Here is a 55,538-nt window from a genome sequence, read left to right on the forward strand (position 1 = left end):
CGCTCAAGGAGGACGGCTACGCCGTCACCGTCTCCGACACTCTGGACAGCTATCTCGACGCCGGGCTGCTGGCCGGTACCGACCTGATCGTGCAGTGCTGGACGATGGGCTCGATCACCGGCGAGCAGTCCGCCGGCCTCGCGGCCGCCGTCCGGGCGGGCACCGGGCTCGCCGGATGGCACGGCGGGATCGTGGACGCCTTCCGCTCGGACACCCGGTACCAGCTCATGACGGGCGGCCAGTTCGTCCACCATCCACGGCAGTTCAGCACGTACGAGGTCCGGCCGCGGCCGGAGCACGCCGGGCACCCGGTACTGGCCGGGATCGAGCCGTTCACCGTCACCACCGAGCAGTACTACCTCCACATGGACCCGGCCGCGGAGGTCCTGGCCGACTCCGTGTACGAGCCGGACCCGGACCACCCCGAACTCGACGGGACCGTGGTCCCGGTCGCCTGGACCCGCCGCTGGGGCGCGGGCCGGGTCTTCGTCATCACCGTCGGACACAACCTCGCCGACCTCGAAGTTCCCGAGGTCGACACCATGCTGAAGAGGGGCATGCGATGGGCGACCCGCTGAACCACCGTGACAACCCGCTGCGGATCGGCCTGGTGGGCGCCGGCCAGATCAGCGGCGCCTACCTCAGGACCTTCCCCCGGCTGGAGAACCTGCGGCTCACCGCCGTCGCCGACCTCGACCTGGAGCGTGCCAAGGCCGCCGCGGCCGACGTCCCCGGCGCCCGGGCGCTGGCGCTGCCCGAGCTCTACGCGGCGGACGACGTCGACCTGGTGCTCAACCTCACCGTCCCGGCCGCCCATGCCGAGGTCGCCCACGCGGCGATCGCCGCCGGCAAGCACGTCTACGGGGAGAAGCCGCTGGCCGCCACCACGGCCGAGGCGCGCGCCGTGCTGGACGCGGCCGAGCGGGCGGGGGTGCGGGTCGGCTGCGCCCCGGACACCGTACTGGGCACGGGCGTCCAGACGGCCCGGGCCGCCCTGGACGCCGGGGACATCGGCGCCCCGGTCGCGGCCACCGCGTTCATGACCACGCCCGGCCACGAACGCTGGCACCCGGCGCCGGAGTTCTACTACCGGCCGGGCGGCGGCCCGCTGCTCGACATGGGCCCGTACTACCTCACCGCCCTGGTCACCCTCCTCGGTCCGGTCCGCCGGGTCACGGGCTTCTCCTCCACCGTCCGCTCCACCCGGACCATCGGCAGCGGCCCGCGCGCCGGCATGGACTTCCCCGTCGAGGTGGCCACGCATGTGACCGGGGTGCTGGAGCACGCGAGCGGCGCGCTGTCCACGCTGGTGATGAGCTTCGAGGTGTGGGCCGCCCAGCTGCCCCGGATCGAGGTCTACGGCACCGCCGGCTCGCTGTCCGTACCCGACCCCAACGGCTTCGACGGCCAGGTGCGGCTCTTCCGCGCCGAGGGCGACGGCTGGGAGGACCTTCCCGTCCGCGGCGGATACGCCGACGCCTCCCGCGGCTACGGCGTCTCCGACCTGGCCCGCGCCCTGGCCGCCGGTACCCCGCACCGCGCGTCCGGGCAACTCGCCCAGCACGTCCTCGACGTGATGGAGTCGCTGCTCGCCGCCGGCGAGAGCGGCCACGCGGTGCAGATCACCAGCGGCTGCGAGCGGCCGGCGGCCGTCCCCGCGGGCGCCCGTCCCGAGGAGGCCTGAACACATGGCCGGGACACTGCGGGTCGGGATGGTCGGCTACGCCTTCATGGGTGCCGCGCACGCCCATGCCTGGCGTACCGCGCCGCGCTTCTTCGAGCTGCCGCTGCGGCCCGAGCTGACCGCCGTGTGCGGGCGCTCCCCCGCGGAGTTGCGGGCCGCCGCCGACCGCCAGGGCTGGGCGAGCACGGAGACCGACTGGAAGCGGCTGGTCGAGCGGGACGACATCGACCTGATCGACATCTGCACCCCCGGCGACAGCCACGCCGAGATCGCCCTGGCCGCGCTGGCCGCCGGGAAGCACGTGCTGTGCGAGAAGCCGCTGGCGAACTCGCTCGCCGAGGCGGAGGCGATGACCGCGGCGGCGCAGCAGGCCCGCGCCGCACACGGGGCCCGGGCCGCGGTCGGCTTCAACTACCGCCGGGTTCCCGCGATTTCGCTGGCCCGGCAGCTCGTGACCGAGGGCCGGCTGGGGCGGATCCGGCATGTGCGCGCGCAGTACCTCCAGGACTGGCTGGTGGACCCGGAGGCCCCGGTCACCTGGCGGTTGCGCGCCGAGCGGGCGGGCAGCGGTTCGCTGGGCGACCTGGGTGCGCACGCCGTCGACCTGGCCCAGTTCCTCACCGGTGAGCCGATCACCGGCGTGAGCGCGGTGCTCGACACCTTCGTCGCCGAGCGTCCGGACCCGGCGGGTGGCCGCCGACCGGTCACGGTGGACGACGCCGCCGCCTTCACCGCCCGCTTCGGCGGCGGCGCCCTCGGCGTCTTCGAGGCCACCCGCTTCGCCACCGGCCGCAAGAACGCCCTGCGGATCGAGGTGAACGGCGAGCTCGGGGCGCTCGTGTTCGACCTCGAATCGCTCAACGAACTCGGCTTCTACGACCGTGCCGAGAGCAGCCGCACGGCGGGCTTCCGCCGCGTCCTCGCCACCGAGCCCGAGCACCCCTACGCCGCCGCCTGGTGGCCCGCCGGCCACGTCCTCGGCTACGAGCACACCTTCACGCACCAGGTCAAAGACCTGGTGGAGGCGATCGCGGCCGGGGCCGACCCGACCCCGTCCTTCGCCGAAGGGCTGCGCGTCCAGCGCGTCCTGGACGCCGTCGCCGCCAGCGCCCGCACCGCCAGCGTCTGGACGGCCGTGACCGACTGAGGCACACCACCACCCGACCACCGCAGAACAGGAGCCACCATGCCACGACCCGTCACCCTGTTCACCGGACAGTTCGCCGACCTGCCGCTGGAGGAGGTCTGCCGGCTGGCCGCCGACTGGGGCTACGACGGCCTCGAACTCGCCACCTGGGGCGGCCACTTCGAGGTCGACCGTGCCCTGCGGGACGCCGGCTACCTGCCGGGTCTGCGCGCCCTGCTGGACAAGCACGGCCTGAAGGTCTGGACCGTCTCCTGCCACCTCACCGGGCAGGCCGTCTGCGACCACCCCATCGACGAGCGCCACCAGGCCATCCTGCCGGCCCGGATCTGGGGCGACGGCGAAGCGGAGGGAGTACGGCAGCGGGCCGCCGAGGAGATCAAGGACACCGCGCGGGCCGCGGCCGCCTTCGGCGTGCGGACCGTCGTCGGCTTCACCGGCTCCTCGATCTGGCACACCGTCGCCATGTTCCCGCCCGCCCCCGCGGAGATGATCGAGCGCGGCTACACCGACTTCGCCGAGCGGTGGAACCCGATCCTCGACGTCTTCGACACCGAGGGGGTCCGCTTCGCCCACGAGGTGCACCCCTCGGAGATCGCCTACGACTACTGGACCACCGTGCGCACCCTCGAGGCGATCGGCCACCGCCCGGCGTTCGGCCTGAACTTCGACCCCTCGCACTTCGTCTGGCAGGACCTGGACCCGGTCGGCTTCCTCTACGACTTCCGGGAGCGGATCTACCACGTCGACTGCAAGGACGCGGTACGCCGGCTCGACGGCCGCAACGGCCGCCTGGGTTCCCAGCTGCCCTGGGGCGACCCGCGGCGCGGCTGGGACTTCGTCTCCACCGGCCACGGCGACGTGCCCTGGGAGGCCTGCTTCCGGATGCTCAACTCGATCGGTTACGCGGGACCGATCTCCGTGGAGTGGGAGGATGCCGGCATGGACCGCTTGGTCGGTGCCCCCGACGCGCTGGCCCGGGTCCGGGAACTCACCCGGATCGAACCGCCCGCCGGCTCCTTCGACTCGGCGTTCAGCCAGAATTCCTGACGCACGGCGATCAGCGGCGCTCCGGTGGCGCCGCCAACCGGTGCAGGCGCAGCGCCAGTTGGATCTCCAGGGCACGGGCGGGACTCTGCCAGTCGTCGCCGAGGAGGCGGGCCACCCGCTCCAGTCGTTGGGCCACCGTGTTCACGTGGACGTGAAGTCCGTCCTTGGTGCGGGCCGGGCTCATCCCGGAGGCGAAGTACGCGTCGAGGGTGCGCAGCAGTTCCGTGCCGCGCCGCCTGTCGTAGGCGACGACCGGGCCGATGGTGCGGGTGACGAACGCGGCGACGTCCCGTTCACCGGCGAGGAGCAGGCCGAGGAAGCCGAAGTCCTCGGCGGCGGCGCCGTCACCGCCCCGGCCGAGGAGGCGCAGCGCGTCGAGGCAGCGGCGGCCCTCGGCGTAGGCGGCGGCCACGGTGTCGGGGCGGGTGGCGAGGTCGGCGACGGGGGCGGAGGCGCCGACGGTCACCGGCTGGTGGACGGCGGCGCCGAGGTGCCGGGCGGTGCGCCGGGCCACGTCGGCGGCGGTGTCGCCGGGTTCGAGGGGCAGCAGCAGGACGGTGCCGCCGTCGCGGGCGGCGGCCAGGCCGTGCCGGGTGGAGGCGAGGTGGGAGGCGGCCGACCACAGCCGGCGGCGCGCTGCCGCCGCTTCCTCGGCGCCCGCAGCCGGTCCTTCCGGGTGGGCGGCGAGCACGACGTGGGTGGCGTCGAGGTCGGCGTGCAACCGGGCGGCGCGGTCCCGCAGTTGGCGGGGCTCGCGGTCGCGGGCGTCGAGGAGGTCGTCCAGCAGCTCGCCCCGCACCCGTTGTTCGGCCTCGGCGGCGGAGCGGCGGGCCAGCAGGAGCAGCGAGGTGACCATCGCGGCGCGCTCCAGGGTGCGCTGGTCGACGGGGTCGAGACCGGGACGGCCGCGCAGCACCAGCGCGCCGAGGAGTTCGCCGCCCGCGGCGACCGCGGCGATCCAGTCGCCGCCGTGCCGCACCGCGTGCCCCTCCGTGCGCGACGTCTCCAGCGACCGCGGGTCGGCGGTGTCGGTGAACTCGACCGTACCGCCGAGGACCTGGGAGACGGCGGCGGCCACGTCGTGGACCTGGCCGCCGCGCAGCACGAGTTCGGCGAGCCGGTCGTGGATGTCCGAGGCACGTTCGATGACCGCGCTGTGGTTCTTGATGATCTCGTTGGCCCGCTCCAGTCCGGCCATGGCCGAACGGGTCTCGGTGAGCAGGTTCGCCGTGTCGATGGCGGCCGCGGCGAGCGCGGCGAAGGAGCCGAGCAGCGCGATCTGCTCCCGTTCGAAGACACGTGCCCGCCGGTCCGCCGCGAACAGCACCCCGATGACCTGCGGCCCGAGCATGAGCGGGACGCCGAGGATGGCGACCAGTCCCTCGTCGCGCACCCCGGCGTCGATGGTGAGCGTGTGCTCGAAGCGGTCGTCCTTGAAGTAGTCGTCGGTGACGTACGGCCGCGCGGTCTGCGCGACGAGCCCGCCGAGCCCCTCCCCCATGCCCAGCCGCAGCTGCTGGAAGCGGGCCGCGACCGACCCCTCGGTCACCCGCATGTAGGTGTCGCCGCACGCCGGGTCGTTCAGGCTCAGGTAGGCGACGTCGGTGCCGAGCAGGGAGCGGGCACGCTGGACGATGGCCTGGAGCACGGCGTCCACGTCCCGCAGTCCTGCCAGGTCGTGCGCGGTCTCGAACAGGGCGGACAGCTCGGCCTCGCGTCGGCGTCTGCCCTCCAGCTCGGTGCGGACCCGCAGCGCGAGGAGCTTGGCCCGCTCCAGGGCGGCGATCCGCTCCGGCGGCCGGTTCTCGGCGCGGGCGATCAGCACCGGCTGCTCGTACGCCTCCGCCGAGGCGCCCCTGGCCAGCAGTTCGAGGTACGCCGGCTCGGCGCCCCCGGGTACGTCGGCACCCGGGTCGAGGACACCGGTCGCCGGGGCGGGGGCCGGCCGCCTGATGGACTGCACGTGATCGCGAGACATGGCCCCAGGATTCCGCATCGCCGCTCCGGCCCGTCGGGCCTGTGGAAAACTCCCCGGGCCGACGGATGCCCGGTCCCTCAGTGGGCCGTCCAGCCGCCGTCGAGCACCAGCGAGGTACCCGTGACGAAGGACGCCCGGGGGCCGCAGAGATAGGCCACGGCCTCGGCGACCTCCTCCGGTTCGACGAGCCGCTTGACGGCGCTGTCGGTCAGCAGGACCTCGGTCAGCACCCGCTCCTCGGGGATGCCGTGCGCCCGCGCCTGGTCGGCGAGCTGCTTCTCGACCAGTGGGGTGCGCACATAGCCCGGGTTCACACAGTTGGAGGTCACTCCATGGGGGGCACCCTCCAGAGCGGCCGTCTTCGACAGACCCTCCAGGCCGTGTTTGGCGGCCACATAGGCGGACTTGTAGGCGGAGGCGCGCAGCCCGTGGACGGAGGACACGTTCACGATCCGGCCCCAGCCCTGTCCGTACATGTGCGGCAGCGCGCCCCTGATGAGCCGGAACGGCGCCTCCAGCATCACGGTCAGTACGGTGTGGAAGACGTCCGGCGGGAACTCCTCGATGGGACGCACCAGTTGGAGTCCCGCGTTGTTGACGAGGATGTCGGTGCCGGCGGCGGCGCGTTCGGCCGCGTCCAGGTCGGTGAGGTCGAGGACGTACGGTTCGACGGCATCGCCGCCCGCCGTGCCCAGGGCCCGCCCGGCCGAGTCCACGAGCTCGGCCAGTCCCGTCTCGTCCCGGTCGACGGCCCTGACCCGGGCGCCGGCGGCCACGAGACGCAGGGTGCAGGCGCGGCCGATGCCCCCGGCGGCACCCGTGACGAGGGCGGTGCGGCCGTGCAGGTCGAGGACGGGGGCGTGGGCGGGGCCGGGGACGAGGGCGGAGCGGGTGCTGGTCGAGCTCATGGGTCGACCCTAGGTGGCGGCCACCCGCTCCCACATGGCGTCAGCACACATAGTTCAGCTGAAAGCCGTAGCGTCGAACCATGTGGGTGCATCCGACATGGCCTGCTTGATCCGGAACACCCCGAACTCGTTCAGCTCCGGCAGGGCGTCCACGTCGAACCAGGCCACGTCCAGCGACTCGTCGTCGTTCACGCGGGCCTCGCCGCCGACGGCCCGGCAGCGGAAGGTGATGTCCATGTACTGGCAGACGTCGTCGTTCGGGTAGGTGACGGGGTTCAGCGCCTGGACGAGGACCACCCGCTCGGCGACACAGCGCACCGCCGTCTCCTCGAAGACCTCCCGCACGGCGCAGGCCGCGGGCTGCTCCCCCGGCTCCGGAATGCCGCCGATGACCGACCACTTGCGGGTGTCGGTGCGGCGGCCGAGCAGCACTCTGCCCGCGTCGTCGAAGACGATGGCGGTGATCCCGGGCAGCCAGAGGAGCTGGTGGCCGGCGGCGGCCCGGATCGTGCGGATGAAGTCAGGAGTAGCCATGAGCCGACCCTAACGCCCGGTTCCGCGCACCCGGCCGAAACCACGGGGCGTACAGCGGGTGTACGGCTACGCGTCACCGGCGCGCCGGCCGCGCACTCCGGCCCCGATCGCCCAGCCGACCCCGCCGGCCGCGACCAGCACCAACGCGATCTCGGGGAGGATCCCCACCTTGGTCGCGGGCGTCTCGGAAGTGCGCAGCGGCACCTTCTGCACCAGGTAGGCGGGCACGAACATGCCGGTCTTCTGGGTGATCTTCCCGTCCGGCATGATGATCGCGCTGACGCCGCTGGTCACCGGCACGGTGACGGTCCGGCTGTGCTCGACCGCGCGGATCCGGGACATGGCGAGCTGCTGGTAGGTCATCTCGCTGCGGTCGAAGGTGGCGTTGTTGCTCGGGACGGAGATCATCTCGGCGCCGTGGGTGACGGTGTCCCGCACGTCCCAGTCGAAGGCGGCCTCGTAGCAGGTGGCGAGGCCGACCTTGGTGCCGTCGATGTCGAAGACACCGGGCTTGGTGCCCCGGCTGAAGTCCTGGCGGACCATGCTGGTCCAGTCCTTGTTGATGGCGCCGACCAGTCCGCGCAGCGGGAGGTACTCGCCGAAGGGCTGGATCTGCCGCTTGTCGTACGTCGAGGTCGGGCCCTTGACCGGGTCCCACAGGATCTGCTCGTTGAGCAGTTTGCCGTCCCGCTCGACGACCCCGCCGACCGAGATGGGCACGCCCATCGCCTTGGCGGCCTCGTCGATCACGGCGGCCGCGTCGGCGTCGGAGAACGGGTCGACGTCGGAGGAGTTCTCGGGCCACAGCACGAAGTCCGGCTTGGCGACCTTGCCCGCCTTGACGTCGGCGGCCAGCTTGAGCGTCTCCTTCACGTGGTAGTCGAGCACGGCCTGCCGCTGCGACGCGAAGTCCAGGCCGGCCCGCGGCACGTTGCCCTGGATGACCGCCACGGTGACCGAACCGTCCTCGGCCTTGTCGCTCACCAGCCCCCGCGCCGCGACCGCGCCCACCACGGGCACGGCCACGCTCAGCAGGGCCACGGCCGCCGCGCCGCGCCGGATCTCGCGGGTACGCCGGCCCTCGACGGCCAGCCGCCCCACCTCGTACAGACCGAACCCGCACAGGACGACGGCGAATCCGAGCACCGGAGTGCCGCCCAGCGCGGCAAGCGGCAGGAAGACGCCGTCCGCCTGGCCGAAGGCGATCTTGCCCCAGGGGAAGCCGCGGAAGGGCACACGCGCGCGTGCCGCCTCACCCGCGATCCATATGGCGGCCGCCCACACCGGCCAGGCCGGCAGCTTGGAGACGGCGGCCACCCCCACACCGACCAGCGCGATGAAGATCGCCTCGATGGCCACCAGCGCGAGCCACGGCCCGGGGCCGACCTCGACGCCGGTCCACACCAGCAGGGGCAGCAGGAAGCCGAGCCCGAAGACATAGCCGAGGCCTAGGGCCGCCTTCCAGCTGCGGCCGCGCAGCACCCACCCGAATCCGGCGAAGGCGGGCAGCGCCAGCCACCACAGGGTGCGCGGCGGGAAGCTGACGTACAGCAGCACTCCACTGAGCGCGGAGGCGGCGGCCGGGACCAGGCGGCGGAGCAACCGGAGGCCGCGTGCGCGGGGCGCGGGGCGCGGCGTGAGCTGGTCCGACTGGTCGACGGAAGTTGCGGTGACGGTCACTCCGGGAGTGTACGGCGGTTGACCTTGCGGTCGACAGCACGGTCTCGGCATGCAGGAATCACACCGTTCCCGCGCAAGTCATCCACAAAGCGGGCATCACCGGTTACGGTGTGCCGAGGCGGGCGGCGGGGCCTGCCGCAGGTCGGGGGACCGGGGTACGGGGGGCGACGGTGGGGTCGACCGGGATGACGTCCGCTGCCGACAGGGACGCGGACAACGACAGACGAAACGTTTCTGACGTGGTGGGCGTCGTGGTGCTCGGGGCGTGTGCCGCGTGGCCGCTGATCTCGGCGACCGGTCGCGACGGACGGCCCGAGGGCATACTGCTGGCGGTGCTCGCGGTGGCCGCGGGCTATGCCGCGGGCCGGATGTCCGGGGCGCTGCTGCCGGTGGCCGCGCCGGGTGCGGGCGCGCTGGCCGCGCTGGCGTTCGCGGTGGCGACGCCCCGGCTGGCGCCGGGCCCCCAGTTCGCGACTCCGCTCGGCCATGCGGGCGCCGTCGCGGCGCTGCTGGCTCTGGCGACGGGCGCCGCGTGCTGCGCCGCGTGGGCGACACCGGTTCCGGCGTTGCGGCTCGGGCTGCGGATGCTGGCCGCCGGGATCGCGGTGGCCGCCGCCGGGATCGCGGTGGCCGGGGCGGCCGTGGGCTCGGCGGCCGGCTGCGCGGCCAGTGCCGTCGTCCTGCTGTGCTCCCTCGCCGCCGGCCGGATGCGGCGGCGGGGTCCGGCCGTCGCCGGGCTTGCTCTGGTGGCCGCGCTGGTGACGGGCACGGTCTGGGCGGTCGCCGCGGACGTCCTCCCCGACGGCCTCGCCTCCGCCCTGGCGGGTCCCCTCACGGAGCACCGCGTCCTGCTGTGGCGGGACGCCCTGCGTCTCGCCCACCGGAACACCGTCGAGGGCGTCGGCCCCGGGCGCTTCGGCGAGCAGAGCGGCACCGCGTCCGAGGCTCTGCTGCCCGACGGCAAGCCGCACTCCGCACCGCTCCAGCTCGCCGCCGAACAGGGCCTGGTCGGCGTCCTGCTGTTGGCCACCGCGTTCTGCTGGATCCTCTACGCCCTCTGGCGGTCCCCCCGCTCCACACCGGTGACCCTCACCGCGGGCGCGGCACTGACCGCCCTTGCCGTGATCGCCGCGGTCGGCAACGCACTGAGCTTCACGACGGTGTCGGCGGGCGCGGGCCTGCTGGCGGGTCTGGCGACGGCGCGCCCCTGGGCGGCGGGGACGACAGCGATGCCGGGCGGTTGAGCCGTACGGGTGCCCCGGCACATGTGATCCCGCCACTTGTGCGTCCGCCACATGTGGTCCAGCCCTGCCCGGTCCCGCCACCCAGGGGCCGGCCCCGCGTGCGGCCTGCGTCAGTGTGCCGTGCCCGGCGTGATCGTCCGCAGGCGTTCCCGGATGACACGCACCGCGGACTCGGCGTTGTCCACGGTGATCGTGAAGGTGTGGCCGTCCCACAGGCGCAGGACGATGCCCTCGCCACGGCGGACGACGACGGCCGTGCCCTTCTCGGGGCGCCAGCGGTAGCCCCAGCCGCCCCACTGGCGCGGGGTGATCTGCGGGGAGAAGTCGGCGCCGACCACATGGGAGAGCGGAATACGACGGCGCGGTACTCCTATATGACCGCAGCGGACTTCCAGACACTCCCTGTCGAGCCTCAGGTCGACGTGGACGAAGGCGAGGGTGCCGAAGAGGACCAGCAGCCCGGCGGCGATGCAGCCCACGACGGCCATCACCAGCGCGGTGACGCCCGAGTTCCAGGCGGAGTCCACGGCCAGTTCGATACCGAGCGCCATGCAGGCCGCGCCGACCAGCGCCAGCAGCCACTGGACCCGGTTCGTGGCGCGCCCGGTCCAGACATCCGGGTGTGAGGCGTCCTCGTCCGGAGCGTGGTCGCGGGGGTGGTCCCTCATGTCTACGAGATTACTCAGGTTTCGCTGCGCGGGTACCGCGTTGCGGAGGGTGACTGCTCACATCGGGGGTATCCCCGGCCCCGGACGGTTCACTGGGACGCGGCAGGACTGGCCGTGCGGAGCAGCCGGGCCTCGGCGTAACCGAGCGCGGCCTCGGGCAGTTCGCCCTCACGGCCGTTGAGCAGCACCGTCACCGTGCCGGTGGCCGGTGCGTCGGGGGCCGGCTGCGCACCGATCCGGCGCAGCGCCTGGGCGGCCACGGCGCCGGCGGAGCCGTGCAGGACGAGAGGGGCGGCGCCGGGGCGCTGGACGGCGGCGCGGATACGTTCCGCCAGGAGTTCGTAATGGGTGCAGCCCAGGACGACGGTCGTCACGTCGTCGGGGGTGAGCCGGGCCGCCGCGGTCACGGCGGCGTCGATGGCGGCATGGTCGGCGTGCTCGACGGCCTCGGCCAGCCCCCAGCAGGGCACCTCGGTGACCGGTACGCCGCCGGCGAAGTCCTCGATGAGGCCCCGCTGGTACGCGCTGCCGGTGGTGGCGGGGGTCGCCCAGATCGCGACGTGACCACCGCCGGCGGCGGCCGGCTTGATCGCCGGGACCGTGCCGATGACCGGGATGCCGGGTTCCAGACGCGCGCGCAGCGCCGACAGGGAGTTCACGGTCGCCGTGTTGCAGCCGATGATCAGCGCGTCGGGCCGGCGGGCGGCGGCGGCCTCGGCGACGGCCAGCGCGCGCTCGGTGATGCCCTCGGGGGTACGCGGGCCCCAGGGCATGCCCTCGGGGTCGAAGGAGAGGACGAGATCGGCGTCGGGGCGCAGCCGCCGTACCGCTGCGGTGGCCGCCAGCAGGCCGATTCCGGAGTCGATGAGCGCGATCTTCACCCGGCCACGATAGACGATGGGCCGTTGGGAGCAGGCCCGATGGGGCAGACTGCGCGCGTGAGCGTCTTCACGTGGACCGCCGCCGTATCCCTCGCCGCCTGGCTGTGGCTGCTGCTCTGCCAGGGCTTCTTCTGGCGCACCGACGTCCGGCTGCCGCCCCGCCACGAGCCCGCCGCGTGGCCGGATGTGTGTGTGGTCGTCCCGGCCCGGGACGAGGCCGCCGTACTGCCCCTGAGTCTGCCGTCGTTGCTGGCGCAGGACTATCCGGGGCGGGCGGAGGTGTTCCTGGTCGACGACGGCAGTACGGACGGCACCGGGGAGCTGGCCCGGGAGCTGGCCGCGCGCCACGGCGGGCTGCCGCTGACCGTGACCTCGCCCGGCGAACCGCCGGCGGGCTGGACGGGCAAGCTGTGGGCGGTACGGCACGGCATCGCGCTGGCACGCGCGCGTGGCCCCGAGTACCTGCTGCTGACGGACGCCGACATCGCGCACGGGCCGGACAGCCTGCGGCTGCTGGTGGCGGCCGCCCGCACCGGAGGCTTCGACGTGGTCTCGCAGATGGCCCGCCTACGGGTGGCGAGTCTGTGGGAACGGCTCGTGGTGCCCGCCTTCGTCTACTTCTTCGCCCAGCTGTACCCGTTCCGCCGGATCGGCCGGAAGGGCTCGCGCACCGCGGCAGCCGCGGGCGGCTGTGTCCTGCTGCGCGCCGACACGGCGGAGCGGGCGCGCATCCCGGACGCGATCCGGCACGCCGTGATCGACGACGTGGCGCTCGCCCGCGCGGTGAAGGGCACCGGAGGGCACATCTGGCTGGGTCTCGCCGACCGGGTGGACAGCGTCCGCCCCTATCCGCGCCTGCACGACCTGTGGCGGATGGTCTCCCGCAGCGCGTACGCGCAGCTGCGGCACAACCCGCTGCTGCTTCTCGGTACGGTCGCCGGTCTCGCGCTGGTGTACCTGGTGCCGCCGGGTGCGGTACTGGCGGGGGCGGTCACCGGCAGCACGCCTACGGTGCTCGTCGGCGCCGCGGCCTGGCTGGTGATGACGGCGACGTACCTGCCGATGCTCCGCTACTACAGGCAGCCCCTGTGGCTCGCTCCGCTGCTGCCGTTCACCGCGTTCCTCTACCTCCTCATGACGGTCGACTCGGCGGTGCAGCACTACCGGGGGCGCGGGGCGGCCTGGAAGGGCCGTACCTACGCGCGTCCCGACACCGTCACCGACGAAGGCTGACCGCCCGCGTCGGTCACTTGCGGCCGGGCGTCCAGTTCATGCCCCAGCCGTAGGCGCGGTCGACGGTCCGCTGCGGGCTCACCCCGCGCTCCGTGACCAGGTAACGGGCCTCGCGCTGTACGACGAGGTCGCCGCCGGTGTTGGTGAGCAGCGCGAGCGCGCACACGGTCGAGGGAACCGTGCTCTCGTCCAGGGAGAAGTCGACCGGGGCGCCGTGCTGGGGCTGGAGGGTGACGGTGGCGTGCAGGTCGGCGAAGGACGTGGCGCCCTGGTAGATCGTCACGAAGATCAGGATGCGCCGGAAGTCCTGTTTGTGATCGAGGTTGACGGTGAGGTTCTCCCCGCTCGACACGGCACCGGTGCGGTCGTCGCCGTCCAGGTGGATGTACGGCGGCCGGTTCAGGGAGCCGAAGGCGTTGCCCAGCGCCTGGACGACGCCCTTGCGGCCGTCCGCGAGCTCGTACAGGGCGCACAGGTCGAGGTCGAGGGCGCCCGCCCCACCGCGCCGGCCGCCCCAGCCCGGGAGCTGTTTGCGGACCTGCCAGTTGAGGTTGACCCGCAGCGCGCCCGAGGTGCCGCCCTGCTTGGCCAGCGACACGGAGGGGGCCGCCTTGGTGAGCGTCACCTTCGACAGTCGTACGGGGGCGGACGGCGGGGTGACCGGAGTCGGGACTGGAGTCGGGACTGGAGCCGGAGCCGGAGCCGGCGGGGCGCCCTGCGGCACGGGCGGGTGCGCCGGGTGCTGCGGCTCGTCCACCGTGATCCCGAAGTCGGTGGCGAGCCCTTCCAGCCCGCTGCTGTACCCCTGTCCCACCGCACGGAACTTCCAAGCACCCTGGCGGCGGTACAACTCACCGAGCACGAAAGCGGTTTCCACCGTGGCGCCCGCGCTGTCGAAACGGGCGACCACACTTCCGTCGGCCGCGTTCCGGACCTCGACGTAAAGGCCGGGGACCTGCCCAAACGTTCCGCCGTCGGCCGAGGCCGCGAGGACGATCCGCTCGATCGGGGTCTCCACGCGCGCGAGGTCGACGAAAAGGGTGTCGGTGACCAGGTCGCCGGAGCGCCGCTTGCCCTCGTGCCGGACCGCGCCCGAGGCGTGCGCGGGCTGGTTGTAGAAGACGAAGTCGCCGTCGGAGCGCACTTTCCCGGCGGCCAGCAGGAGCGCCGAGGCGTCCGCGTCGGGGGCACCCGGGCCGGAGCGCCAGCCCAATTCGACACGCAGTGCCGTGGTCGGCACCGGCGTATTCGATCCTTTCGGCATTGACATGTCCGCCCCCATCATGTGTCGGCATGCCGGGCGCGCCCCGGCGGTCCCAGGTCATCCCTACCCTCACAACCTATTCCCGGGGACAGGGATCTCCCATGAGCGGCACAGGAAGCCCCCTGGCCAACTGCCGGTAACCGGCTCGGAACTCGGCCTTTACACGATCCAAACGCCGTTTGCCGTCCTTTTTTGCCGAGTTCGCTCGGATTGGGGATCCGGCGTCACTGCCGACACGGAAAACAACCCTCTTATCGGTCTCCCCAACCAGCACATCGTGGGCTTAACTTATGTGCCATGACCTCCCCCCGCTCCACCTATGGCGGCGGCTACTACTCCGCCTCCTTCCCGGACACTCCGATCTACGACTCGCTCGTGGCCGAACGGGGCACCCCGCAGATCGCCCCGATCCGGGTTCCTCCCGCCTACGACGCGCCCAGCAGCTTCAGCAACCTGCCCGCGCTGCCGTCGGCACTGCCCGCCCTCCCGGCGGGCCCCTCCCAGCCGGCCCCGGGCTACGGCTACCCGCAGCAGATGCAGCAGCCCGCGCCGCTGCAGCAGGCGCCCACGGCGTACATCCCCCAGCAGGCGACGGGACCGCGCGGCTACCCCGCGCAGCAGCCGCAGCCGCCCCGTCCGATGATGGGCGGCACGGGGTACGAGGCGATGCGCCCGGCGGCTCCGCGCCCCGCGCCGGCGGCTCCGTACCAGGACCCGTACAACAACCAGCAACAGCAGCAGTACCGCGGCTACTGATCGGCATTCCCCGATGTCCGTGCGGCCTGGCACGATGGCGTCATGGGGATGGCCGAACTGCAGTCGATCCACGTTCACCCGGTCAAGGCGCTCCGGGGCTTCTCGCCCCGGGAGGCCGTCGTGGAGCCCTGGGGGCTGGCCGGTGACCGACGCTGGGTTCTGATCGACGACGGGGGAAAGGTCGTCACCCAGCGTGGACAGCCGCGCCTCGCGCTCGCCGCTGCCGAGCTGCTGCCCGGCGGCGGCGTACGCCTGTCCGCGCCCGGGCGCACACCCCTGACGGTGCCGGTCCCGGAGCCGGGGGTCACGGTGCCGGTGGACATCTTCGGCACGAAGGTGGAGGCGGTCCTCGCGGCGGAGGCGGCCCACGCGTGGTGCGGCGCTTATCTGGAGGCCGACGTCCGCCTCGCCCACATGGACGCCCCCGCGAGCCGCCGCCCGATCGACCCGGAGCACGCGCTGCCGGGCGAGACCGTGAGCTTCGCCGACGGCTATCCGCTGCTGGTCACCGCGCAGGCCTCGCTGGACGCCCTCAACTCCCTGATCGCGCGGGGCGAGCACGCCGAGGAGGGTCCGCTGCCCATGAACCGGTTCCGGCCGAACGTGGTCGTGCGGGGCACCCGGGCCTGGGCCGAGGACGACTGGAGACGGATCGCCATCGGCGAGGTCGAGTTCCGGGTCGCGAAGATGTGCGGGCGGTGCGTCGTGACCACCACCGACCAGATCACCGCCGAGCGCGGCCGGGAGCCGCTGTGGACGCTGGCGCGGCACCGCAGGTTCGGCAGCCGGCTGGTCTTCGGCCAGAACCTGGTTCCGCACTCCCCCGGCACGATCCGGGTCGGGGACCCGGTCCGGGTCCTCGGCTGAGATTCCGAGGGCCGAGCGGTGCCGGCGACCGCTCATCGAGCGATCTCCGTCGCCGTGCGGGAACCCAGGCCCGCAGCCCGGTCGTTGGGGTCGTGAGAAGTTCATGAGTGTCCCGGCCGGGGTGATTTCGCTCTCTCTTCGGCCAGGGGCTCGGGTGAACGGACCGGGCGGGGGTTATCACGGAGCGGGAAGGGGGTGGTGGTCGGTGCGAGCGATCCGCGGCCTGTGGCGCTGGCGGCGCAATCCGCTGCGCCGCGCGACCGACCTGGCCGAGGCCTGGGTGGCCCTGGTGGCACTGGTGCTGATCGTGGTGGCCGCGCCGGTGCTCGGCTCGTTCGTCGGCGCCGCGGCCCAGGCCACCCTCCAGCGTTCGGTCCGCCAGCAGCAGCACGACCGGCATCTCGTCCTGGCCACGGTGGTGCGCAAGCTGGGCGGCGCCCCCGTGGAGCCCGACCCGGACGCCAGCGGCGCCCACGACCCCCGCAGCCGCGTCCTCGCCGACTGGACCGCACCGGACGGCACCCGGCGGCACGGCCCGGTCCTGACGACCCTCAAGTCCCCGCACAAGGGCGACCACTTCGACGTCTGGACGGACCAGCACGGCCTCATCACGGCCCGCCCGCTGGACGCGGTGACGGCGACGACCCACGCGGTGCTGGCCGGGTTCGGCGCGGCCCTGCTGACCGCGGGGCTGGTCGAGGGCTTCAGACGGATGATCGTCTGGCGTATGGTCCGTCGCCGGTACGCACGGTGGGACCAGGCCTGGGACCGGGCGGGCCCGGACTGGGGCAAGGCCGGGACGGGCAGCTGACGGCCTTTCCGTCTCTGGTCAATCCACCACCTCGGCGCACGCTACGGTGGACCGGCCGAAGCGCATTCGGCATCGACCCGCGCGCGAGCGAACCGCAGGGGCCGGGCACCGTCCGCGGTGCCGCCCCGAAGGCGAGCGAGCGATCTGTACGACGAGGTGGGGGCACGGCAACGCCATGGCACAGGGCACGGTCCAGGTGACGCACACCGGCACATCGCGGTGGCGGCGCCGCACAGGTGAGTACGCCTCGCTCGCCGCAGCCCTGGAGGCCGCCGCCGACGGCGACGTCCTCACGGTCGCGCCCGGCACCTACCGGGAGAACCTCGTCGTCCAGCGTGCGGTGACGCTGCGCGGTCCGGAGGGCTCGCCCGGCTCGGTGCGCATCGCCCCCGTGGACGGGGTCCCGCTGACCGTGCGCGCCTCGGCGGTCGTACAGGACCTGCATGTCGAGGGCCAGGACGCGGCCGCGCCCGCGCTGCTGGTCGAGGAGGGCACCCCCGAGTTGCTGGACGTGCGGATCGTCACCCGGTCCGCCGCCGGGATCGAGGTGCGCGGCGGAGCCCGGCCGACCGTGCGCCGGTGCACCGTGGACAACCCGGCGGGCATCGGCATCGCCGTACTCGACGGCGGCGGTGGGGTGTTCGAGGAATGCGAGGTCGTCGCGGCCGGTCAGGCGGGCGTGGCGGTGCGCGGCGGGGGCCGCCCCCGGCTCGAGCGCTGCCGGGTGCACCACGCCTCGGGCACGGGCATGACGGCGACCGGGGAGAACTCCGCGCTGGAAGCGGTGGGTTGCGAGATCTACGAGGTGCGCGGCTCCGGTGTGCAGGTCACCGCGCGGGCGACGGCGCATCTCACCGACTGCGATGTGCACCGCACCACCGCCGACGGGGTCACCCTCGACACCGACGCGGTGCTCACCCTCGCCGACTGCCGCATCCACGACATCCCGGAGAACGCGGTCGACCTGCGCTCGCGGTCGGTGCTGACGCTGACCCGGACGACGGTGCGTCAGTTCGGGCGCAACGGGCTGTCGGTGTGGGACCCGGGCACCCGGGTGGACGCGAACCAGTGCGAGATCTTCGACAGCACGGGCGACTATCCGGCGGTGTGGGTCAGCGACGGCGCCACCGTGGTCCTGGACTCCTGCCGGGTGCACGACGTGCCGGACGCCCTGTTCGTGCTGGACCGCGGCTCCCGTGCGGACGTCGTCGACAGCGATCTCTCCCAGGTGCGCAACACGGCGGTGTCGGTGAGCGACGGCGCCACCGCGCAGCTCGACGACTGCCGGATCCGGGACGCGGCCACCGGCGCCTGGTTCCGCGACCACGGCAGCGGCGGCACCCTCAACAACTGCACGGTGGACGCCACCCAGACGGGCGTGATCGTCACCAAGGGCGCCGACCCCACCATCGAGCGCTGCACGGTCGACTCCCCGGCCGAGGCGGGCTTCTACGTGTCGGCGGGCGGCCGGGGCACCTTCCAGAACTGCCGGGTCACCGGCAGCGGCGGCTACGGCTTCCACGTGATCGACGGCTGCCGTACGACGCTGCGCAAGTGCCGTACGGAGCGGTGCGCGCGCGGGGGTTACGAGTTCGCGGACGGCGGTCCGGACACGGGGTCGGGCACCGGCCCGGTGGTGGAGGACTGCACCAGCGACGAGAGCGGCAGCCTGCGCCCGCCCGCGGCGCACGAGACGGTCGTACAGACCTCCCACCAGTCCTCCGGCCTGCTGGGCGCGATCCCCGGCCAGCGCAGCACCGAGCAGGAACCGCTGCTCACCCCCGCCGCTCCAGAGGAGCCGGCCCGGACCTCGAAGGCCGTGCTCGGTGAACTCGACGCGCTGGTCGGTCTGGACAGCGTCAAGCGCGAGGTCCGTGCGCTGACCGACATGATCGAGGTCGGCCGGCGCCGCCAGCAGGCCGGGCTGAAGGCCGCCTCGGTCAAGCGCCACCTGGTGTTCACGGGCTCCCCCGGCACCGGCAAGACGACCGTCGCCCGGCTCTACGGCGAGATCCTCGCCTCCCTCGGGGTGCTGGAGAAGGGCCATCTGGTCGAGGTGTCCAGGGTCGACCTGGTCGGCGAGCACATCGGCTCCACGGCGATCCGCACCCAGGAGGCCTTCCAGCGGGCACACGGCGGGGTGCTGTTCATCGACGAGGCGTACGCGCTGTCGCCGGAGGACGCGGGGCGGGACTTCGGCAAGGAGGCCATCGACACGCTGGTGAAGCTGATGGAGGACCAGCGGGACGCCGTGGTGGTGATCGTCGCGGGCTACACCGAGGAGATGGAGCGCTTCCTTTCGGTCAATCCCGGTGTGGCGTCGCGTTTCTCGCGGACCATCACCTTCAGCGACTACGGCCCGGACGAGCTGCTGCGGATCGTGGAGCAGCAGGCCGACGAGCACGAGTACCGGCTGGCGCCGGGCGCACCCGAGGCGCTGCTGACGTACTTCACGGTGCTGCCGAAGGGCCCGGCGTTCGGCAACGGCCGTACCGCCCGGCAGACCTTCGAGGCGATGGTGGAGCGGCATGCGAGCCGGGTCGCCCAGCTCGCCGACCCGACCACCGACGACCTCACCCTGCTGTACCCGGAGGACCTTCCCGAAGTCGCCTGATCAGGCGCCCGGTTGCGGCCGCTGTCCGGGCAGCTCCGGGCGCAGCCGGGCCAGCAGCCGCTGCCGTTCCTCGGCGAAGGCCGGGTCCGCCTGGTAGTCGGAGTGGCCCAGGATCGGGGCGGGGAGCGGGTGACCCGGGGTACGACCGTAGGCGAGGGGGTCCTTGAGGGGCGTGTGGTCGACCTCGGGGCCGTCGCCGTCGGGGATCCGCACGGGACCGCCGATGGGGTCGGTGAGGCGGTAGAGGTTGCGCCAGCAGGCGACCTCGCGGTGCAGGGAGCCGAGTTCGGCGGGGCCGAAGTGGGCCGGGAACCAGCGGCCGTACAGCCGCTCCAGCGGCGAGCCGTACGTCAGCAGGGCGACCCGGCCGCGGACCGACGGGGTCAGCTGCCAGGCGGCCGCGGCGGCGAGGACGCTGCCCTGGGAGTGGCCGGAGATGACCAGCCGGCCGCCGGTGCGGCGGGTCCAGGTGTCCATCCGCCAGGTCAGGTCGGGCACCGCGCGCTCGGCATAGCAGGGCGGAGCGAAGGGATGGGCGGCACGCGGCCAGAAGGTGCCGACGTCCCAGAGGATGCCGATGGTGCGCCGCGCGGAGGCGTCCTTGTAGGCGCGCCGGCCCCAGGTGACGAAGAGTATGAAGCCGAGCCCGACCAGCCAGGAGCCCAGCGCCTGTGAGGTCTCGGCCGCGCCGTGCACCAGGGCGTACGTCCGGTCGGCCGCCGCGTCCGGGGTCTCTCCGGTGGCCAGCGCGCCCGCCAGCGCCCCGGCGCCCAGCACCAGCGTGGCGGCGCACAGCACGGTGACGGCGAACGGCGTCCGGTCGGTGAGCACGGCCATGGCACGGACCCGGGCGATACGGCGGCTGCGGGCCACGTCCGCCGGCTCCCCGGGGTGGCCGAGGTCGACGGCGGCGCGTTCCGTGCGGCCGAGCCGCGAGGTGCGCCAGGAGAGCCACGCGACCGCGGCGAGCAGCACCACGAGAACCGGCGGGATCACCGACGCCTGCCAGGTCAGCAGGACCGGAGGCCCGGCGATGGAGGTGCCGGTGCCGTCCAGCCAGTCGGACACCCGCTGGGCGACCCCGCCCGAGATCACCCCGCCGAGCGCGCAGGCGAGCAGCGCGACCGCGGGCCCGCCGAGGCCGCGCATCGCGGCGCGCGGATCGGGCAGCCGGCGGTGCAGGTCGTGGGCGACGACCGCGAGGACGATCACCAGCACGCCCTGGGCCAGGGCCAGACCGCCGAAGGTGGTGTCCCCGGCGAGCCGCCCCACGGAGTGCCACCCCGGCCGGGACCAGCCGGCGTACAGCATCACGAGCAGCAGCAGGGCGAGCGCGCCGAGCGGCAGGCGTCGTACGAGGTGCCGGTCGAGTTCCTGGTCGAGGAGGTTCTCGCTGCGGCCCCGGCGGCAGACCACCCACACCACGGCAAGGGCCCCGGCGATCAGCGCACCGGTCAGCAGCCACCCGATCGTGTCCAGTACGGCGGTGCCGCCCGGCCTGCGGTCGAAGGAGGCCGCCGGTGCGAGGACCGCGGCGGCGACGGTGAGCAGGCCGGCCGCGGTGTGCGCGGCACGCAGCCGGGCGACCAGCCGGCGTCCGTACCAGAAGCCGGGGCTGCCGAGGGAGGTGTGGCCGGGCTCGGGGTCGTTGGCCGGCGGCCGGGTGGACTCGTAGGCGCTCCAGGTGCGGTGCGAGAGATACCAGAGCAGGCCGGTCAGGGCGGTGGGGACCAGGGTGGCCAGGGCGAGCCGGCGTCCGGGTGCGCTCCACCAGCCGCCGCCGGAGCCGGCCGGCGAGAGGAAACCGAGCCAGGTGTGCCGGCCGGCGCAGGCGGTGACGCCCGCGCACTGCCAGGCGGCGAGGTCCAGGGCGACCTCGCAGGCGGCGGCGACCAGTAACACCGTGAGGGTGAGGCCGGCGAGCCGGACCAGCAGGCCGTAGAAGCGCACGGTGCGCGGCCGGTCCTCGGCGGCGGGGCGCATCCAGTGCGCGAGGTTGACCACCATGAACGGCAGGAGCAGCAGCCACAGCGCCCGGGAGGCGTTGCCCGAGGTGAGGTTGCACCACACGTACGCCTCCGGCACCGTCCGGTCGCGGTAGTCGCCGGGCCGGGACTCGGCGTCGACGTCCTCGGCGCGCCGGAAGACGGCGGCGGTGTCGTCCCCGGTGATCCGCACCGTGCGCGGATCGTCGAGCATCTTCTCGGGCGTGGTGCCGCCGACCCCGTGGACGAGGAGCTCCAGATCGATCTCCGGAGCGGCGGGCCGTTCGGCCGGGTCGGGCTTCGCAGTCGTGGGCCGCTGGGCGGGGTCGGTCCTCGCGGCCCCGGGCCGGTCGGCGGGTGCGGCCTCCGTCGCGGTCAGTCGCTCGGCGGGGCCGCCTCCGACGGTACGGTCCTGCGCGCGTTCCACTCTTCTCGCACTTCCCCCGTGCCGCGCCGATGGTCTGTGTCCGTGCGGGTTTCAGGATCGCCGATTCCGGTGTGACGCACACCACTCGTCACGGAATCTCCCCGTTGTGTGTGACGCCCAGTGCAACACGCGGTGACCGAATGACGTGTGTGCGCCGACACAGGGAGTGGCGCAACCTGTGTGGTCCCGTGAAAGGATGGGGCGCCCGCGCACCGGAGCCGGACGGAATGTCCTGGTCGGGGTCGGTACGCGGGGCGTGTCGGACGGCTTGAGGCGAGAGGAACCGGAGCGTACGTGAGCGAGAACCAGAACCTCCTCGCGGAGCAGCGCCGCGCCCTGATCCTGGACGAGGTCCGGCGCCGGGGCGGCGTACGGGTCAACGAACTGACCCGCAAGCTCGGCGTGTCGGACATGACCGTACGCCGGGACCTGGACGCGCTGGCCCGGCAGGGCGTGCTGGAGAAGGTGCACGGCGGTGCGGTGCCGGTGGTCGAGGCGAGCACGCACGAGCCGGGGTTCGAGGCCAAGTCGGGGCTGGAACTGACCGCCAAGGAGGACATCGCCCGGGCCGCCGCCGAACTGGTCGTGCCGGGTACCGCGATCGCCCTGTCCGGCGGTACGACGACGTACGCGCTGGCCCATCATCTCCTGGAGGTCCCCGACCTGACCGTGGTGACGAACTCGGTGCGGGTCGCGGACGTCTTCCACGCGGCCCAGCGCGTCTCCGGGCAGCGTCAGGGCGCGGCGACGGTGGTCCTGACCGGCGGGGTGCGCACCCCGTCCGACTCCCTCGTGGGCCCGGTGGCCGACCAGGCGATCGCGGCGCTCCACTTCGACCTGCTCTTCCTCGGCGTGCACGGCATATCGACCGAGGCCGGTCTCTCCACACCGAACCTCGCGGAGGCGGAGACCAACCGCCGCCTGGTGCAGTCGGCCCGGCGGGTGGTGGTGGTCGCCGACCACACCAAGTGGGGCACGGTGGGCCTCAGTTCGTTCGCCAAGCTGGAGCAGATCGACACGCTGGTCACGGACGCCGGACTGCCCTCCGACGCGCGTGCGGAGATCTCGGAGCATCTGCGCCGGCTGGTGGTGGCGGGCGAGGCGGAGGCCTGATCGCGTCGGCGGTGCAGACAACTGACGGGCCGCCAGTTATCGTGGCGGGGCCGGTCAACCGCCTTATCGGCCAAGGGGGTTCTTGTCCATGGCACGCCGACTGCGCCCCGTGGGGCTCGACTTCGTCGAGACCGCGCCCGTACGTCTGGTCTTCGCACAGGAGATGTCCGCGCCACCCGAGCGGGTCTTCCACGCGCTCAACGACGACGTACCCGGCTGGGCGGAGTGGTTCGCCGCGGTGACCCACGCCGAGTCCGTCGACGACGGCGCCGGGCGCGACATCCGGCTCAAGGGCGGCGGGCGTTTCCGGGAGACGATCATCGCGGCCAAGGAGGCGGAGGTGTACGCCTACCGGGTGGACCTGACCAACGCGCCCGGCGCGTACGCCATCGCGGAGGAGTGGCGGCTCGTCCCCTCCGGCGGCGGCACCCGCGTGCAGTGGACCTTCGCCGTGGACGGCACGGCACCGTTCCGTCTCGTGGTCAGGGCGGCACGCGCCGGGCTGGGCCGGGCCTTCCGGGGCGCGGTCGTCGAACTGGACCGGCGTCTGGCACGGTAGCGGCTCAGCCGGGCCAGACCCCCGTCTCCAGCAACGACTCGATCGCCGCGGCGTAGGGCGTGATGTCCAGGCCCTGCTCGGCGAGCCAGGTGTCCGAGTAGTACTTGTCGAGGTACCGGTCACCCGGATCGCACAGCAGGGTCACCACGCCCCCCTGCCGTCCCTCGGCCACCATCTCGGCGACGATCTTCAGCGCACTCCACAGCCCGGTCCCGGTCGACCCCCCGGCCTTCCGGCCGATCGCGCGCTCCAGCGCCCGTACCGCGGCCACGCTCGCCGCGTCCGGCACCTTCATCATGCGGTCGACGGCCCCGGGCACGAAACTCGGCTCCATCCGCGGCCGCCCGATGCCCTCGATGCGGGAGCCGCAGTCGCAGGTGACGTCGGGATCGCCGGTGGTCCAGCCCTCGAAGAAACAGGAGTTGTCGGGGTCGGCGACACAGATCCGGGTATCGCGCTGGGTGTAATGGACGTAGCGCGCGAGCGTCGCGGAGGTGCCACCGGTCCCCGCCGTGGCGACGATCCAGGCCGGCTCCGGGAACCGCTCCAACTCCAGCTGGCGGAAGATGGATTCGGCGATGTTGTTGTTGCCGCGCCAGTCCGTGGCCCGTTCGGCGTAGGTGAACTGGTCCATGTAGTGGCCGCCGGTCTCCACCGCCAGGCGCGCGGACTCCTCGTACATTTTCCGGGAGTCGTCCACGAAGTGGCACTGCCCGCCGTGGAATTCGATGAGCCGGCACTTCTCGGCACTGGTGGTGCGCGGCATGACGGCGATGAAGGGCACGCCGATGAGCTTGGCGAAGTACGCCTCGGAGACGGCCGTCGAGCCACTGGACGCCTCGATCACCGGGCGGCCCGGCCGGATCCAGCCATTGCACAGGCCGTAGAGGAAGAGCGAACGGGCCAGCCGGTGCTTGAGGCTTCCTGTCGGATGCGTCGACTCGTCCTTGAGGTACAGGTCGATGCCCCAGGCCTCGGGCAACGGGAAGCGCAGCAGGTGCGTGTCCGCCGAGCGGTTCGCGTCCGCCTGGACCTTGCGCACAGCCTCTTTGAGCCAGTCGCGGTAGGCGGCGTCGCTGCGGTCGACGTCGAGGGTGGCGCCGGTCCGGATCTGCGGGGTAGTGCTCACGACGGGACTCCTTACGCTTCGCGCCGACGGCGTCCGAACGCGGCCGACGCATCGATCATAAACACCTTCCACACGCTTCTCACCTGCATAAACGCATCTTTGGGCGTCTCAAAGGCACCCCTGGGGAACAGCGCCGGACAGTGGCGCGAACGCTTCGGGGGCGCATTACGGCGAGTGCTCCGAGCGCCCCCCGCCCGGCGGTCCGTGCGTACTGGTGCTCCACGCCGAGGGCGGGCAGACTGCCACCGGACGGGACGAACGTCTCGAACGGGGGCGCACACTGGATCACGACACGAGCCGGAGCGCGCCGGGCCGGGGTCACAAGCTTCCGGACGGCGACCGACGTACTCGAAAAGGGGCGGGGCAGGATGGCGGAGCCGGAGTTCACGGCGACGGGCGTGCGGATCGACAAGCGGCTGCGGTCGCTCACCCGGGCCGGGCAGGTCCGGATAAGGGACGGCAGGCTGCAGCTGCTGACGAGCTACGGCAGCGAGATCGACAGTGCGCCCGTCCAGGCGGTACGGGCCTCGAAGCCGTGGTTCGCGTCGGAGGACCGGGCCCTGGCCGACCTCAACGGCCAGCGCTACTCACTCACCCTGGGTGACCACGACCCGGCGCCGGGCGAGCCGGGACCGCCCGCGGCGCGCCGCTTCATCGAGGCGGTACGGCGGGCCGCGGGGCGTGACCGCTGAACTGCACGGACCTGCGGGGCGTGACCGCTGAGCCACGGCGAGTTGCGGGACCGTACGCACTGGGTCACGCTTGTCTCACGTCACTCTGGGTTTACCGGCGATAACGCTGCGAACCAGCCCGCCGGCCACGACAGCAGGCGGCCCCATGGACGGCGGCGCCCTGCTGGATCCGTTCTCCGTGTTCTTCCGGACCTCACGTCGGGGAGTCGCAGCCGTGATCAAACACCCAAGCAGACACTGCTCGGTGGAGCTCCAAGCCTTGCCCTCGCGGATCGGCCAGGTCCGCAGAATCGTATCTGCGCAGTTGCGCTACTGGCATCTCGACCCGTTGATCGACCGGGCCGCGCTCGGTGTGACGGAGTTGCTCACCAACGTCCACCGGCACGCCCAGACCGACAAGAACTGCACCGTGGAGATCGAGCTCCAGCTCGACCGCCTCACGGTGTCGGTCCGCGACCACGATCCGCGCCTTCCGGTGGTCGAGGACGGCACGGAGATCGCGCCGATGGCCACCTGCGGGCGAGGGCTCGCGATGGTGGCCGCGGTCAGCGAGAGCTGGGGGGTACGGCCGCACGACGACGGCAAGGTCGTGTGGTTCACCCTGCCGGCACCGACGACCACACCGAAGGCGGACCGCCCACAGCGCCGGGTCGCCGAACCGGCACCCCGTCGGATCGTCGACCCGGAACCCGCGACCGCCGGTGCGCCCGCACCCGCGACCGCCGGCGCCCCGGCCCCCGCACACGCGACCGCCGCTGTCCCCGGTGCCGCACACGCTCCCGCCCGCTCGGCTGTCGCCAGTTGAGCGGGCGGTGAGTCTCCTCGCCGAGTCTCTCCGGCATTACCGCTTCGTCATGCCGCGCCGCCCTTGCCGATGCGGCCGAACTGCTCCTCCAGGACGGACAGCCTGCGCCAGTACTCGTCCTCGTCGATCTCGCCGGAGGCGAAGCGGCGGCCGAGGACCGCGAGCGGCGAGTCGCCGGACGGACGACCGGCGTCCATCGGGCGCCAGGGTCCGCCGCGGCCGCGCCACACGGTGCGACGCAGGAACGTGACGACGCCGATCACGACGGCCGCCCAGATCAGCGGGAAGAACAGGATCCACGGGCCGGGCCCGCCGTTCCAGTTCGCCAGGGTCTGCATATCGGTCAACTCCCCAGGGTCTCGGTGTGATGTATCGAGACTGACTGCCGGGAGGGGGCCGGGTCGTCGTGCAGCCGACGGCACCGGCCGTACCTCCCGGGGAGTACGCGACGGTGGGGGCCCTGCTCCCCAAAGGACTGGCGCTCTGTAACTACTAGTATGTACAGTCGACGTATGAGCACGTCGGAGCGGTTGATCGAGTCCACCCGCGAGCTGCTGTGGGAGCGCGGCTACGTCGGCACCAGCCCCAAGGCGATCCTGGAGCGCGCGGGCGCCGGCCAGGGCAGCATGTACCACCACTTCAAGGGCAAGCCGGACCTGGCGCTGGCCGCGATCCGGCGGACCGCCGAGGAACTGCTGGCCACCGCCGAGGGCGTGCTCACCGGACCGGGCACCCCGTACGAGCGGATCGAGGCGTATCTGCGGCGCGAGCGCGATGTGCTGCGCGGCTGCCCGATCGGCCGGCTGACCATGGACCCGGACATCATCGCGAGCGCCGAACTGCGCGCACCGGTCGACGAAACGCTCGACCGGATCCAGGAGCTGATCGCCGGGATCGTCGAAGAGGGCAAGGAACAAGGGCAGTTCGGGCCCCGGGTGGACGGCGAGGAGATCGCCGCGACCGTGCTCGCGACCGTACAGGGCGGCTATGTGCTCGCCCGGGCGTCCGGTTCCCCCGCCGCGTTCGACGCCGGGGTGCGCGGACTGCTGTCCCTACTGAGGAGTTGACGTACGTGCACATCACCAGAGAGCGCCCGGACACCCAGCGGGGCCCGGCGGAGAACTTCACCGGCACGGTGTGGCTGGACGAGTTGGCCGCGCCCGCCGCCCCGTCCCGGCTGCGCATGTTCAGCGTCCACTTCGCGCCCGGCGCCCACACCGCCTGGCACCGGCATCCGCACGGCCAGGTGCTGCACGTCCTGGAGGGCGAGGGGCTGGTGCAGCGCAGGGGCGGCGAGCCGGAGGCGATCCGCGCGGGCGACACGGTGTGGATCGAGCCGGGCGAATGGCACTGGCACGGCGCCGGGCCGCGCAGCTTCATGACGCATCTCGCGGTCGTCGAGGCCGCCGAGGACGGCACGACCACCGAGTGGCACGAGCACGTGACCGACTACCCGGCCTGAGGAGCGACCAGCGCCATGCACGCCATGCAGTACGAGTTCACCCTGCCCGCGGACTACGACATGGGCATCATCCGCTCCCGCGTCGCGCGCGTCGGGCATCTGCTGGACGACTGGGACGGCCTCGGCATCAAGACCTACCTCATGCGCGAGCGGGGACACCACGGCTCGCCGGTGAACCAGTACGGGCCGTTCTATCTCTGGAACACCGTGCAGGGCATGAACGGTTTCCTCTGGGGAGGCGCCTTCCAGGGAGCTGTCGACGACTTCGGGCGGCCGCACGTACGGCACTGGACGGGCCTGGCCTTCGAGGAGGGCACCGCAGCCGGCTCCCCCGCCGCGTTCGCCGTGCGGCGGCGGCAACCGGTGCCGGACGGTGTGAAGTTGGCCGCCTTCATGGCGGGTGCCGCGGACGAGACAGAGCGGCTGGCAGCCGAGGACGGTGCCGTGCTGGCGGCGTCCGCCGTGGACACGAACGCCTGGGAGCTGGTCCATTTCTCACTCTGGGAGCACGACGCGCCCATGATCGAGGGCGACGTCTTCCAGGTACTGCACCTGTCGGAGCCGGGACGCGGCGCGCTGCCGCGCGGGCGGCAGTGGTGAGCGGTGTCCGTACGGTCCTCGGTGACATCCGGCCCGCGGACCTGGGCGTCTGCGACGCGCACGACCACCTCTTCCTCCACAGCCCCCGGCTGCCGGGACAGGAACTGGACGACGCGAGCGCCGCCCGGGGCGAGCTGGCGGCGTTCCGCGCGGCGGGCGGGGCGGCCGTCGTGCAGTGGACGCCGTACGGGATGGGGCGGCGGGCAGCCGATCTGCCGCTGCTGTCCCGGTCCACCGGAGTGCACGTGCTCTGTGCGACGGGACTCCACCAAGCGGCTCACTACACACCGGAGTTGATCGACGAACTGCGCGGACGGCTCGCCGAGGTCTTCGTCTCCGAACTGACCGAGGGCATCGGGACGTCCGGGGTACGCGCCGGTCTGGTCAAGGTGGCGGGCGGCTTCCACCACCTCGACGCGCACGCCCGCTGGACGATGACCGCGGCGGCCGAGGCCCACCACGCGACGGGCGCGCCGATCGCCGTCCATCTGGAGCTGGGCACCGGTGCACTCGACGTACTCGACCTGCTCTGCGGAGAGTTGGGCGTCCCCGGGGACCGGGTGATCCTCGGCCACCTGAACCGCTCCCCCGACCCCGTCGTCCAGCGGCAGGCCGCCGCCACCGGTTGCTGGCTGGCCTTCGACGGGCCGTCCCGGGCCAACCACGCCACCGACTGGCGGATGCCGGAGGCCGTACGGGCGCTGGCCGAGGCCGGGTTCGGGGACCGGCTGCTGCTCGGCGGGGACACCGTGGTGGCGGGGGCGCGGTCGGTGGACGGCGGACCCGGGATGCCGTACCTGCTGCGACGGGTGCGGCCGCGGCTGGTGGCCGAGCTGGGCGCGGAGCACGTCGACCGCATCCTCACCGACAACCCGGCCCGGGCCTTCGCCGTCGACTGGCGCTAGGCGCTAGGCCACGGAGATGTTCACCGACGGGCGGAGCTTCGCCGCGGCGGCCAGCGCCTCGTGTGCCGGGTGGGTGTCGAAGGCGGCCAACAGCTCCTGGTCTGCCGGGAGTTCGGCCGCCGGGTAGGCGATCTGCTCGAAGGCCGCCTGGAAGCGCGGGCCCCAGCGGCGGGTGCCGAGGCGGGCCGTGCGGGAGCAGTTGTCGACCATGTGCGCCACGTCGCGGGCGTGCATGTAGGGCAGCAGCGAGTCGACCGCCTCGATGACGGACTCGTTGACGATCTCCGACCAGGGGTGGCCGCGCTCGGCGAACTCGTCGATCTGCGCCGTCATCGTGGCCACGAACACACCGGCGGTGAACGGCTCGACAGACAGCTCCCGTTCGGCACGCCGGGCCCGCACCCGCTCGCCCGCCGCCCACATCGGGGAGCCCCCGATCCTGGTCATCTCCCTCTTCCCGAGCCGCCGTTCGGCGAGGATCACGCTGCGCAGCTCGGTGCCGTCGGCGACTTCGTCGTAGATCTCGGCGACGAGCTCGCGGGCCGGCCCGTAGGCCGCCGTGTACGCCCGGTCGAAGACCTCCCGGCCGGCCGGGTCGAGGTCCTCGCGGACGGCGCGCAGCCCGGCCCGGGAGACGGTCCGGGCGATGGGCCCGGTCACGTTCTCGCAGGACCGCTCGTACGCCGTCACCTCGTCGTCCCCGGCGAGCCGGTAGTGGCTGTACAGGCTCTCCACGATGCCGTGCACGGCGCCGAGCAGTATGGCGCGCTCGCCGACGATGTCGGAGCGGTACTCGCTCTCCAGGGTGGTGCGGAAGGTGTACGGCGCGCCGAGCGCGACCGACCAGCCGAGCGCGAGGTCGGTGGCGCGGCCGTCGGGGTCGGCGTGCACGGCGAAACTGCTGTTGATCCCGGCGCCGTTGATCTCCGCGCCCTGTTCGTAGAGGCGGCGCACGGAGTCGCCCATGCCCTTGGGGCAGACGGCGATCACGCCGTGGCCGGCCGGGAAGTCGCCGCCGGTCGCCCGGAGATGGCCGAGCAGGAAGCCGTGCGAGAGGCCGATGACCGCGCCGGGCTTCAACGCCACGAAGATCTCCTGGTGGTGGGCGGCGAGGGCGGCGTCGGCGATCAGCAGGAGGAGCAGGTCGCTGTCGGCGGCGACGGCGAGCCAGTCGCCGAGGGTGCCGTTCTCCTCGGTGAAGCCGTGCTCACGGGCGTCGGCGGCCGAGGCGGAGCCGGGGCGCAGGCCGACGGTGACCGTGATGCCGGTGCCGGCGAGGGAGTCGCGCAGGTTGCGGGCCTGGGCGCGGCCCTGCGGGCCCCAGCCGAGGACACCGATCCTGCTCACCCCGGCGAACGCCCGGGGCAGCAGGGGGAAGAGGTGCCGACCGCCGCGCAGGATGGTCTCCGTGCCGCCGGGCACGTCCATCGTTTCGAGTGCGAAGACGCCGGAGGTGTAGGTGGTCGTCGAGGTCATGGTGGAGTTGTAGGCTCCGGGCGGACGTTGCGGCAAGCGCAACTTTCGCAGCGGTCTGTTGCAGATCTTGAAAGGGACTGGTCACGGAGTGCGGGCCGACCACCGGGAGCTGCGGCTCTTCCTCCATCTCGCGCAGTCGCTGAACTTCGGGCGGACCAGCCTGGACTGCCACGTCAGCCCGGCGACGCTGACCCGGACCGTGCAGCGGCTGGAGGCGGATCTGGGCCACCGGCTGTTCGACCGGGGCCCGCGCGGGGTGTCCCTGACGGCGGAGGGCCAGCGCTTCCGCGAATACGCCTTACAGGCACTGGAGTTGTGGCAGGCCTACCGTGACGAACGGCCCGATCCGGCCGAACTCAGCGGCAGACTCGCGGTGTTCGCCACCGTGACCGCCTGCCAGGCTTTGCTGCCCGACCTGTTGGCACCGTTCCGTACGGCGCACCCGCAGGTACGGCTGGATCTGCGCACCGGGGACGCGGCGGCCGCGCTGGCCCGGCTCGACGAGGGCGAGGCCGATGTGGCCGTGGCCGGGATCCCGGCGCGGCTGCCGGACCCCCTGGTCGGCCGCACGGTGACGGTCACCGACCTGGTCCTGGTCACCGCGCGCGACCGCCCGGACCCCGGCCTGGACGGCCCGTTCGTCCTCCCTCAGCGCGGGCTGGTGCGCGAGGCGGCCGACCGCTGGTTCCGGGCGCGGGGACGGCCCGTGGCCGTCGTCTGTGAACCGGACGGCCACGAGGCCCTGTTGGCCCTCGTCGCCCTGGGCTGCGGCACGGGGCTGGTCCCCCGGCTGGTCCTGGAGCACAGCGCGGTGCGGGACCGGATCGCGGTGCTGCCGGCCGATCCCGCGCCGGAGCCGTTCCCGATCGGGCTGTGCGTACGGCGAGCCGACCTCAGGCGGCCGCTGGTGGCGGCGTTGTGGAGCCTGACGGCGCGGTGGTAGCCGGGCGCCGGTGGGCCGTCACCGAAGTGCCCCCAGCGGGTCGTCCAGCACCGGCTGCCAGGCCAACTCGGCCGCTCCCACCAGGCTGTTGTGGCTCAGCGTGCACGGCAGGATCGGCACGCTGCCGCTCTGGCCCCACAGGCTGCGGTCGGCGACGACGGCACGCAGCCGGCCGGGGTCGGCGTCCAGGAGGGTGCGGTGCAGGCCGCCGAGGATGATGCGGTCGGGGTTGAGGATGTTGACCAGTCCCGCGAGGCCCAGGCCGAGGCGGTCGATCAGGGCCTCGGTGGCCCTGCGGACGGTCGGGTCCGCGTAGTGGTCGCGGATCAGGTCCTCGGCCTGCCGCAGCAGCGACACCTCGGGACCGGGATCGCGGCCCGCCTCGATCAGCAGCGCCAGCGGATCGGCCTCCACGTCCAGACAGCCCCGGCTGCCGCAGTGGCAGGGCCGGCCCTCCGGGTTCACGGCGACGTGGCCGACCTCCAGGGCGAGGCCCGAACTGCCCGTGTGCAGGCGGCCGTCCAGGACCAGCGCGCCGCCGACGCCCCGGTGCCCGGTGGCCACGCACAGCAGGTCCCGGGCGCCCCGGCCCGCGCCGTGCCGGTGCTCGGCGAGCGCGGCCAGGTTCACGTCGTTGCCCGCGAACGCCGGGCCGGTGATCCCGGCCGCGCGCACGCACTCCGCGAAGATCCGGCGCACGGGCGCCCCCACCGGCCAGGCCAGGTGGAGGGGGTTCAGGGCCAGGCCCTCCGGTTCGGCGACTGCGGACGGCACGGCGAGACCGGCGCCGACGCAGCGGCGGCCGGTGCCGCGCAGGAGGTCGGCGCCCGCCTCGACCACCGAGCCGAGCACCTTCGCCGGGTCGGCGTCGACGGCCTCGCAGCCGGGCGCGGTCGCGACGATCCGGCCGCCCAGGCCGACCAGTGCCGCGCGGAAGCCGTCGGCGTGGACCTGCGCGGCGAGTGCGACGGGGCCGTTCTCGGCGACCTCCAGGCGGTGCGAGGGGCGGCCCTGCGAACCGGCGGCGGCGCCCGGGTGGGCGTCGACCGTGATCAGGCCGAGCGCCTCCAGTTCGGCGGCGACGGCGCCGGCCGTGGCCCGGGTGACGCCGAGTTCCGCGGTGAGCACCGCGCGGGTGGGGGCGCGGCCGGTGTGCACGAGTTCCAGGGCGGGGCCGAGTGCGCCACGTCCTCGGTCCAACCGGGGTTTCGAGGTTCCGTTCCCCGTCGGGCCGGGGGCCGCCTTTCCGCTCATGAAAGGGAGTCTGCCATGATCCGTAGGAGGGGCCGTAGTGAAGGTGCGGCGCCGTTGGGGCTGGTCGCGCAGTTCCTCCCCCAGCCTTCGGCCGGGGGTACCCCCACCGCCCCTAAAGGGGCGCTGCAGCCTGGGCATGTTCAAAGCCGCTCACTCTCAGTGTGACGTTCAGGCGGCCGGTCAGGCCCAGCTCTGCCGGTCCCGTGCCCGGGTGCACCCTCGGCACCCCGTGATAGGCGAGCCGCGACTCGCCCCCGAACACGAACAGGTCCCCCGACCGCAGCTCCACGTCCGTGTACGGCTTGCTCCTGTTCTCCGTGTTGCCGAAGCGGAACACGCACCTGTCCCCGAGGCTCAGCGACACCACCGGTGCCTCCGACTTCTCGTCGGCGTCGCGGTGCATGCCCATGCGGGCGTCGGCGTCGTAGAAGTTGATCAGTGCGATGTCGTACGACAATCCGCCGACCGTCTCCGGGCCCAGGGCGTCGGTCACCGCACGGCGGCCCAGTTCGCCGAGCCAGGCGGGGAACGGCCTCACGGGGCTGCCGTCGCCGTCGACGACCGTGCGGGCGTAGGCGTACGGGTACCAGTGCCAGCCCAGGCAGACCTGGCGGGCGGTCATCGTGCCGCCGCCGGGCGTGCGCACCGTGCGCAGGCCCGCCGGGGGCCGGGCCCAGTCGCGGCAGGCGGCGAGCAGCGCGCGCTGCCGGTCCGTGTCCAGCCAGTCGGGGACGTGCACGGCGCCCGGCGCGATGCGGGCGCGCGCCCTCGGGAACAGTTCATCCTCCATGCCCCCATCCTGCCCGACCGGGCCTGAGCTGCGGTTCGGCTAGCCTGGACGCACGATGAGCGACCGTATGACGACTGCCTGGGGCGAGTTCGAGCTGTCCCGCTTTCCGGAGGATCCGCGCGACCGGCTGCGTGCCTGGGACGCCTCGGACGCGTACCTGCTGCGGTATCTCGACCGGGAGCGGACCGGGCTGTCGGGCACGGTCGTGGTGCTCGGCGACCGCTGGGGCGCGCTGGTCACGGCGCTGGCGGAGCACCGGCCGGTGCAGATCACCGACTCGTACCTGAGCCAGGAGGCGACCCGCGCGAACCTGGCGCGCGCGGGTGTCGAACCGGGCGCGGTGCAGTTGCTGACCACCCAGGATCCGCCGCCGGACCGGGTGGACGTGCTGCTGGTGCGGGTGCCGAAGAGCCTGGCGCTGCTTGAGGACCAGCTGCTGCGGCTGGCGCCCGCCGTGCACGCGGGGACGGTCGTGATCGGCACCGGCATGGTCAAGGAGATCCACACGTCGACGCTCCGGTTGTTCGAGCGGATCCTCGGGCCGACCCGGACCTCGCTGGCCGAACAGAAGGCCAGGCTGATCCACTGCACGCCGGATCCGTCGCTGGAGCGCCCGGAGAACCCGTGGCCGTACAGCTACGCGCTCCCCACCGGGATCGGTGCGGTGTCCGGGCGTACGGTCGTCAACCACGCGGGCGTCTTCTGCGCCGACCGGCTCGACATCGGGACGCGGTTCTTCCTGGCGCATCTGCCCGAGGGGGGCCGCCGGATCGTGGACCTGGGGTGTGGGAACGGCGTCGTGGGTACGGCGGTGGCGCTGGCCGACCCCACGGCCGAGGTGCTGTTCGTCGACGAGTCGTTCCAGGCGGTCGCCTCGGCGGAGGCAACCTACAAGGCCAACGGGGTACCCGGGCATGCCGAGTTCCGGGTCGGCGACGGGCTGGCCGGGGTCGCGGCCGGGAGCGTGGACGTGGTGCTCAACAACCCGCCGTTCCACTCCCACCAGGCGACCACCGACGCGACGGCGTGGCGGATGTTCAGCGGGGCGAAGCGGGCACTGCGACCGGGCGGCGAGCTGTGGGTGATCGGCAACCGGCATCTTGGCTACCACGTGACACTGCGCCGATTGTTCGGCAACAGTCAACTGGTCGCGAGCGACCCGAAGTTCGTCGTGCTGAAGGCGGTCAAGCGCGGGTAGTCCGGGCGGCCAGTACGCCGATGATCCTGGTCACCTCCCGGGCCATCGCCTCCCTGCCGGCACCGAGGTAGGTGCGGGAGTCGACGGCCTCGGGATGGTCCGCGAGGAAACGGCGGACCGACGCGGTCATCGCCATGTTGAGTGCCGTGCCGACGTTGACCTTGGCGATGCCGGCGGCGACCGCGGTGACCAGTCCGTCGTCCGGGACCCCGGAGGAGCCGTGCAGGACCAGCGGGACCGGCACGGCGGCCGAGAGGCGCCCCAGCAGGTCGTGGTCGAGGGTGGCGGTCCGGCTGGTCATGGCGTGCGCGCTGCCGATCGCCACGGCCAGCGCGTCGACACCGGTGCCGGCGACGAAGTCCCGCGCCTCGGCGGGGTCGGTACGCGCCCCGGGCGCGTGCGCGTCCAGCGCCGGCCTGCCGTCCTTGCCGCCGACCTCCCCCAACTCCGCCTCGATCCAGAGGCCTTGGGCGTGCGCCCAGACGACGGCAGCCGCGGTCGCGGCGAGGTTCCCGGCGTACGGCAGCCGGGACGCGTCGTACATCACCGAGCTGAAGCCGGCATCGGGGGCCTGCCGGAGCAGGTCGTCGCTCCGGACGTGGTCGAGGTGCAACGCGACGGGTACGTGGGCGCGTTCGGCGGCCGCGGTGGCGGCGCGGGCCAGCGGGAGGAGGTGTCCGTGGCGGAACCTTACGGCGTTCTCGCTGACTTGGATGACTACGGGTGAACCGGCGGCCTCGGCACCGGCGATGACGGCTTCCACGTGTTCCAGGGTGATGACGTTGAACGCGGCGACGGCGGACCGGTCTTCGGCTGCCCGTGCCAGCAGCGCGCCGGTGGTTGCGAGGGGCACGCTCACTCCTCGCCGGTCGGGGTGAGGACCACCGAGCGGGTGAGATGGCGCGGCCGGTCGGGGTCGAGGCCCCGGGCGGCGGCGACGGCGACCGCGAGGCGCTGGGCGCGGACCAGTTCGGCGAGCGGGTCGAGGGTGCCCTGGATCCACAACCCACCGGTGGCGTCGACCTGCTGGGCGAGTCCGGCGGGGGCCGGGCCGAACATCCAGGTGGCCGTGGCTCGGGTGGCGATGCTGATCGGGCCGTGCCGGTACTCCATCGCCGGGTAGGCCTCGGTCCAGGACAGCGAGGCCTCGCGCATCTTGAGCCCGGCCTCGCTCGCGAGTCCGACGGTCCAGCCGCGACCGAGGAAGGTGAACTGGGCGCACTCGGTCAGTCCCGGTGGCAGCGGAGTCGACAGTGCGGTACGGGCGTCGGCGACCACGGCGTCGGTGTGGAGGCCGAGGTGGGCGCGGAGCAGGGTGAACGCGCTGGTGGCGAACCGGGTCTGGACGACGGAGCGTTCGTCGGCGAAGTCCAGGACGACGAGGTCGTCGGCGGCCGCCGTCACGGGGGTGTCGGGGTCGGCGGTTATCGCGGCGGTGCGCACACGTCCCTTCAACTCGCCCAGCAGGTCCAGGACTTCGGTGGTGGTGCCGGACCGGGTGAGGGCCAGCACCCGGTCGTAGGACCGCCCGTGCGGGAACTCCGAGGCGGCGAAGGCGTCCGTCTCGCCGAGTCCCGCGGACTCGCGCAGGACGGCCGCGGCCTGGGCCATGAAGTACGAGGTGCCACAGCCGACGATCGCGACCCGCTCGCCCGGGGCCGGGAGGGCGTGGGCTCCGCGGGTGGCCTCGGTGGCGGCTCGTGTCCAGCAGTCGGGCTGGCTGTTCAGCTCCTCGGTGATATGTGACATACCACTGTCCCTCCCCTGGACGCACATCGTGATTGTTCTTGCAAGATAGAGCCAGCTTCCAATCACAATCAAGCATTCCGTCGAAGACCACGTGCGCTAAGGTCGCCAGAAGATCGAGGAACGGAGGCGGCGGATGTCGCGCGACGCCCGCTGGAAGGCGCTGCTCGAGTTGCTGGTCGAGCGCGGCCGCCTGGAGGTCGAGGAGGCGGCGGCCGAGCTGGCGGTCTCGGCGGCCACCATCCGTCGGGACCTGGACCAGCTCGCCGAGCAGCAGATGCTGGTGCGCACCCGGGGCGGTGCGGTGGTGCACGGGGTGTCGTACGAGCTGCCGTTGCGCTACAAGACGGCCCGGCAGGCCTCGGAGAAGCAGCGGATCGCCAAGGCGGTGGCAGACCTGGTCGCACCGGGCGAGGCGGTGGGGCTCACGGGCGGTACGACCACCACGGAGGTGGCCCGCGCCCTGGCCGTACGCGGAGACCTCACCACCGGAACGCCGGCGCTGACGGTCGTCACGAACGCGCTCAACATCGCGAACGAGCTCGCGGTGCGGCCCCAGTTCAAGATCGTGGTGACGGGCGGGGTGGCACGCCCGCAGTCGTACGAGCTCATCGGGCCGCTCGCGGACGGGGTGCTGGGTCAGATCACCCTTGATGTGGCGGTGCTCGGGGTGGTCGGCTTCGACGTCGTCCATGGGGCTGCGGCCCATGACGAGGCGGAGGCCGCGGTCAACCGGCTGCTGTGCGAGCGTGCGGCCCGCGTGGTCGTCGCCGCCGACTCCAGCAAGCTGGGAGGGCGGGCGTTCGCCCGGATCTGCGCGGCGGAACTGGTGGACACGCTGGTGACGGACACGGCCGCGGCGCCGGAGACGGTGCGTCGGTTCGAGGAGGCGGGGATCCGGGTCCTGACCGTGTGAACGTGACGCGGTACGGCCCTGAGACTCGGCTCGCTGTCACATCCCGCTGGTGTCCGCGCTGACGAATCCCGCGCCCCGCTGGTCGTTGCAGCCGAACACCGGCCGGTCGGCCGGGTCGGGCCAGCTCTGCTGGGCCTGGAGGGCGACGCTCACCAGGGTCAGCAGCAGGTCGACGTCGCTCGCGGCGTCGAGTCGTATGGTCACCCACTGCGAGCCCGGGACGATACGGATCGCCCCCGTGCTCCTGAGGTCCTTGGCGAAGTGCCGGATGGCATGGGCGGTGAGACGCAGGTCCACATCGCGGTCGGAGTGGAAGTGCGCGATCTCGCCCTGCGCCGAACTCACGGCCTGACCCAGACCGCAGCTCGGTACGGCCTGGGTCAGGTCGGGCCAGGTCGCCAGTTGCGCCAGAGCGCGCGAGGCCAACGTCATGGAGCCATCATGGCCCGCTCACTCTCCGGTAACCAACCAGCGAGCAGTTATTAACCGAGCTGTTGCCTGACTCTGTCCGAACACACACGCCCGGGACGAGTGAATATCCGCAGGAATTCAGTGGTTCGAGGGACGGAAGGTACCTCTCGGGCGTCCGGGACGGCCGTGGCCAACGTCACGTTTTACGCAGGTCTGACACCTGCCCTACGCACGCCTGACAGCCGTCGCCGCGAACGCGTCGGCAGCGGCGAGGTCGAAGTCCCCGTGGTCGCTGCCGAGACCCTGGGCGACCAGGGCCGCCACGGCGTTGCCGAGGACGGCGGCGTCGTGCGGGGTGCGGCCCAGGCCGATGCCGTAGACGAATCCGGCCGAGAAGGCGTCGCCGCAGCCGGTGGTGTCCACGACGTCGATCTCGAAGGCGGGCACCGGCTCGGCACCCTCGGCGGTGACCAGCAGCGCGCCGTCGCCGCCCCGGGTGACCGCGACCAGCCCGGCACCGGCGCCGACCAGCTTCTTCGCGCCCGCCAGCAGGTCGTCCTCGCCGGAGAAGCCCAGCACCTGGTCGTCGTTGGGGAGGAGGTGGTCGACGTACGGCAGCGCGGCCGCGATCTGCTCGAAGCTGCCGAGGACGCCGGGCGCCAGCAGGTCCACGGAGGTCGTCACGCCGTGCTCCTTGGCGAAGTGCAGGATGCGCGCGGCGGCGTCGACGCCGATCAATTCCGGCCCGCCGAGGTGGAGATGGGCGGCTTCGGCAAGGGCGTCCCAGGGCACGTCGTCGACGCCGTAGGTGATGTTGGCGCCGAGCAGGTGCAGGGAGGGCCGGTCGCCGTTGGGGCGGATGGGCAGCACGCTCGCCGAGGTGGCGGTGTCGGTACGGCGGACGAGGAAGCCGGTGTCGATCCCGGCCCTGCCGAGCAGCTGCACCAGCATGTCGCCGGTCGCGTCGGCGCCGACGGCCCCGGCGCTGAGCACGGTGGCGCCGAGCTTGGCGAGGCTCAGTGCGGTCCCGCCGGCGGTCCCGGCCGCGGTCATCCTGATGTCCTCGACCAGGGTGGCGCCCTGGCCCTCGGGTATCCCGTCCACCGGCCGGACCAGCACGTCCAGCACGTGCACACCCATCGTGACGACTCTCATGGCTTGCCCTCCTGCAGGGATCGGGTGGTGCCGTAGTTCCGGGCGATCGCGGCCTCGATCACCGCGAGTTGCTGCTGCTCGTCCAGGACGCGGGGCGTTCCGAGGGCCGCCGCGTGCTGGTAGACACCGCAGGCCCATTCGAGCAACAGGGCGTTCTCGACGGCCTTGTCGAGGGTCGGGCCGACGGTGACCGAGCCGTGGTTGGCCATCAGCGCGGCGCTGCGGCCGTCGAGTGCGGTGAGCACCGAATCGGCGAGTTCCGGGGTGCCGAAGGTGGCGTACGGCGCCACCCGCACGGTGCCGCCGAGAGCGAGCAACTGGTAGTGGATACAGGGCAGTTCGTCGAGGACGCAGGAGAGTGCGGTGGCCATCGGCGCGTGCGTGTGGACGACCGCGCCGGCACCGTAGCGCCGATAGACCCCGAGGTGCAGGTCGAGTTCGGAGGTCGCCTGCAGGGTCCCGGCGACGACCTTGCCGTCCAGGTCGACCACCGTCACCTGGCCCGCGGTCAGCTGGGCGAGCACCGCGCCGGTCGCGGTGACCGCGACCCGGTCCCCCACCCGCACGCTGACGTTGCCCGCCGTACCGATCAGCAGGCCCGCCGCTCCCAGGCGACGGCAGACGTCCGCCACCGCGGCCCGTTCCTGAACCAGCGCGGAGCTTGAGTCCGTCATGGCCGCGACGGTAACGTAAACCTGAAACAAAGTCACGTTCAGATTCTGGGGTGGTTGCGTGAGCGGGCCGACCGCCGAGGAGACCGGGGCCGTGCTGCGCCGTACTCCCCAACAGGCCCGCAGCAAGGCCCGGTTGGCGCGTGTCCTCAAGGCGGCCGAGCGCGTGCTGATCGCCGAGGGCGTGCCGGCCCTGACCACCACCCGGGTCGCGGCGGAGGCAGGGGTGTCGGTCGGCTCGCTGTACCAGTACCTGCCCGACCGGGACGCGATCATCGACGCGCTGGCCGCGACGTACTTCGCTCAACTCGAAGCGGTGATGGAGGAGTTCGTGCGCAGCGCGGCGACCGAGCGCTGGTCCGACCCGGTCGGCGTGCTGATCGACACCTACGCCGGGCTCTACCGCACCGAACAGGGCTTCAGGGCCCTGTGGTTCGGCAGCGGTCTGACCGACCGGACCCGGGCGGCGGACCGGGAGCACAAGCGCCGGATGGCCGACGGAGTGCACCGGGTGCTGCTCGCGCTCGGCATCGCCGACGACACGGAGGGGCTCGGCCACGCCTGCCATGCCGCCGTCCTCGCCGCCGACGCGCTCGCCCAGGAGGCCTTCCGCCGCGACGCCGAGGGCGACGCCGCCCTCCTCGGCGAGGCGAAGGTGATGCTGCGCGGCTACCTCACGGCCCTCGCCGGGAGGCACGGGCGACGGGACGGCGGTGCGGTGGGCAACGCTCCGCTCAGCGGGCCCGTTCCCAGACCGGCTGGACGCCCGGAGTCAGCGCCGTGAAGTCGGGCAGTTCGCGCAGGGCCTGCTCGGCGCCGCCCGGTGTGTAGACGGCGATGACGCGCAGCTGCCGCCAGCCGGTGTTGAAGGTGGAGTGCAGCGTGCCCCTGGGCACGTAGACGAAGTCCCCCGCCGTCACCGGGAACTCCCCCGAGTCACCGACGGTCTGGACGCCCTCGCCGTCGATGAAGTACAGCACCTCGTCGGAGTTCGGGTGGGTGTGCAGGTCGTGCCCCTTGGTGGGGTTGATGATCACCTCACCCGCGGTGAGGGGCGCCCCGGGGAACAGACCGGCGCTCACTCCCCACTTGATGCTTCCCCAGTCGAAGACCTCGGTCGGCAGTTCGGCGGGCACGGTACGGGTCCTCGGCTCGAATTCGCTCACGGTTGCTCTCCTCGTCCTCATCCTCGTCCTCATCCTCGTTCTCGTTCTCGTTCTCGTTCTCGTTCTCACCAGATTCATCGGATTCTTCGGATTCTTCGGATTCACCGGAAGGTGATGGACTTGAAGTCCTCGGTCTGCCGTCGGATGCCGGTCTCCGTGGGCAGGCGTTCGATCGAGCTCGCGCCGAAGAAGCCCACGACTCCGTCCGTCCGTGCGAGGACGTACTGGGCGTCCGCGGGTTCCGCGATGGGGCCGCCGTGGCAGAGCACGAGGATGTCGGGGTTGACCGCGACCGCGGCGTCCCGCATCGCCTGGACTCGCTCCACGCACTCGTCGAGGGTGAGCGCGGTGTGTGCGCCGATGGTGCCCTTGGTGGTCAGGCCCATGTGCGGGACCAGGACGTCGGCGCCGGCCTCGGCCATGGCGGCGGCCTGGCCGGCGTCGAACACGTACGGCGCGGTCAGCAGGCCGCGTTCGTGTGCGGCCGCGATCATCTCGACCTCCAGGCCGAAGCCCATCCCGGTCTCCTCCAGGTTCTGGCGGAAGACACCGTCGATGAGCCCGACGGTGGGGAAGTTCTGCACACCGGTGAACCCGGCCTCCCCGACCTGGTCGAGGAAGCGGCCCATCACCCGGAACGGGTCTGTTCCGTTGACACCCGCGAGCACGGGGGTGTCCTTGACCACCGGGAGCACCTCGTCCGCCATCTCCATGACGATGGCGTTCGCGTCGCCGTAGGCCAGCAGGCCCGCGAGGGATCCCCGGCCGGCCATCCGGTACCGCCCCGAGTTGTAGATGATGAGCAGGTCGATGCCGCCCGCTTCGGCGGACTTCGCGGAGAGGCCGGTGCCGGCACCGCCGCCGATGATCGGCCGGCCTGCCGCCACGGTCTTCCGCAGCCGTTCGAGTGCCGTGCTCCGGTCCATGGTCGCGTTCCTTTCCATCCGCCCGCGGGTGCGCGTCCGCGTCCGCCCACGGGTGCGAGTCGGGGTCCTCACCGGTCAGAGCTGATCAGCCGGTGCAACTGCCGGGCGGCGTCGCGCCCGAACCCCGGGTCGTTGATGTGCCGGTCCACCTCGATGATCTCGGCCGGCGACCCGGTGAGCGCGCCGCGCAGCGCCGCGAAGAGCTCCGCGTCCGCCGCCGCGTCGCGGAACGGGCCGTCCTCCGTGTCGATGCCGCTCACCCCGCGCAGCGGGAGGACCACCGCGACCGGCCCGTGGGCGCGGGACAGCTTCGTGCCGATCCGCCGCCCGAGTTCGGCGTTCTCCTCCGGGGTGGTCCGCATCAGCGTGACCGTCGGGTTGTGGACCAGGAAGCTCCGGTCGTCGAACCCGGCGGGGACGGTCTCCCGCGGCCCGAAGTTGACCATGTCGAGCGCACCGACCGAGACGACCTGCGGGATGCCCCGCTCGCCGGCCGCCTCCAGCCGGTGCGGGCCCGCGCTCAGCACCCCGCCCACCAGGTCGTCGGCGAGTTCCGTGGTGGTGAGGTCCAGCACTCCGGCGAGCCGGCCGTCGCGGGCGAGTTTCTCCAGCGCACGGCCGCCGGCGCCGGTGGCGTGGAAGACGAGCGGTTCGTAGCCGAGTCCGGCGAGTTCCGCCCGTGCCTCGTCGGCGGCCGGCGTGGTCAGGCCGAACATCGTCACGCCGACCAGGGGCCGCTGCTCGCCGGCCGGTGCGGTGCGGCGGGCTTCCTGCGCCCCGGCCATGGCGGCGATCGCGGCGGCGGCGTTGCCGAAGACCTGTCCGGAGACGGAGTTGATCCCGGCGACGTCCACCACCGAGTGCATGAGCGTCACGTCGCTCTCGCCGACGTACGGCGAGACATCGCCCGAGGCCATTGTGGAGACGAGCAGCTTCGGCACCCCGACCGGCAGGGCGCGCATCGCCCGGGACGCGACCGACGAACCGCCGGAACCGCCGACGGCGAGCACACCGTCCAGCCGGCCCTCCGCGTACAGCGCGAGGACCACCGAGGCGGCGCCGGAGGCCATCGCCGCCATGGCCGCGCCCCGGTCACCGCCCTCCCGCAGCGCCGTGAGATCGGCGTCGCCCGCCCGGGCGACCGCCGCGGCGGTGACGTCCGCGGGGTACTCCGAGAACACGCCGACGTCGACGGTGACGGTGCTCGCCCCGTGGGCGCGCACCCGGTCGGCGATCCAGGCGTACTCCTCGCCCTTGGTGTCCATCGTGCCGATGAGAACGACCGTGGCCATCGTGCGTGCCTCCTGCTCTTCTTCGAGCCCTGTGCCAGGAATTGTGGCGGGGTGGGAGCCTGGTGACTGGTCCACTTGAGGCCGAGTGGACCAAGGCGGGCCGAGCAAGGCTGACCGAGGCCGAGTGGTCCGAGCCGGAAGGCGGGCGGTCGATGCGGACGGACGAGGACGCCGAGCGGGTGGCGCGGCTGCTCGGTGTGTGGCGCGGCGAGGCGTCCGTGAGTGTTCCGCTCCGGGACGCGCTCGCCGAGCTGATCGACGGCTCGTACCTGCCCGCCGGGTGGCGCATGCCCGGCCAGCGCGCGCTGGCGGCCGCGCTCGGCGTGGCCAGGGGCACGGTCGCGCGGGCGTACGCCGAGCTCATGGCGAGCGGCCGCCTGACCGCGGCGCGGGGGTCGGGCACCTACGTCCGGGGTGCCGTCGGCCTCGTCCGGCCGGACGGGGGACGGCTGACCTCGTTCGGCGGCGGACAGGTGGTCGTCGATCTCTCCTCGGGGGCGCTGCCCGGCTCCGAACTGGTCGCGGAGGTCATGCCGGAGGTCGGCAGGCAGCTGCGCAGGCACCACCTCCAGGGGACGGGCTATCACCCCGCGGGGCTGCCGGAGCTGCGGGCCGCGCTCGCCGCCCGCATCACGGCGCAGGGTCTGCCCACGCGGACGGACCAGGTCCTGGTGACCGCCGGTTCCCAGCAGGCCGTCTGGCTGATCGCGACAGCCCTCGCCGGGCCGGGCACCCTCACACTCGTCGAGGACCCCAGCTACCGAGGCGCCCTGGAAGCCTTCGCGGGGGCGGGCGGCCGGGTACGGGGCGTCCCCTTCACCCCGGTCGGCGCGGACCTGAACCTTCTCGAATCCGCCGCCGCCGACGCGGACCTCCTGTACGTGCAGACCGCGCTGCACAACCCGACCGGCGTCCACATGCCGGAGCCGCAGCGCAGGGGCCTCGCCGACCTCGCGGCCCGGCACGGCGCCGTCGTGGTCGACGACCAGTCGCAGGCGGAGCTCGGCTGGTTCCGGTCCGACCCGCTGCCGGGGCTGGAGCGGATGGCCGACCCGGAACGCCTGCTGATCGTGGGCACGCTGTCCAAGCTGTTCTGGGGCGGGCTCCGGGTCGGCTGGGTGCGCGGGCCCCGGGAGATCGTCGGACGGCTCGCGGCGCTGCGCGGCGGCATCGACCTCGGCGGGCCGGTCGCCGACCAGCTGGCGGCACTCCTCCTGCTGCCCCGGGCGGACCGGCAGCGCATGCTGCGCCGCGAGTTCCTGGCACAGCAGTTCGCGGTGACCGAAGAGGTGCTCCGTACGGTGCTGCCGCACTGGCGGTGGAGCACGCCCGTCGGCGGATCGGGTCTGTGGACCGACACCGGCCAGGACGCCGTGGCCCTCGCCCAGCACGCCCTGGCCCGCGGCATCCGGCTCACCGCCGGCCCGGCCTTCTCTCCGCACGGCGGGCACCGCACCTTCGTACGACTGCCGGTCTGGCACCCGCAGTCCCGGTTCGCCACCGCGGCCGAACTCCTCGCCGGCCTCCAGGCCACCCACGCTCCGTGACGGGCACCGCGCCCGCGCCCTCCTGCCCACCTCCCTTGTCCCAGCCCCGACCCTCACCTAGCCCGAATTTGTGCCGCTAATAAACAAAACTCGGACGCACAACGCCGTGCCCGGCAACGCCCTCACCCGACTCCGCATCGCCCTGACCGTCTTCTTCGCCATGGACGGCTTCATCTTCGCCGGATGAGCCGTCCGTATCCCGGCCAGCGGCAAACACAAAGACTTTGACGACCTCACACCGGGCACCGTCACTTGCGGCACCCACACCACTGACCCGAAGGGCTGGCCAGGCGAGGGCGGCGGTGGAGTCATGCGCCGCCACCCCGGTTTTCGTCGATCGGGGCCGAGTCCGGCCGGAGGCCGGTGACCTCGGTGGCCCAGTGGATGGTTCCGCCGAGTTGCACCAGGCGGTCGCGCAGGATCTGCTCGAACTTCGGCCGGGAGAGCCAGACCGGCGGGTAGGGGGCGTCGGGGGTGGGCGTCCCGCCGGCGAGTTCCACGGCCTCGGAGGCCACCCGGTCGCGGTCGTAGTGGCGGGTGAGGATGTTCGTCGCCCCCTGCACCAGGACGCGTTCGATGATGCCGAGGTCGTCGGCGACCTCAAGTGCGCGGGGCTGGACGGTCTTGGCTCGCGAGGCGGTGCTCGGGGTCGCGGACCGCTCGACAAGGCGGAAGCCGACCCCGCGCCGGGCCAGGTCGCAGGCCAGGGCCAGGCCGACGGGGCCTGCACCGGTGATCAGGACGTCGGTCGTGGTCGTGTGCACAGCGTTGGGCGTGGGCTCGTTCACGGTATTGCTCCAGCTGCGGACCCTGCCCAACCGCGGGCAGCTCTACGAGCAGGCCATCCAGGACGCCGGAGTGGCACTGGACCGGCCTGCCATGACGATCCTCGTCATCCTGGACGCCGCCGAACACCCGCTGCGGGTCGGCGAGATCGCCGCCCGCATGCAGGTCGTCGGGCCCCACGTCACCCGCCACCTCAACAGCCTGGAAAAGCGGGCGATCATCAAGCGCGTTCCCGACCCCGACGACCAAAGAGCCCGCCTGATCGCCCTGACATCCTCCGGGCAGCGACTCGTCGACGGCTACACCGCCATCGTCAACGGCTGGTTCAACGCAGCGCTGGCCCAGTGGTCCGCCCACGACCGCACCGAGCTCATGCGCCTGCTCACCCGCCTGACCAGCGACCTGACCACCCGATTCGACGCCGTCGCCACCGGCGGCACTCCGGCCGAGGGCGACGACTGACCAGGGCACCGCGCCCCCCGACGCTCTTTTGCCAGCCGGTGAACGGCGCGAGCACCACCGAGGGTTGCGAAGGCGAGGACTCACACCATGGGGCAGTGGGTTCACCGCCGATGCGGGCGGTGGTCGCGGCGTACGCTCGGTTGTCAGCGACGATGTGACGTGCCCGCGACCAGAGCCAACCGAAGTACTGACGTTGGACTGGCACGGTCGGCTCGAGCAACAGGGGTGGGTAGGGATGCGGCGACAGCTGTCTACTCCCCCGCGGCAGCCGCCGCCGTTGACAGGCTCAGCTGCAGCTTCTGGGCAGCCTCGAGGTACTTGCTCGTCCAGACCATGCGCATGGTATTGGCCTGCGTGTCTCCCGCCCGGAGCAGCTCGCGGTACACCGACTCGACAAGACGACGGTCTCCGACCGGGCCCCCATTGACTGGGACGGCCGTACATGAATGCCGCTCAATGCCCGCTGAAAGAACACGGTAGGACGCGGCGACGCCCTCGGCAGCGCGCGTCAGTTCGAGCCGCGCACGGCTTCCATCAGTGTTCAGTCGTGCCTCGCCTGCCCGGCGCCACAGCTCCTGCAGTGCGTTGGCCATAAGTCTTAGCCTGGCGACACCGTTCACCATCGTCGTCATGGCCGCCAGCGACACCGGCTTGGAGCCACGCTCGGCGAGATAGGTGCGGAAGGAATCATCGAGTCGGCGCAAAGCGGCTGCGGCTTGTCGCTCTTCCTCCGTCGGCGGGGACCGGTCCACGTCCACCTCGCCGGGCCGGCCGACGCCGTATTCCACTACACCCTGCAGGTATGCGGCACAGTCGGTGCAAGACTCGGCCAGGGCTTTGCCCACAGCCGCCGTTGCACCACGCGGCCAGAGGCACAGCGCCACGAGCAGACTCACCACACAGCCGAGCGCAACGTCCTGAAGCCGCAGCAGTGCAATGTGCCAGTCCTGATCCTGGCCGATGCTGAATACCACCACGAGCGCGACCGTGAACGCCGCCTGTCCGGCCGCGAAGGAGATCACAGTCGGAGCGATGCCCATGGCCACGATCGCCACGGGTAGCACGAACCACAGCACCGCGTTGTGATGTCCGATCAGCTGCAGCAGCGCAGCTCCCAAGACCGATCCCACCACTGTTCCGGCGACTGCTCGCACGGCATTCTGGCCGGTGTTCAGGGCGTTCGAGCGCAACGCCGACAGTGTGCCGAGCAGAATCCAGAACGCGTGTTGCAGGCTTGTGATGTTCGCCAGTGTGACGGCGATACCAAGGCCGACTGCGGCACGCAGGCTGTTGCGCAGCCACACCGACGAGAAGCTCAGATGTGATCCCAGGCGGGCTCGCGCCGAGGAGATCGGTCCGCCGAACGCATCAGGTTCCCGCCCGAGGAGCCGCTCGGACCACCCGCGTCGCTCGGCTGCCGCGGCCATCTGAACGTTGAGGGCGATCTGTGTGGCCGCAAAACCGAGTTCCTTGGCCCGGAATCCGGCTTCCAGTCTGGTGAGGACCGCGGGAGCCCCCGCACCGAATCCGTCGCTCGTCACGTTGCGTGGAAGCCACGCTGCGGGACTCGCGATCAGTGTGTCCATGGCAGCACGCAGCAGGAGGGTGCGTGCTCGGATCGGCTCCAGGACGCCGTGAGGGTCCTCAAGTGATGCGGCGGCGCTGTCGAGGAGATCCGCCACTGCGCGACGCACCGCGCAGACTTCCGTTTGACGGTTCAGTGACGGGTCGTACGCGGGCAAGCTGTCGGCAGCCAGATCGCTGAGCCACATGAGTTCGTCGACCAGCCTCACCAGCGCGCGTGAACTCGCCGATAGACCCGTTGGCCGGTACGGTGCGTGGTCGAATGCATGACGCAAATCCTGCGCAGCCGAACCTGCCTGCTCGGCGATGAGTACGCGTGTCGCAGCGCTTGGCGCATCAATATCATCCGCCGACTCTGCAGCCTCGTCGCGCAGGCGGACAGCGGTGGTCCTGCACACGCGGGCCGCGGGCGCGCTGAGCGGGTCGGTCGAGGCACGCGGCCACAGCAGCCAGACAGCGAGCATCGAGCCACCGGAGGCGAGCCCCACTCCGATCAACCGATCGGTCAGCTGAGAATAGGGTACCGGCGAGGTCACAGGGATCACGAAAGCGAGCAGCAGAGCTGTCGAGCAGCTCGCGATCACGGAACTCACCACTCCTGACAGCAGGATGAGGAACGCGACCACCACGGTCCCGGCCACGGCCAACCACGTAACGCGGGCAGTGAACGTGCCGAGGCTCACGAGAGACGCCCAAGCAACCGCCAGTCCAAAGTGCATGCAAAGTCGTTGGGCCATGGGTCCGGTGAACTCGACGAAGAGCAGCATGGAGAAGCAGCCGAACGCCGCGTAATAGGCGGTTGTTGACGAATGGAATACCTGCATGCTCAGGGTGAACAGGGCCGAAGCGGCGACAGAGGCTCGAACAGCGCGTCGGGTAGCTGCGAATCCGGGGTCGCGCGAGCGCAACCAGGCTGACGCCGCAAAGCCCGCCTCACGGACTCGATTACGCATGGGTTCGGGTGCTTCCTCGGTGTTGTGCCGGATATTCTCCAAAGCGAGGAGTGGATACCACCAAGATTACGGGCCGCCGCTGGACATCACCTGTGAATGGCCGCCGCCGCGGACGTGCGCCGCCGGGTTGCGCGTGCAGAGGAACGGGCTGCCTCGGAACTCCTGGCCGCCGAGCGGATCCACACCCGGCTCTCTGGCGCGCCGCCCACGGCTTCCGCATTCCCGGCGAACGCTGCTGCCGAACGGCCGAACATCATCAGCGAACGCAACACGATCGAGGCGCACGAGCCGCCGAGGTTACCTGCGTCCCTTCCCTGCCCAATTCCTCGGCGGACGCCGCAGTCGGTACGAAGTCCGGGCACTCGGACCTGCCCCTGCCGACTTGCGGTTCATATCAGATCAGTGAGCCTCTTTCATCCTGTCCCGGCCGGGTGAAAGAGGTTCACTGAGCGATAAACACCGTTGCTGTCCATCGGCAGTAGGCCACTCTCGCGTCTTTCGTTCATCCGCACATGCCAGTCCGATCGGGGCCAGGGTCGGCCACCGCGCCGGCGTTCCGGGTCGCACGGGCCGCCGCAACCTCAACCAGCGCATCGTCCGGCTCGGGGAACGCGCGGGCGCTGAGCCTGTGCTGGGCGCGGATCTGCCGCTCGACTGCCACCGTGATCGCCGGGTCGGTGTATCGAACGGGTGCGATGGACCGACGCTCGGCAAGCGCCTCCCTGGAGCCGGGCGGGGCCACCTGCTGGTGGGCGGTGAGGGCGCCGTGGCAGCCGTCGCTGGCCAATTCTCTGCTGATCACCTCATCACCTCATCGGCGGTCGCGTCCGATGTCCACGGCGACGCCGAGGCTTCACTCCAGCGATCTCGCCCGCGGGCGCGCCTCCGGTTGACCGCGGCCGTCAGGTCGCAGGCGAAAGCGCCGGCCCTCCCACCGGGCACCCCGGCGGGTGTGGATCGTGGTCGCCCGGTACGTGACGCCCCGCCACGGTCGCCCTCCGGGCCCGGTCGCAGGTGAGGCTCGGGGCGGCCTCCGAGCCCGGCCACTGTCGGACCGTTGCGTCGCCGCAGCTCGGCTGGCGCCGCCCCGCCGTTCACGGACCCCTCCGGGTGCCCGGGCCACGGGCTGTCGTCGTAGGATCGCGGCAGGTGAGCCGGGAAGTCTGGTCGGCGCTTTTGTCGGTCTGTCCCGGAGGCGCTGGTGCAATCTTCCCTGTCGTGCTGCTCTGCCGAACGCAGCAGACCACTCGGGTGCGGGTTCTGATGCGCGGCGGCGCATAGCGGGTATCTGCAGTTCATCCGCCATGAGCGACTGGTCAGGATCGCCGCCGACGCCGACGCCGTCATCCACCTGCCCTACCGGCCGGGGCACTTCCTGGTCGAGGGGCATCCGCTGGCCGCCGTGTGGCCGGCCGAGGCCGCGGCCCAGGTGGAACAGGAGCTCGTCCGAGGGCAGGTCACAGGCCCCTACCGGACACTGGCCCAGGACGTCTCGTTCGGCGTGGACCAGCTGGTCGAGATCGCCATCCGCGCACTGTCCCCGGCGGTCAACGACACCTTCACCGCCATGACCTGCATCGACTAACTCGGCGACTGCCTGTGCCGCATCACCACGGGCTGGCACCCGCGCCGGGTGAGGCGTGACCCGAACGGATGGGTGCGGCTGATCGCCTACCAGGCCGACTACGAGCGACTCATCGCGCGGTCCCACAGCGACAAGACGTTGCCGTCAACAGCTCAGTGAAGACACCTCGCGCGCTCGGTCCACGCAGGGAGATCCATGGCGATCATTGCGAACTCGCGCTCACGCAGCTCGACGGAGACAGAGACGAGCGGGCACGCCGACCGGCCCCTCTCGTCGCCCCACACCCGGCGCTGCCGACCTGGCCGACAGCCTTGCCCCATCCGCACACTCCCCCTAGCCTGGTTTTGTGCCGCCAATAAACAAATCCCGAACGCGCAACACCGTGCCGGGCGACAGCAGCACTGACCTCACCCGACTCCGCATCGCCCTCACCGTCTTCTTCGCTCTGGACGGCTTCATCTTCGCCGGTTGGGTCGTACGCATCCCGGCCATCAAGCAGCAGACAGGCGCCTCGACCTCCGGCCTTGGCCTTGCCCTCCTCGGTGTGTCCGCCGGAGCCGTCGTCACGATGATGCTCACCGGGCGCCTCTGCCGCCGCTACGGCGCTCACCCCGTCACCGTGATCTGCAGCATCCTGCTCTCCCTCAGCATCGCACTACCGCCGCTCACGCATTCGGCACTCGCGCTGGGCGCCGTACTCCTGATCTTCGGCGGCGCCTACGGCGGCATAAACGTCGCGTTCAACAGCGCCGCGGTCGACCTGGTACGAGCCCTCCGGCGCCCGATCATGCCCAGCTTCCACGCCGCCTTCAGCCTGGGCGGCATGCTCGGCTCCGGTCTGGGCTCACTGATCGCCGGCGTGCTGACCCCCACGCAGCACCTGCTCTGCCTCACCGGCGTCGGCCTTGTGGTCACCCTTCTCGCGGGCCGCCCCCTTCTTCGCACTCCCCCGCCGACCCCACCCGAGGACGACGCACCGCAGGGCACGTCCGCACCGCGCCGCCTGGCACCAGGCACCCGGCTGCTCGTCGTCACGTTCGGTCTGATCGCCCTGTGCACGGCCTACGGCGAGGGGGCCATGGCGGACTGGAGCGCTCTGCACCTGGAGCAGGACCTGGGCGCCGCACCCGGCGCGGCCGCCATCGGCTTCTCCTGTTTCGCGCTCGCCATGACCGTCGGCCGGCTCAGCGGGACAAAGCTGCTCGAGGTCCTCGGCCAGACGCGCACCCTGGTCTTCGGCGGCATGACCGCCGCGACCGGCATGCTGCTCGGCGCGCTCGCCCCGGCCCTGTGGGCGGCCCTCCTCGGATTCGCGATCACCGGCCTCGGCCTCGCCAACCTCTTCCCCGTCGCCGTCGAACGCGCGGGCAGACTGGCCGGCCCCGAGGGCGTCGCCATCGCCTCCACCTTCGGCTACGGCGGCATGCTCCTGGGACCGCCCGCCATCGGCTTCATGGCGGACTGGCTCTCCCTCCCCACCGCCCTCACCACCGTCGCCGCCCTGGCCGCCACCGCCGCGGCCATCGCGCTGCTCACCCGGCGCACGGCAGGGCACTGACCGAGATCCCCGACGGCAGGGCGCGGGCCGAAGTCTCCGCCCGGCCCGGGACGGCCCGACGACGCCCCCTCAGTCCAGCAACCCCGGCTCCCGCACCGACTCCAGTACCCCGGCCAGTCTCGCCGTGTCGGCGTCCGTCCACCCGGGTGGGCTCGTGATCTCCGCCCACGCGCTCGTCGGCAGGGTTCCGTACCGGTGGCCGAAGCCGTTCGGCACGCTGTCGGCGCCGGCCAGGTCGCAGGCCACCTGCCAGAACGTCAGCAGCGGATACCACTGCATCGCCGCCGAGACGTCCCGGGCGCGTGGCCGGTCCAGCCAGTCCGGTCGGTGGAAGGCGAGGTCGGGCGACCACCAGACGACCGGGTCGGAGCCGTTCTGGAGGTAGACCGCGCGGGGCTCGCCCCAGGGCGCGGCCGGGATGCCGTAGTCCGCCGGTACCTGTGCGAAGCGCACATGCGCCCCGTCGGCGACCACCGGCCGCCACTCGGGGCTGCCCGGCTGCCGTTGCGCGGTGACGGACTTCCACAGCGGGTTGTCGTAGGTCGGCCCGACGAACAGGGCGCCGCCGGTCTGCGCGACGAGCGTGGACAGGGAGCCGTTCAGGGCGGACTCCATGGAGAAGGAGCCGAGGCTCTCGCCGTAGACGAGCAGCCGGGGGCGGGAGCCGGCGGGGAGGGTCCGCCACTTGGCGTAGACGGCGTCGAAGAGGGCTCGTCCGGTGGCGGCGGCCTCGTCCTCGGTGAGCGCGGAGACCCAGCTGGGGAGGTAGGAGTACTGCATGGCGACCTGCGCGGTGTCGCCGCCCCACATGTACTCCAGGGGTTTGCTGCCCTGGTCGTTGATCCAGCCGGTGCCGGTGGTGCCCATGACGGCGAGGATCCTGCGGGAGAAACCGCCGGTGCGTTCGAGTTCGCGTACGGCGAGGGCGGCGCGTTCGTCGAGGGTGTCGGCGGAGCGCAGGCCGACGTAGACCCGTACCGGATCGTCGGCAGGGCGGCCGGTGAAGGCGGCGATGTCGGCGCGGGGCGTGGCCGTGCCGACGAAGTCGCGGCCCTTGGCGCCGAGCGTGTCCCAGTGCGCGGCGGAGTCGGGGCTGCCGGAGAGGGTGGGCAGGCCGGGCTGGTGGACGCCCTCGGTGGTGCCCTGGTCGGCGAGGGACGCGCCGCTCTCGATCGCGTCCAGCGCGGCGCGCAGCAGGAAGCCCTGGACGACTCCGACGATCACGAAGGCGGCCAGGACGACCCCGGTGGCGTAGGCGGCGGGGCGCGGGACGAGGGCGTCGAACGCGTGGACGGCGAGGCGGGTGCCGAGCCGTACCGTTCGGGCGACCAGGAGCAGCAGGGCCGCGACGAGCGCGGCCACGACCGGGACCAGCGCCCACTGCCACCAGACGATGTGCGGGGGCAGGGTCACCGCCCGGCGGACCTGGCCCTCCCAGCGGACGCTCCAGGCGGTGACGGTGACCACCGCGGCGGCGCCGAGCACGCCCAGGACGGTCCAGAGAGTACGGCGGACCCGCGGGCGGATGCGGGCGCCGGCCCAGCGGAGCAGCAGCCGGGCAAGGGTCTCCAGTACGGCTCCGACGGCGTAGCCGACGGCCGCCGACACGCCGGCCGCGAGTCCCTGCAGCCACCAGGCCCGCGGGAGCAGGGACGGGGTGAGGGACAGGCAGTAGCACAGGACCGCCACCGCGATCCCGCCCCAGCAGGGCCGCCGCCGGACCACCCGGTCGGGGCCCAGATGCCGGCGCACCCGTTCCGCCGTCCGCCGGGTCCAGTCCTTCGTACGATTCAGAGCCCTGCCCGCACCACTCACTTCGCCACCTCGGGACCACGATCGGCCACCGCACCCGCCACCGCATCCGGAAGATCCTTCCGGGCCGCTCCCCCCTCCGGGAAAAGGTGCGGAGCGGCACGTGGTGTCCCATCGTGGTGGGCATGGCCCAGGTCCGGACGACCGAGCACGCCACCCCGTTCGCCGGCGTGGTCGTGCCGGAGCCGGGCGTGGTCGGCGGCTGCGACCACGCCATCCGGACCGACACCCTGGTGCGGAAGGCGGGTACCGAGGTCGTCACCGTCGTCGGCGCCGCGCCGGGCCGGGGCCGTGGCGGCGGGCACCGCACGACCTGCCTGCTGCGTCGCGACCCGGCCGGGTTCTGACCCCCCGCCCGCCATGCCGCTCTCCCGACTCCCCACCCGTATCGCCGTGGCGGCGGTGGTGGCCGTGCTGGTGCTGGCGAACCTTCTGGACAACCGCTGGGCCGGGTCCTGGATCCTGCTCACCGCGGTCCTCACCTCGGCCGTCCTGGTGGGGCTGCTGTTCTGGGCCGGGGGCAGTTGGCCGGAGCTGGGGCTGGGGCGGAACACCCTTGCGGACGGCGTGCGCTGGGCGGTGGCTCTGATCGGGATCGTCGCGGCGGTCTATCTGTGCGCGGCCCTGCTGCCGGTCACCCGCGGGCTGTTCGCGGACCAGCGGACGGACACGTTGAGCGGTTCGGAGGTCGCCTTCAAGGCGCTGGTCGCGGTGCCGGTGGGGACGGTGCTGCTGGAGGAGACCGCCTTCCGCGGGGTGCTGTTCGCCCTGCTGTGCCGCCTGCGCACGGCCACGACGGCCGCCGTCCTCTCCTCCGTGCTCTTCGGCCTCTGGCACATCCTCCCCTCGCTGAACCTCAACAAGGACAAGCCGACGCTGGGTTCGCTCTTCGGCCACTCGGTCGCCGGGGCGGTCCTGGTGGACGTCGGCGCCGTACTGTTCACGGCCATGGCCGGCTGTCTGCTGTGCTGGCTGCGCGATCGCAGCGGCTCCCTGCTGGCACCGATGGGCCTGCACTGGGCGGTCAACGCACTCGGGTACGCGGTGGGGTTCCTGCTGCGCTAGCGGCAGGAACAGTGCCGTATCCGGCAGACTCGCGGGATGGAGACTGCTGAGTTTCTCGAGATTCTCGACCGGGAGGGCCGGTTGCTGGCCGCGGCCGCCACGGACGCGGGGCTCGACGCCCCGGTGCCCGCCTGCCCGGACTGGCAGGTGCGCGACCTGCTGCGGCACACCGGCACCATCCACCGGTGGGCCGCCGGTGTCGTCGCCGACGCCGAGACCTCGCCCCGCCCCATCCCGGACCCGCCGGGACTCGACGGCCCCGAGCTGACCGCCTGGTACCGGGAGGGCCACCGCCGGCTCGTCGACACCCTGGGCGACGCACCGCAGGACGTCACGTGCTGGATCTTCCACCCCGCCCCCGTCCCCTCACCGCTGGCCTTCTGGCTCCGCCGGCAGGCCCATGAGACGACCGTCCACCGGTACGACGCCGAGGCGGCGCGGGGCGGCCCGGCAGCCCCGGTCGGCACCGGCTTCGCGGTCGACGGCATCGACGAACTGCTGCGCGGCTTCCACGCCCGCGCACGCAGCCGGGTCCGCAGCGAGCAGCCGCGGGTGCTGGGGGTGCGCACGGTGGACACGGACGCGGCCTGGACCGTATGGCTGTCGGAGCGACCGCCGGTCACGGAACTCGGCGCACCCCAGGACGCGATGACCGAACTCGCCGGTCCCGCCGACCAGTTGTACCTGGCCCTGTGGAACCGGGTGCCGATGCCGAAGGTGAGCGGCGACCCGGAACTGGCCGACCTGTGGCTGACGAACTCCGGAATCTGACGCCGACCGGCCGGCGACGGCGAGCGGCCGGACCCGCCGGGCTCAGCCCGACTCGGCGGCCAGCATCCGGGTGAGCACCGCGCGCTGCACCGGCAGCACCTCGCCGTGCAGCGCGCGCCCCTTGCCGGTGAGCACCACCCGCACGCCGCGCCGGTCCTCCGGGCACATGGCCCGCTCGACCAGGCCGTCCTTCTCCAGGCGGGCGATCAGCCGGGACAGCGCGCTCTGGCTGAGGTGCACCCGCTCGGCGATCTCCTGCACCCGGAAGCTGCAGACGCCGTCCGCAGCCGGGCCGTCGGAGAGCAGGTCGAGGACCTCGAAGTCACTGCCGCACAGGCCGTGTCCGTGCAGGGCACGGTCGAGCTCGCACTGGGTGCGGGCGTGCAGCGTCAGGATGTCCCGCCATTGCTCCACGAGCGCCTGCTCGGGCTTCTTCGCCGCCATCGGGGCACCGTAGCAGAGAACCGAGATTATTGCA

54 protein-coding genes and 1 pseudogene (1 of these 55 only partly in view) are annotated in these 55,538 nt (G+C 72.5%); 29 read left to right on the forward strand and 26 right to left on the reverse strand.

The genetic code is table 11. From position 1 onward, the window contains the following. The 4 genes in view from ABT137_RS22580 to ABT137_RS22595 are tightly spaced (at most 39 nt apart) and all read left to right on the forward strand, a layout consistent with a single transcriptional unit that may run on beyond the window. Nucleotides 1–578, forward strand: partial view of a ThuA domain-containing protein gene (locus ABT137_RS22580; RefSeq protein WP_351711566.1) — the 3' portion only. It extends 100 nt beyond the left edge of the window; the window shows 578 of its 678 coding nt (coding positions 101–678); the start codon falls outside the window, past its left edge; it ends in the stop codon at nt 576–578. Beyond that, complete coding sequence (locus ABT137_RS22585; protein WP_351711568.1) at nt 563–1,684, forward strand: Gfo/Idh/MocA family protein; 1,122 nt, start codon at nt 563–565, stop codon at nt 1,682–1,684. The genes ABT137_RS22580 and ABT137_RS22585 overlap by 16 nt, the downstream gene beginning before the upstream one ends. 4 nt (nt 1,685–1,688) lie before the next feature. Further along, a complete protein-coding gene (locus tag ABT137_RS22590; RefSeq protein WP_351711570.1) occupies nt 1,689–2,831 on the forward strand; it encodes a Gfo/Idh/MocA family protein in 1,143 nt (380 codons plus the stop codon). 39 nt (nt 2,832–2,870) lie between these two features. Next, nucleotides 2,871–3,878 carry a sugar phosphate isomerase/epimerase family protein gene (locus tag ABT137_RS22595; RefSeq protein WP_351711572.1) on the forward strand — a complete coding sequence of 336 codons (1,008 nt, stop codon included), beginning with the start codon at nt 2,871–2,873 and terminating at the stop codon, nt 3,876–3,878. Between the two features lie 10 nt (nt 3,879–3,888). Here ABT137_RS22595 and ABT137_RS22600 read toward each other — a convergent pair whose 3' ends face one another. From ABT137_RS22600 to lnt, 4 genes are all read right to left on the reverse strand, one after another. Next, complete coding sequence (locus tag ABT137_RS22600; protein ID WP_351711574.1) at nt 3,889–5,856, reverse strand: helix-turn-helix domain-containing protein; 1,968 nt, start codon at nt 5,854–5,856, stop codon at nt 3,889–3,891. A gap of 77 nt (nt 5,857–5,933) precedes the next feature. After that, a complete protein-coding gene (locus ABT137_RS22605) occupies nt 5,934–6,764 on the reverse strand; it encodes a 3-hydroxybutyrate dehydrogenase (RefSeq protein WP_351711576.1) in 831 nt (276 codons plus the stop codon). A 54-nt stretch (nt 6,765–6,818) separates the two neighbouring features. Then, nucleotides 6,819–7,298: an NUDIX hydrolase gene (locus ABT137_RS22610; protein WP_351711578.1), complete on the reverse strand. Its 480-nt coding sequence runs from the start codon at nt 7,296–7,298 to the stop codon at nt 6,819–6,821. Between the two features lie 66 nt (nt 7,299–7,364). Continuing rightward, a complete protein-coding gene (lnt, locus tag ABT137_RS22615; protein ID WP_351711580.1) occupies nt 7,365–8,978 on the reverse strand; it encodes an apolipoprotein N-acyltransferase in 1,614 nt (537 codons plus the stop codon). Nucleotides 8,979–9,163: 185 nt separating this feature from the next. Between lnt and ABT137_RS22620 the strand changes: the two genes are divergently transcribed. Beyond that, a complete protein-coding gene (locus ABT137_RS22620; RefSeq protein ID WP_351711582.1) occupies nt 9,164–10,222 on the forward strand; it encodes an O-antigen ligase family protein in 1,059 nt (352 codons plus the stop codon). 110 nt (nt 10,223–10,332) lie between these two features. Here the strand turns inward: ABT137_RS22620 and ABT137_RS22625 are convergent, their stop codons facing one another. Beyond that, nucleotides 10,333–10,890, reverse strand: a complete 558-nt coding sequence (locus ABT137_RS22625) for a hypothetical protein (protein WP_351711584.1) — start codon at nt 10,888–10,890, stop codon at nt 10,333–10,335. A gap of 89 nt (nt 10,891–10,979) precedes the next feature. Next, nucleotides 10,980–11,771 (reverse strand): glutamate racemase, encoded by a 792-nt coding sequence (locus tag ABT137_RS22630; protein WP_351711586.1) that lies wholly within the window; start codon nt 11,769–11,771, stop codon nt 10,980–10,982. A 39-nt stretch (nt 11,772–11,810) separates the two neighbouring features. On the opposite strand from ABT137_RS22630, the gene ABT137_RS22635 reads away from it, so the two are divergent. Beyond that, nucleotides 11,811–13,004 carry a glycosyltransferase gene (locus ABT137_RS22635; protein WP_351711588.1) on the forward strand — a complete coding sequence of 398 codons (1,194 nt, stop codon included), beginning with the start codon at nt 11,811–11,813 and terminating at the stop codon, nt 13,002–13,004. A 13-nt stretch (nt 13,005–13,017) separates the two neighbouring features. Here ABT137_RS22635 and ABT137_RS22640 read toward each other — a convergent pair whose 3' ends face one another. Beyond that, nucleotides 13,018–14,286: a TerD family protein gene (locus ABT137_RS22640; protein WP_351711794.1), complete on the reverse strand. Its 1,269-nt coding sequence runs from the start codon at nt 14,284–14,286 to the stop codon at nt 13,018–13,020. A gap of 279 nt (nt 14,287–14,565) precedes the next feature. Between ABT137_RS22640 and ABT137_RS22645 the strand changes: the two genes are divergently transcribed. The 4 genes from ABT137_RS22645 (at nt 14,566) to ABT137_RS22660 (ending at nt 19,316) form a co-directional block, all read left to right on the forward strand. Beyond that, nucleotides 14,566–15,024 carry a DUF6643 family protein gene (locus ABT137_RS22645; RefSeq protein ID WP_351711590.1) on the forward strand — a complete coding sequence of 153 codons (459 nt, stop codon included), beginning with the start codon at nt 14,566–14,568 and terminating at the stop codon, nt 15,022–15,024. A gap of 42 nt (nt 15,025–15,066) precedes the next feature. Continuing rightward, nucleotides 15,067–15,891, forward strand: a complete 825-nt coding sequence (locus tag ABT137_RS22650) for an MOSC domain-containing protein (RefSeq protein ID WP_351711592.1) — start codon at nt 15,067–15,069, stop codon at nt 15,889–15,891. 205 nt (nt 15,892–16,096) lie between these two features. After that, nucleotides 16,097–16,702: an Rv1733c family protein gene (locus tag ABT137_RS22655; RefSeq protein ID WP_351711594.1), complete on the forward strand. Its 606-nt coding sequence runs from the start codon at nt 16,097–16,099 to the stop codon at nt 16,700–16,702. Nucleotides 16,703–16,877: 175 nt separating this feature from the next. Beyond that, nucleotides 16,878–19,316 carry a right-handed parallel beta-helix repeat-containing protein gene (locus ABT137_RS22660; RefSeq protein ID WP_351711596.1) on the forward strand — a complete coding sequence of 813 codons (2,439 nt, stop codon included), beginning with the start codon at nt 16,878–16,880 and terminating at the stop codon, nt 19,314–19,316. Here the strand turns inward: ABT137_RS22660 and ABT137_RS22665 are convergent, their stop codons facing one another. Next, the gene (locus ABT137_RS22665) at nt 19,317–21,566 is read right to left on the reverse strand and encodes a hypothetical protein (RefSeq protein ID WP_351711796.1); all 2,250 of its coding nucleotides are present in this window, start codon (nt 21,564–21,566) and stop codon (nt 19,317–19,319) included. 456 nt (nt 21,567–22,022) lie between these two features. Between ABT137_RS22665 and ABT137_RS22670 the strand changes: the two genes are divergently transcribed. Together ABT137_RS22670 and ABT137_RS22675 are read left to right on the forward strand one after the other, a co-directional pair. Then, nucleotides 22,023–22,841, forward strand: coding sequence for a DeoR/GlpR family DNA-binding transcription regulator (locus tag ABT137_RS22670; RefSeq protein WP_351494892.1), 819 nt, complete (start codon nt 22,023–22,025; stop codon nt 22,839–22,841). An 88-nt stretch (nt 22,842–22,929) separates the two neighbouring features. Next, entirely contained in the window at nt 22,930–23,400 is a 471-nt protein-coding gene (locus ABT137_RS22675) for an SRPBCC family protein (RefSeq protein ID WP_351711598.1), read from the forward strand. Between the two features lie 4 nt (nt 23,401–23,404). On the opposite strand, the gene cds1 is transcribed toward ABT137_RS22675, so the two are convergent. Further along, nucleotides 23,405–24,529: an L-cysteine desulfhydrase Cds1 gene (gene cds1, locus ABT137_RS22680; protein ID WP_351711600.1), complete on the reverse strand. Its 1,125-nt coding sequence runs from the start codon at nt 24,527–24,529 to the stop codon at nt 23,405–23,407. A gap of 368 nt (nt 24,530–24,897) precedes the next feature. Here cds1 and ABT137_RS22685 point away from each other — a divergent pair, with 368 nt between their 5' ends. Together ABT137_RS22685 and ABT137_RS22690 are read left to right on the forward strand one after the other, a co-directional pair. Continuing rightward, the gene (locus ABT137_RS22685; protein WP_301649398.1) at nt 24,898–25,221 is read left to right on the forward strand and encodes a hypothetical protein; all 324 of its coding nucleotides are present in this window, start codon (nt 24,898–24,900) and stop codon (nt 25,219–25,221) included. Between the two features lie 214 nt (nt 25,222–25,435). Beyond that, entirely contained in the window at nt 25,436–26,026 is a 591-nt protein-coding gene (locus tag ABT137_RS22690; RefSeq protein WP_351711602.1) for an ATP-binding protein, read from the forward strand. 47 nt (nt 26,027–26,073) lie between these two features. On the opposite strand, the gene ABT137_RS22695 is transcribed toward ABT137_RS22690, so the two are convergent. Beyond that, entirely contained in the window at nt 26,074–26,364 is a 291-nt protein-coding gene (locus tag ABT137_RS22695) for an SHOCT domain-containing protein (protein WP_351711798.1), read from the reverse strand. Between the two features lie 174 nt (nt 26,365–26,538). Here ABT137_RS22695 and ABT137_RS22700 point away from each other — a divergent pair, with 174 nt between their 5' ends. Genes ABT137_RS22700 through ABT137_RS22715 form a run of 4 tightly spaced genes read left to right on the forward strand, consistent with a single transcriptional unit; the run spans nt 26,539 to nt 28,993 of the window. Continuing rightward, a complete protein-coding gene (locus ABT137_RS22700) occupies nt 26,539–27,093 on the forward strand; it encodes a TetR/AcrR family transcriptional regulator (protein WP_351711604.1) in 555 nt (184 codons plus the stop codon). 5 nt (nt 27,094–27,098) lie between these two features. Then, nucleotides 27,099–27,488 carry a (R)-mandelonitrile lyase gene (locus ABT137_RS22705; RefSeq protein ID WP_351711606.1) on the forward strand — a complete coding sequence of 130 codons (390 nt, stop codon included), beginning with the start codon at nt 27,099–27,101 and terminating at the stop codon, nt 27,486–27,488. A 15-nt stretch (nt 27,489–27,503) separates the two neighbouring features. Next, on the forward strand, nt 27,504–28,088 hold the full coding sequence (locus tag ABT137_RS22710) for a DUF4865 family protein (protein WP_351711608.1): 585 nt from the start codon (nt 27,504–27,506) through the stop codon (nt 28,086–28,088). Then, nucleotides 28,085–28,993, forward strand: coding sequence for a phosphotriesterase family protein (locus ABT137_RS22715; RefSeq protein WP_351711610.1), 909 nt, complete (start codon nt 28,085–28,087; stop codon nt 28,991–28,993). Before ABT137_RS22710 ends, ABT137_RS22715 begins: the two co-directional genes overlap by 4 nt. Nucleotides 28,994–28,996: 3 nt before the next feature. Here ABT137_RS22715 and ABT137_RS22720 read toward each other — a convergent pair whose 3' ends face one another. After that, entirely contained in the window at nt 28,997–30,469 is a 1,473-nt protein-coding gene (locus ABT137_RS22720) for a ketol-acid reductoisomerase (RefSeq protein ID WP_351711612.1), read from the reverse strand. A gap of 88 nt (nt 30,470–30,557) precedes the next feature. On the opposite strand from ABT137_RS22720, the gene ilvY reads away from it, so the two are divergent. Further along, on the forward strand, nt 30,558–31,412 hold the full coding sequence (ilvY, locus tag ABT137_RS22725; protein WP_351711614.1) for an HTH-type transcriptional activator IlvY: 855 nt from the start codon (nt 30,558–30,560) through the stop codon (nt 31,410–31,412). 18 nt (nt 31,413–31,430) lie between these two features. On the opposite strand, the gene ABT137_RS22730 is transcribed toward ilvY, so the two are convergent. Both ABT137_RS22730 and ABT137_RS22735 read right to left on the reverse strand, forming a co-directional pair. Continuing rightward, nucleotides 31,431–32,666: an ROK family protein gene (locus ABT137_RS22730; protein ID WP_351711615.1), complete on the reverse strand. Its 1,236-nt coding sequence runs from the start codon at nt 32,664–32,666 to the stop codon at nt 31,431–31,433. A 112-nt stretch (nt 32,667–32,778) separates the two neighbouring features. Further along, a complete protein-coding gene (locus ABT137_RS22735; protein ID WP_351711617.1) occupies nt 32,779–33,456 on the reverse strand; it encodes an alpha-ketoglutarate-dependent dioxygenase AlkB family protein in 678 nt (225 codons plus the stop codon). 67 nt (nt 33,457–33,523) lie between these two features. Here ABT137_RS22735 and ABT137_RS22740 point away from each other — a divergent pair, with 67 nt between their 5' ends. Next, nucleotides 33,524–34,654, forward strand: a complete 1,131-nt coding sequence (locus tag ABT137_RS22740; RefSeq protein WP_351711619.1) for a methyltransferase — start codon at nt 33,524–33,526, stop codon at nt 34,652–34,654. Here ABT137_RS22740 and ABT137_RS22745 read toward each other — a convergent pair. Beyond that, nucleotides 34,641–35,507 (reverse strand): class II fructose-bisphosphate aldolase, encoded by an 867-nt coding sequence (locus tag ABT137_RS22745; protein WP_351711621.1) that lies wholly within the window; start codon nt 35,505–35,507, stop codon nt 34,641–34,643. The two genes, ABT137_RS22740 and ABT137_RS22745, sit on opposite strands and share 14 nt — an antisense overlap. 2 nt (nt 35,508–35,509) lie before the next feature. Further along, entirely contained in the window at nt 35,510–36,403 is an 894-nt protein-coding gene (locus tag ABT137_RS22750) for an SIS domain-containing protein (protein WP_351711623.1), read from the reverse strand. A 133-nt stretch (nt 36,404–36,536) separates the two neighbouring features. Here ABT137_RS22750 and ABT137_RS22755 point away from each other — a divergent pair, with 133 nt between their 5' ends. Continuing rightward, nucleotides 36,537–37,316, forward strand: a complete 780-nt coding sequence (locus ABT137_RS22755; RefSeq protein WP_351711625.1) for a DeoR/GlpR family DNA-binding transcription regulator — start codon at nt 36,537–36,539, stop codon at nt 37,314–37,316. 36 nt (nt 37,317–37,352) lie between these two features. Here the strand turns inward: ABT137_RS22755 and ABT137_RS22760 are convergent, their stop codons facing one another. From ABT137_RS22760 to ABT137_RS22770, 3 genes are all read right to left on the reverse strand, one after another. Further along, nucleotides 37,353–37,748, reverse strand: a complete 396-nt coding sequence (locus ABT137_RS22760) for a luciferase domain-containing protein (protein ID WP_351711627.1) — start codon at nt 37,746–37,748, stop codon at nt 37,353–37,355. 204 nt (nt 37,749–37,952) lie between these two features. Then, the gene (locus tag ABT137_RS22765; protein WP_351711629.1) at nt 37,953–38,882 is read right to left on the reverse strand and encodes a carbohydrate kinase family protein; all 930 of its coding nucleotides are present in this window, start codon (nt 38,880–38,882) and stop codon (nt 37,953–37,955) included. After that, nucleotides 38,879–39,556, reverse strand: coding sequence for a class II aldolase/adducin family protein (locus ABT137_RS22770; RefSeq protein ID WP_351711631.1), 678 nt, complete (start codon nt 39,554–39,556; stop codon nt 38,879–38,881). The genes ABT137_RS22765 and ABT137_RS22770 overlap by 4 nt, the downstream gene beginning before the upstream one ends. Before the next feature lie 58 nt (nt 39,557–39,614). On the opposite strand from ABT137_RS22770, the gene ABT137_RS22775 reads away from it, so the two are divergent. Beyond that, entirely contained in the window at nt 39,615–40,337 is a 723-nt protein-coding gene (locus ABT137_RS22775; RefSeq protein ID WP_351711633.1) for a TetR/AcrR family transcriptional regulator, read from the forward strand. Here ABT137_RS22775 and ABT137_RS22780 read toward each other — a convergent pair. The 3 genes from ABT137_RS22780 to ABT137_RS22790 all read right to left on the reverse strand — a co-directional run bounded on the left by ABT137_RS22780 (nt 40,288) and on the right by ABT137_RS22790 (nt 42,937). Then, entirely contained in the window at nt 40,288–40,719 is a 432-nt protein-coding gene (locus ABT137_RS22780) for a cupin domain-containing protein (RefSeq protein WP_351711635.1), read from the reverse strand. The genes ABT137_RS22775 and ABT137_RS22780 overlap by 50 nt on opposite strands. A 101-nt stretch (nt 40,720–40,820) precedes the next feature. Further along, the gene (locus tag ABT137_RS22785; protein ID WP_351711637.1) at nt 40,821–41,645 is read right to left on the reverse strand and encodes a phosphoenolpyruvate hydrolase family protein; all 825 of its coding nucleotides are present in this window, start codon (nt 41,643–41,645) and stop codon (nt 40,821–40,823) included. A gap of 68 nt (nt 41,646–41,713) precedes the next feature. Then, complete coding sequence (locus tag ABT137_RS22790) at nt 41,714–42,937, reverse strand: Tm-1-like ATP-binding domain-containing protein (protein ID WP_351711639.1); 1,224 nt, start codon at nt 42,935–42,937, stop codon at nt 41,714–41,716. 62 nt (nt 42,938–42,999) lie between these two features. Here ABT137_RS22790 and ABT137_RS22795 point away from each other — a divergent pair, with 62 nt between their 5' ends. Then, nucleotides 43,000–44,484 carry an aminotransferase-like domain-containing protein gene (locus ABT137_RS22795; RefSeq protein ID WP_351711641.1) on the forward strand — a complete coding sequence of 495 codons (1,485 nt, stop codon included), beginning with the start codon at nt 43,000–43,002 and terminating at the stop codon, nt 44,482–44,484. A 308-nt stretch (nt 44,485–44,792) separates the two neighbouring features. Here the strand turns inward: ABT137_RS22795 and ABT137_RS22800 are convergent, their stop codons facing one another. Beyond that, entirely contained in the window at nt 44,793–45,272 is a 480-nt protein-coding gene (locus ABT137_RS22800; protein ID WP_351711643.1) for an FAD-dependent monooxygenase, read from the reverse strand. Here ABT137_RS22800 and ABT137_RS22805 point away from each other — a divergent pair. Next, nucleotides 45,259–45,732 (forward strand): MarR family winged helix-turn-helix transcriptional regulator, encoded by a 474-nt coding sequence (locus tag ABT137_RS22805; RefSeq protein WP_351711645.1) that lies wholly within the window; start codon nt 45,259–45,261, stop codon nt 45,730–45,732. The genes ABT137_RS22800 and ABT137_RS22805 overlap by 14 nt on opposite strands. A 251-nt stretch (nt 45,733–45,983) precedes the next feature. Here the strand turns inward: ABT137_RS22805 and ABT137_RS22810 are convergent, their stop codons facing one another. Together ABT137_RS22810 and ABT137_RS22815 are read right to left on the reverse strand one after the other, a co-directional pair. Beyond that, nucleotides 45,984–48,140, reverse strand: coding sequence for an FUSC family protein (locus ABT137_RS22810; RefSeq protein ID WP_351711647.1), 2,157 nt, complete (start codon nt 48,138–48,140; stop codon nt 45,984–45,986). 631 nt (nt 48,141–48,771) lie between these two features. Further along, nucleotides 48,772–49,071, reverse strand: coding sequence for a hypothetical protein (locus tag ABT137_RS22815; RefSeq protein WP_351711649.1), 300 nt, complete (start codon nt 49,069–49,071; stop codon nt 48,772–48,774). A 480-nt stretch (nt 49,072–49,551) separates the two neighbouring features. Between ABT137_RS22815 and ABT137_RS22820 the strand changes: the two are divergent. Together ABT137_RS22820 and ABT137_RS22825 are read left to right on the forward strand one after the other, a co-directional pair. Further along, nucleotides 49,552–49,854, forward strand: a pseudogene (locus tag ABT137_RS22820) (DUF2254 family protein); the annotation flags it as partial. A 382-nt stretch (nt 49,855–50,236) separates the two neighbouring features. Continuing rightward, nucleotides 50,237–51,412, forward strand: coding sequence for an MFS transporter (locus ABT137_RS22825; protein ID WP_351711651.1), 1,176 nt, complete (start codon nt 50,237–50,239; stop codon nt 51,410–51,412). Between the two features lie 69 nt (nt 51,413–51,481). Here the strand turns inward: ABT137_RS22825 and ABT137_RS22830 are convergent, their stop codons facing one another. Further along, on the reverse strand, nt 51,482–53,227 hold the full coding sequence (locus ABT137_RS22830; protein ID WP_351711653.1) for an alpha/beta hydrolase: 1,746 nt from the start codon (nt 53,225–53,227) through the stop codon (nt 51,482–51,484). 122 nt (nt 53,228–53,349) lie between these two features. Here ABT137_RS22830 and ABT137_RS22835 point away from each other — a divergent pair, with 122 nt between their 5' ends. From ABT137_RS22835 to ABT137_RS22845, 3 genes are read left to right on the forward strand one after another with little or no spacing between them, the layout of a single operon-like run. After that, nucleotides 53,350–53,571 carry an arginine deiminase family protein gene (locus tag ABT137_RS22835; RefSeq protein WP_351711655.1) on the forward strand — a complete coding sequence of 74 codons (222 nt, stop codon included), beginning with the start codon at nt 53,350–53,352 and terminating at the stop codon, nt 53,569–53,571. 13 nt (nt 53,572–53,584) lie between these two features. Beyond that, nucleotides 53,585–54,289: a CPBP family intramembrane glutamic endopeptidase gene (locus tag ABT137_RS22840; protein ID WP_351711657.1), complete on the forward strand. Its 705-nt coding sequence runs from the start codon at nt 53,585–53,587 to the stop codon at nt 54,287–54,289. A 36-nt stretch (nt 54,290–54,325) separates the two neighbouring features. After that, complete coding sequence (locus ABT137_RS22845; RefSeq protein WP_351711659.1) at nt 54,326–55,060, forward strand: maleylpyruvate isomerase family mycothiol-dependent enzyme; 735 nt, start codon at nt 54,326–54,328, stop codon at nt 55,058–55,060. Nucleotides 55,061–55,102: 42 nt separating this feature from the next. Here the strand turns inward: ABT137_RS22845 and ABT137_RS22850 are convergent, their stop codons facing one another. After that, nucleotides 55,103–55,504, reverse strand: a complete 402-nt coding sequence (locus ABT137_RS22850) for a MarR family winged helix-turn-helix transcriptional regulator (RefSeq protein WP_351711661.1) — start codon at nt 55,502–55,504, stop codon at nt 55,103–55,105. Nucleotides 55,505–55,538 lie beyond the last annotated feature (34 nt).

The sequence above is a fragment of the Streptomyces sp. NPDC001980 genome (assembly GCF_040296885.1).
Classification (GTDB): domain Bacteria; phylum Actinomycetota; class Actinomycetes; order Streptomycetales; family Streptomycetaceae; genus Streptomyces.

Coding starts and splice junctions, on each gene's coding strand:
- ABT137_RS22645 (WP_351711590.1), top strand. CDS start 14,566: ATGACCTCCCCCCGCTCCACCTATGGCGGCGGCTACTACTCCGCCTCC.
- ABT137_RS22620 (WP_351711582.1), top strand. CDS start 9,164: ATGACGTCCGCTGCCGACAGGGACGCGGACAACGACAGACGAAACGTT.
- ABT137_RS22850 (WP_351711661.1), bottom strand. CDS start 55,504: ATGGCGGCGAAGAAGCCCGAGCAGGCGCTCGTGGAGCAATGGCGGGAC.
- ABT137_RS22695 (WP_351711798.1), bottom strand. CDS start 26,364: ATGCAGACCCTGGCGAACTGGAACGGCGGGCCCGGCCCGTGGATCCTG.
- ABT137_RS22845 (WP_351711659.1), top strand. CDS start 54,326: ATGGAGACTGCTGAGTTTCTCGAGATTCTCGACCGGGAGGGCCGGTTG.
- ABT137_RS22635 (WP_351711588.1), top strand. CDS start 11,811: ATGGGGCAGACTGCGCGCGTGAGCGTCTTCACGTGGACCGCCGCCGTA.
- ABT137_RS22675 (WP_351711598.1), top strand. CDS start 22,930: ATGGCACGCCGACTGCGCCCCGTGGGGCTCGACTTCGTCGAGACCGCG.
- ABT137_RS22750 (WP_351711623.1), bottom strand. CDS start 36,403: ATGTCACATATCACCGAGGAGCTGAACAGCCAGCCCGACTGCTGGACA.
- ABT137_RS22735 (WP_351711617.1), bottom strand. CDS start 33,456: ATGGAGGATGAACTGTTCCCGAGGGCGCGCGCCCGCATCGCGCCGGGC.
- ABT137_RS22625 (WP_351711584.1), bottom strand. CDS start 10,890: ATGAGGGACCACCCCCGCGACCACGCTCCGGACGAGGACGCCTCACAC.
- ABT137_RS22700 (WP_351711604.1), top strand. CDS start 26,539: ATGAGCACGTCGGAGCGGTTGATCGAGTCCACCCGCGAGCTGCTGTGG.
- ABT137_RS22685 (WP_301649398.1), top strand. CDS start 24,898: ATGGCGGAGCCGGAGTTCACGGCGACGGGCGTGCGGATCGACAAGCGG.
- ABT137_RS22760 (WP_351711627.1), bottom strand. CDS start 37,748: ATGACGTTGGCCTCGCGCGCTCTGGCGCAACTGGCGACCTGGCCCGAC.
- ABT137_RS22765 (WP_351711629.1), bottom strand. CDS start 38,882: ATGAGAGTCGTCACGATGGGTGTGCACGTGCTGGACGTGCTGGTCCGG.
- ABT137_RS22840 (WP_351711657.1), top strand. CDS start 53,585: ATGCCGCTCTCCCGACTCCCCACCCGTATCGCCGTGGCGGCGGTGGTG.
- ABT137_RS22600 (WP_351711574.1), bottom strand. CDS start 5,856: ATGTCTCGCGATCACGTGCAGTCCATCAGGCGGCCGGCCCCCGCCCCG.
- ABT137_RS22785 (WP_351711637.1), bottom strand. CDS start 41,645: ATGGACCGGAGCACGGCACTCGAACGGCTGCGGAAGACCGTGGCGGCA.
- ABT137_RS22835 (WP_351711655.1), top strand. CDS start 53,350: ATGGCCCAGGTCCGGACGACCGAGCACGCCACCCCGTTCGCCGGCGTG.
- ABT137_RS22590 (WP_351711570.1), top strand. CDS start 1,689: ATGGCCGGGACACTGCGGGTCGGGATGGTCGGCTACGCCTTCATGGGT.
- ABT137_RS22710 (WP_351711608.1), top strand. CDS start 27,504: ATGCACGCCATGCAGTACGAGTTCACCCTGCCCGCGGACTACGACATG.
- ABT137_RS22650 (WP_351711592.1), top strand. CDS start 15,067: ATGGGGATGGCCGAACTGCAGTCGATCCACGTTCACCCGGTCAAGGCG.
- ABT137_RS22810 (WP_351711647.1), bottom strand. CDS start 48,140: ATGCAGGTATTCCATTCGTCAACAACCGCCTATTACGCGGCGTTCGGC.
- ABT137_RS22660 (WP_351711596.1), top strand. CDS start 16,878: ATGGCACAGGGCACGGTCCAGGTGACGCACACCGGCACATCGCGGTGG.
- ABT137_RS22605 (WP_351711576.1), bottom strand. CDS start 6,764: ATGAGCTCGACCAGCACCCGCTCCGCCCTCGTCCCCGGCCCCGCCCAC.
- ABT137_RS22640 (WP_351711794.1), bottom strand. CDS start 14,286: ATGGGGGCGGACATGTCAATGCCGAAAGGATCGAATACGCCGGTGCCG.
- ABT137_RS22595 (WP_351711572.1), top strand. CDS start 2,871: ATGCCACGACCCGTCACCCTGTTCACCGGACAGTTCGCCGACCTGCCG.
- ABT137_RS22770 (WP_351711631.1), bottom strand. CDS start 39,556: ATGACGGACTCAAGCTCCGCGCTGGTTCAGGAACGGGCCGCGGTGGCG.
- ABT137_RS22610 (WP_351711578.1), bottom strand. CDS start 7,298: ATGGCTACTCCTGACTTCATCCGCACGATCCGGGCCGCCGCCGGCCAC.
- ABT137_RS22740 (WP_351711619.1), top strand. CDS start 33,524: ATGACGACTGCCTGGGGCGAGTTCGAGCTGTCCCGCTTTCCGGAGGAT.
- ABT137_RS22585 (WP_351711568.1), top strand. CDS start 563: ATGGGCGACCCGCTGAACCACCGTGACAACCCGCTGCGGATCGGCCTG.
- ABT137_RS22730 (WP_351711615.1), bottom strand. CDS start 32,666: ATGAGCGGAAAGGCGGCCCCCGGCCCGACGGGGAACGGAACCTCGAAA.
- ABT137_RS22790 (WP_351711639.1), bottom strand. CDS start 42,937: ATGGCCACGGTCGTTCTCATCGGCACGATGGACACCAAGGGCGAGGAG.
- ABT137_RS22720 (WP_351711612.1), bottom strand. CDS start 30,469: ATGACCTCGACGACCACCTACACCTCCGGCGTCTTCGCACTCGAAACG.
- ABT137_RS22755 (WP_351711625.1), top strand. CDS start 36,537: ATGTCGCGCGACGCCCGCTGGAAGGCGCTGCTCGAGTTGCTGGTCGAG.